The organism is Arthrobacter sp. GW460-12-1-14-TSB2 (assembly GCF_059423525.1).
The window spans coordinates 201,676-257,619 of the sequence record NZ_JBWKYC010000001.1; the positions used below are offsets into that span (position 1 = coordinate 201,676).

The window sequence follows — 55,944 nt, forward strand, 5'->3', positions numbered from 1 at the left end:
GGGCAGGAAGTGGACCAGTTCCCGGGCCGGGCCGGGCAGCCGTTCGGCGGGCAGGACGATGCCGCCCAGGGCTCCGAGCAGGATCCACAGGAGGTTGGTGATGGCCAGCGTCGCCTCGGGCCGGACCGTACCCGCGACCAGCAGCCCCAGGGCAGTGAAGGCTGCCGCCCCCAGAACCAGGAGGACCAGCGCCGGGAGCCAGCCCGCCGTCGTCGGCTGCCAGCCGAGCGCAAATGCCACCGCCCCCACTACCAGCACCTGAAGGACCAGGACTGCCAGGACAGCCAGGATCTTGCCGGCGATCAGGCCGGTCCGGCCCAGGGGAGTGGTGGACAGGAAACGCAGCACCCCGTAGCGCCGGTCAAAACCGGTGGAGATGCCCTGGCCGGTGAAGGCGGTGGACATGGCGCACAGCGCGAGGATGCCCGGTACCGCAACGTCGACCCGGGTGCCGCCCAGGCCGTCCAGCAACGGGGTGACGGTCAGCCCCACTAGGGCAAGCAGGGGCAGGACGACTGCAAGGATGAGTTGCTCGCCGTTCCGCAGCATGGTCAGCGCCTCGTACCTGCCCTGCAGCAGAATGCGGCGAAGAAGCGGGGCAGGAGCGCTGCCGAGGACCCGGCTCATCGGATCTCCCTTCCCGAGATATCCAAAAATACGTCTTCCAGGCTCCGCGCCTCCAGGCTCATGGAACCGGGCATAATGCCGTGCGCGGCCCACCAGGCTGTCAGCGCGGCCAGGTCTTGCGGCGTCAGCGCACCGGTGGCGGCGTAGCTCCCGGCCCTGGTTTCGCGAACGTCGACGGCGGCGGGGAGAACGCCCGTGAAGTCCAGTCCGGGCCGAGCCTCGAAAAGCAGTGTCCGGACATGTTCCTGCGCATTATCCGTGCTCAGGTTCCGCATCAGCAGCTGTGCCACTGTTCCTTCGGCCACGTTCCTGCCGGCGTCGATGATGTACACGTAATCAGCCAGGCGCTGGGCGTCGTCCATGAGGTGGGTCGTCAGGATGATTCCCATGCCGGCGTCCCGCAGTTCCGCAATCAGCTCGAAAACAAGCTGGCGCGACTGCGGATCCAGGCCTGCACTCGGTTCGTCCAGGAAGAGGACTTCGGGGTTTCCCACCAGGGCGGCAGCCAGAGCAAGCCGCTGGCGTTGCCCGCCCGAAAGGCGCCGGACGGTGGTCCGGCTGAAGGTGTCAATGCCCAGGCGTCCGATCAGCTCATCGACAGGCCATGGATTCTGGTACATTCCGGCGATATGCTTCAGCAGGGGAATGGGACGGGCCGACGGCGGCAGTCCGCCGTCCTGCAGCATGACACCCACGCGGGAACGGAGTGACGCCCCTGCGGTGTCCGGGTCCTGGCCGAGCAGGGTGACCGCCCCGCCCGACCGCCGCTGCAGGCCCTGCGCACACTCGATGGTGGTGGTCTTGCCGGCACCGTTGGCCCCCAGCAGGGCGGTGACCTGTCCGCGTTCGGCGGCAAGGGAAACGCCGCTGACCACCCGGAGCATCTTGCCGTCAAGGGAGGCCAGCGGGCCAACGTCCTTAATGAGTCCCTTAATGGACAGGACGGGAGAATCGGGAGATCGCACCAAAGCATTCTACGGGATGTAGTAGGCGCACCACCCGACGGGATATGACCGTAGGTCAGCCTCGCCTTACTAGTACGGGGGAGTAAATTACGACATGATTGTGTTGTGTATTCCATGAGCACTCGACTTTCTGCGCCCCGAACCGGGTCTGCCGCGCCAAATGGCGCCGCCGGCTCGTTCCGGCCCGGGAGTTCGTCGCCCACAGTCCGGCAGCCCGCCACGCCGCACACGTTGCCGGCGGACTCGGACGAACGCACCCGCGACCGCGTCCTGAATGCCGTGCTGGAGCACGGGCCGGTCAGCGCAGCAGAACTCGGTGACCTGCTCGGCTTCACTCCCGCAGCCGTGCGCCGCCATCTGGACCACCTCTCACGCAGCGGTGTGATCGAAGTCAAGCGCGTGGCAAAGGCGGGGGCCGGCGCAGGACGCCCGGCGAGGCGCTACGTCCTGAGCACCCAGGGCCAGTCCAGCCTCGGCGACGACTACCTCGACATTGCCGGCCTGGCTCTCCAGCGCCTGGGGGAAATCGCCGGCCCCGACGCCGTCCGCGAGTTCGCAGTCGAGCGGTTTGCCGACATGGAGCGACGCTACGCGCCGGAGATCGAGGCTGCCGGACCGGATATCACCGCACGGGCGCAAGCTCTTTCCACCGCTTTGAGCCGCGACGGGTTCGTCGCCTCCGCGGCCTCCATCGAAGCCAAGGCGCCGCTCCCCGCTGCGCTCTCCAGCGTCCAGCTGTGCCAGGGGCATTGCCCCATCCAACAGCTGGCCACGAAGTTCCCCGTGTTCTGCGACGTCGAAACCGAAGTGTTTTCCCGGCTCGTCGGCGTTGACGTGCGGCGGCTGTCCACACTGGCACGTGGCGGACACGTCTGCACCACCCACATACCTACAGGCCGTCCGGCCGCCAAGGGGCCATCCGGCTCCGGACACACCACGGACAGCCTGGGCGAAGTATCCAACCATCTGCAAGAAAGGCCGTGATGACGGACCAACTATCAGAGAACAAGGTTGCTGAAACTACTGTGATTTCGGAGATTCTGGAGAAGAACCCCGAGCTCCACGGTATCGGCACCTATGAGTACGGCTGGGCCGACAAGAACGATGTCGGAGCCAACGCACGTCGTGGCATCAACGACGAAGTTGTCCGGGACATTTCGGCCAAGAAGAACGAGCCGGAGTGGATGCTGGACCTGCGCCTGAAGGGTCTGAAGTACTTCGACCGCAAGCCCATGCCCACTTGGGGTGCAGACCTCTCCGGCATCGACTTCGACAACATCAAGTACTTCGTGCGCTCCACCGAGAAGCAGGCCGCCACGTGGGAGGACCTCCCCGAGGACATCCGCAACACTTACGAGAAGCTGGGCATCCCGGAAGCTGAGCGCAGCCGCCTGGTTTCTGGCGTGGCAGCACAGTACGAATCCGAAGTTGTGTACCACCAGATCCGCGAGGACCTGGAACAGCAGGGCGTCATCTTCCTGGACACGGACACCGCGCTGCGCGAGCACCCGGAGATCTTCCAGGAGTACTTCGGCACCATCATCCCGGTGGGCGACAACAAGTTCGCCTCGCTGAACACGGCGGTCTGGTCCGGCGGTTCCTTCGTGTACGTCCCCAAGGGCGTCCACGTGGACATCCCGCTGCAGGCCTACTTCCGTATCAACACCGAAAACATGGGCCAGTTCGAGCGTACCCTGATCATCGCCGACGAGGACTCCTACGTCCACTACATCGAAGGCTGCACGGCGCCGATCTACACCTCGGACTCGCTGCACTCCGCCGTGGTGGAAATCATCGTGAAGAAGGGCGCCCGCGTCCGCTACACGACCATCCAGAACTGGTCCACGAACGTGTACAACCTGGTCACCAAGCGCGCCATCTGCGAAGAAGGCGCCACTATGGAATGGATCGATGGCAACATCGGCTCCAAGGTGACCATGAAGTACCCGGCTGTCTACCTTGTGGGCGAGCACGCCAAGGGTGAAACCCTGTCCATTGCGTTCGCCGGCGAAGGCCAGCACCAGGACACGGGCTCGAAGATGGTGCACATCGCACCGAACACCAAGAGCTCCATCATCTCCAAGTCGGTGGCCCGCGGCGGCGGCCGCGCCGCTTACCGCGGCCTGGTCCAGATCCGCGAAGGCGCCAAGCACTCGGCCAACACGGTCCGCTGCGACGCTCTCCTCGTGGACACGATCAGCCGCTCGGACACGTACCCGTACATCGACATCCGCGAAGATGACGTCCAGTTGGGGCACGAGGCAACTGTTTCGCGTGTTTCCGAAGAGCAGCTCTTCTATCTCATGTCCCGCGGCATGCGCGAAGACGAAGCCATGGCGATGATCGTGCGCGGCTTCATCGAGCCGATCGCCCGCGAGCTGCCGATGGAATACGCCCTCGAGCTGAACCGCCTCATTGAACTCCAGATGGAAGGATCCGTCGGTTAATGACTGCCGAAACTGTTACTGAAAAGGCCCGCATCGGGGCGCCTTCCATCGCCGGCTTCACCGAGGAAGGCGAGGGTCTGGTTGCCGCCAAGGTGGACCACGGCCACAATCACGGCGTGACCGTGATGTCTTCCCGCGCCGAACGCCTCACGAGCTTCAATGTCGCCGACTTCCCGCTGCCCACGGGCCGCGAAGAGGAATGGCGCTTCAGCCCGGTCCGCGCGCTGGCCAACCTGCTCTCCGACACCGCGACGGATCTTGATCCCGCTCCGGCCGCCGACTTCACGGTCGAAGCGCCGGAAGGGTATGTTCGCAGCCCGCTGGCTGCCGGGTCCGCACCGCGGGGAACCGTCCTGGTCCCTGCGGACCGTGCCGCCGCCGTCGCCTCCGCCAACACGGAGGAGGCGCTGCACGTCGTCATCCCCGCGGACGCCGAACCGGCCGAGCCGCTCCGCATCCTGGTCCACGGCGCAGGCGCCGGCCACCGCTCCAACGCACACTACGTGCTTGAAGCGGGCGCCAACTCCCGCAGCGTCGTGATCCTGGAGCACACCGGTGCCGCCGACCACAACGGCAACCTGGAAGTCATCGTCGGTGAAGGCGCCAAGCTCACCGTGATCTCCGTGCAGCTCTGGGAAGACGACGCCAAGCACCTCGCGCAGCACGACGCTCAGGTTGGCAAGGATGCTGTGTACAAGCACATCGCCGTGTCCCTGGGCGGATCCATCGTGCGCCTGAACTCCAACGTCCGCTTCTCCGGCGAGGGCGCCGAGGCCGAGCTGCTGGGCCTCTACTTCGCCGACGCCGGACAGCACCTGGAGCACCGGTCCTTCGTCGACCACAACGTGGCCAACTGCAAGTCGAACGTGCTCTACAAGGGCGCCCTGCAGGGCAAGGATGCGCACACCGTATGGGTCGGCGATGTCCTGATCCAGAAGCAGGCCCTGGGAACCGACTCATACGAGAAGAACCAGAACCTGATCCTGACGGACGGGTGCCGCGCGGACTCGGTTCCGAACCTGGAAATCGAGACGGGTCTTATCGAAGGTGCCGGGCACGCAAGCTCCACCGGGCGATTCGACGACGAGCACCTGTTCTACCTCATGGCCCGCGGCATCCCCGAAGATGTTGCCCGCCGTCTGGTAGTTCGCGGGTTCCTCAACGAGATCATCCAGAAGATCAATGTTCCGGCACTCGAAGAACGCCTGACCGACGCTGTCGAGCGCGAGCTCGCCGCGAGCGAAAACTGAAACGGGCAGGCCGGAACGCATGAGTGAACAGCCCAAGGGTGAACTGGTATGCAATGCCAACGACATCCAGGTGAAACAGGCGCTGCGAATCCTGATCGACGACTACCCCGTAGCGGTCGTCAAGGATTCGATGGGCGAAATCCACGCCATCGGCGACACCTGCTCGCACGCGGACATCTCGCTGTCTGAAGGCGAGGTGGAAGGCTGCGCGATCGAGTGCTGGGGCCACGGCTCGCAGTTCGACCTGCGCAACGGCCAGCCGCTTCAACTTCCTGCCTACGATCCCGTGCCCGTCTTCGCCGTCGAGCTTCACGGTGACGACGTCTACGTGGACGTGGCCAATGTTCTGAACGGCGCCACGGTCAACAACTACTGAGCGCCCGGCTTCACAAGACTTACGAACGAAAAGAAAGAAGAGCATGTCAACTCTTGAGATCAAGGACCTGCACGTCAGCATTGAGACCGAGCAGGGCACCAAGGAGATCCTGAAGGGCGTCAGCCTGACCATCAGGACCGGTGAGACGCACGCCATCATGGGCCCCAACGGTTCGGGCAAGTCCACCCTGGCGTCAACCATCGCCGGCCACCCGCGCTACAACGTCACCAGCGGCTCCATCACGCTGGACGGCGAAGACGTTCTGGCCATGTCCGTGGACGAGCGCGCCCGCGCCGGCGTCTTCCTGGCCATGCAGTACCCGGTGGAGGTTCCCGGTGTGAGCATGACCAACTTCCTCCGCACCGCCAAGACCGCCATCGACGGCGAAGCGCCCAAGCTGCGTACCTGGACGAAGGACGTCAAGGCCGCCATGCAGAAGCTGCGGATCGACGCCGACTTCACCCAGCGCAACGTCAACGAAGGCTTCTCCGGCGGCGAAAAGAAGCGGGTGGAGATCCTCCAGCTCGAGCTCTTCAAGCCGAAGTTCGCCGTCTTGGACGAGACCGACTCCGGCCTGGACGTCGACGCGCTGAAGGTCGTCTCCGAAGGCGTCAACCGCGCCCACGCCGAAGGCAACATGGGCACGCTGCTCATCACGCACTACACGCGGATCCTGCGCTACATCAAGCCTGAGTTCGTCCACGTCTTTGTCGACGGCCAGGTAGTCGAAGAAGGCGGCCCGGAACTTGCCGACCGCCTCGAAGAAGAAGGCTACGACCGTTACGCCAAGGGTGCCGGCGCAGCCACCATCTCTGCAGCTGACGCTGCAGTCCAGGGCTAGTTAGGACAACGCCATGACCGAAATCAAAGCGGCCCGTACGGGCCTCGAAGATGTCGAAGAGGCACTGAAGGACGTTATCGACCCCGAGCTCGGCGTCAACATCGTTGACCTCGGGCTGCTGTACGGCCTGAAATACTCGGACGACGACGGCGCCCTCCTGATCGACATGACGCTCACCACGGCGGCGTGCCCGCTCACGGACGTCATCGAGGAGCAGGTGGGCAAGGCCCTCGACGGCGTCGTGGACGAATGGCGGCTGAACTGGGTCTGGATGCCGCCATGGGGTCCGGAGCGGATCACCGAAGACGGACGCGACCAGATGCGGGCCTTGGGTTTCAACATCTAGGCTCCCGTTAGCAACCGCGGTTAAATAACGACGGCGGCACTGAATGTATCGCACTGGTTGATATCGCCGGTCTTGTAGCCCTGGTAGAACCATTTCTGCCGCTGTTCGCTGGACCCGTGGGTCCAGGCCTCCGGCGAAACGCGGCCGGTAGCTGCTTTCTGGATGCGGTCGTCACCAACGGCGGACGCCGCGGAGAGGGCGTCATTCAGGTCCTGCTGGGTCAGCGGCTCAAGAAACGGCTGCCCGGTCTTGGGGTCCTGCTGGGTGGTGGCGTGGCGGACCCAGAGTCCGGCATAGCAGTCAGCCTGCAGCTCGACGCGGACGGCGCCCGATTCGGGACCCTGCGGATCCTGCTGGGCCCGGTCAAGGTTGCCCAGGATGTTCTGGACGTGGTGGCCGAACTCGTGCGCCACAACATACTCCTGGGCCAGCGGTCCGCCGGAGGATCCGAAGCGGTCCACCAGGTCTTGGAAGAAACCGGGATCGAAGTAGGCGGTGGTGTCAGCCGGGCAGTAGAACGGGCCCACCTCGGAAGTTGCACCGCCGCAGCCGGTATTGGTGGCCTGGCTGAAGATCACCGTAGTGGGACGCGGATATTCGGTGTTGTACTGGGCAAGGTACGCCGGCCAAAAAGCGTTGAGGCTGTTTACCGTCCCGGTGATGCGGCAGTCGAGCCGGGCGTCCGCGTCGGCGCCGGACTCGCAGGCCGGTGCACTTCCGGTGCTCTGCGGCTCCTGAACCGTCCCGGCCAGGCCTTCCAGCAGTTGGGGGTTGATCCCAAACAGTGCGGCCAGCAGCAGGATGATTCCGCCGCCGATGCCGCCGCCGATCTTGGTTCCGCGGCCCATGCCGCGGCGGTCCTGGACCTGCGACGGATCCAGTTGGACATTGTCATTGAAACTCATAATGTCACAATAGCCGGACGGGCCCGGCCCGGACCCGTGGACGCCGGTAAAGTTGATCCGATGCCATTCCTCAACAGACTCCAACGCTGGGCCGATGACCGCCCCGACGACACCGCCGTCGTCGTGGCCGGCCGGTACCTCAGCTGGGCCGCCCTGCGGGACGCCGCCGCGGCGCAGGCGGCGGACACCGGCAAGGTGACCGTGCTGGCTCAGGCGAACTCGGTCGACTTCGCCGTGTCGTTCGCCGCCGCGGTGGCCGGCGACCGGCAATGTGCCGTCCTCGACCCCACCTGGCCCACGCAGCTGCAGGCCGAGATCGCGGGGCGGCTGCACACAGAGCCCGGCAATCCGTCGTCGGCTGCGCTCCGGGACGGCAGCCCGGATTCCGTGTTCCTGATCGGCCTGACGTCGGGCACCACTTCGGTTCCCAAGGCGTTCACCCGCTCAAGGCGCTCGTGGCAGCTCTCGTTTGACGCGTCCATCGAGTTCTTCGGACTCACCCCACAGGACAAGACGCTCGCCCCGGGGCCTCTGGCGGCCAGCCTCAACCTGTATGCACTGTCCGAGTGCCTCTATGCGGGCTCGGAATTCCACACGCTGGAATCCTTCGACGTGGGCGATGTGCACGCCGCCATCACGCATGACGGCATCACCCGGCTGGTCCTGGTCCCCACCATGCTCCGGCTGCTTAGTGAGCGCGGGCTTGCCGGCTGCGTGGATGCGTCCGGCATTACGTCCATCATCTGCGCGGGGTCCAAGCTGGATGCCCGGACCCTGGAGGCCGCGCGCCGCTGGGCACCCAGGGCAACCATCTTCGAGTACTACGGCGCCTCCGAGCTGAGCTTCGTTTCCGGGGTTGCGCTGCGCTCCGGGGCTCCGCTGGACGCGGGAGGAACCGGAATCGGGAAGCCCTTCCCCGGCGTCGAAGTCCGGATCATGGACGACGACGGCGCCCCGCTTCCCGACGGCACGGACGGCAATATCTGCGTGCGCAGCGGAATGGTCAGCAACGGCTACCTCTGGGGCGACGACGGTCAGGCGCTGCGCTGTTTCGACGGCTGGTACACGGTGGGGGACCAGGGGTACCTGCAGGATGGCGAGCTTCACATCCTGGGCCGCCGCGCGGACATGATCATCACGGCGGGCAAGAACGTCTACCCGCATGAGGTGGAACTGGCCCTCGCGTCCGTCCCCGGCGTGGCGGCCGCCGTTGCCTCAGGCATGCAGGACGATGTCCGCGGCCAACGCGTCGTGGCAGGGGTGGTCCCCTCCCACGGGGGCATCACGGCAACCCAGCTGAAAGCCGGCCTTGATGACGTCCTGCCCAGGGACAAGCGGCCGTTGCAGTATTTCGCCCTGACTGAGCTGCCTGTGACGGACCGGGGGAAAGTCAGCAGGCAACTGCTGCTGGACTGGATTGAACGCGGCGATACACGGGTCCGCCGCCTTGGCTGAGCCGGCCGCCGCGCAGATGCTCCCCGACCAGCTGCCGCCCGACCGCCAGCCGGTGGTCATCGCGGCGCTGCGGACTCCAATCCGCAGGGTCAACGGAGCGTTCAAGGAACTCAGGGCCCATGAACTCCTGGCCCCCGTGCTTCGCGGCCTCCTTGACCGGACGGGCCTGCCTGCAGGCGCAGTGACGGACGTCGTGATCGGCAACGCGGTGGGAGGCGGCGGCAACGTTGCGCGCCTGGCTGCCCTGGAGGCCGGCCTGCCCGTCAGCGTACCGGGCGTCACCGTGGACCGGCAGTGCGGCTCCGGCCTCGACGCCATTGTGCTCGCCGCGCGGCTGGTGGCGGCCGGAGGCGGCGGCGCCTACCTTGCGGGCGGGGTCGAAAGCATCAGTACTGCTCCGCTCCGCGCGAACAAGGCCGCCGACGGCAGCCCCGAGTTCTTCCGCCGGGCGCAGTTCGTGCCCCTCAGTTATGGCGATCCGGACATGGGCGCCGCAGCGGACAACGTGGCCGCTGTTTACGGCATCAGCCGCGACCGCCAGGACCGGTTTGCCTTGGAAAGCCACCGGCGCGCGCTGGCGGCAGCAGCGGCCCGGAGCTTCACCGGCGAGACGGTTCCGCTGCAGGCTGCGTCCGGAACCGTGGCGTCCGACGACGGTCCGCGGGCACGCCTGACGGCTGCCCTGATGTCCCGGTTCCCGCCTGTCTTCGCCGAGGACGGCACCGTCACCGCCGGCAACTCCTGTTTCGACGCGGACGCCGCGTCCGCCGTCGTCATTACTTCCCTGCAGCGTGCACGGGAACTGGGGGCGGCGGACGGGCTCCTCGTACTGGGCACCGATACCGCGGGCGTGGACCCCCGCGTTCTGGGAATGGGAGCCGCCGCGGCGGCCGGGCGCCTGTTGGCGCAGTACGGTGTCACGGCCGCGGAAATTGAACTGGTGGAGTTCAATGAGGCCTTCGCGTCCCAGACCCTCGCGTGCCTGGATGCCCTCGGTATCGACCCGGAACGGGCCAACCTCGACGGCGGTGCGCTGGCACTGGGGCATGCGTACGGGGCGTCGGGCGCCGTTCTGGTCACGCGGCTCCTGGCTCAGGCCCGAAAGACATCACCGTCCGCGGGCGGCAGGGCCGGCCCGCTGGCTCTGGCCATGATCAGCATTGCCGGGGGGATGGGCACCGCTGCCCTGTTCTGGTACGAACGGCTGGACGGGACCCGCGGCCATTAAGCCGGCCCGGCTAGCCCCGCCCGGCGCCGTCCTGCATCTCGTTGTCATTCATGTCGTCGTCCTCCGTGCCGGGCTCACCAAGGCCCCGGGCCGCAAGTGCGTCGCCCGTCTGTCGCGCATAGGCCACCGTGGTGATGAAGACGGGCAGCACCAGTGCCCGGGGGTTGCGTTCAAGTCCGCGGGCACGGGCTGAATCCCTGACGTCCGAGTAGGCTCCGGCGATGAACGGAATGCTGCGGAGCATGATCGCAATGGTCAGCGCGAACCGTTCGGGGTCCGCGCCAAAGCGTCGGAACGGGACCGCCAGGGAGACGACGCCGTCGAGCAGGCGTTGCATCGGAGTGGTGGCAGTCAGTATGGACGCGGCAACCACGCAGACCAGGACATTCAGGACGATCCGCGCAGCAACCGGACCGCCCAGTTGCCACCACTGGAACAATCCGATGGCCGCCAGTACCGGCAGGATGGGCCTGACGGCCTTGAACAGGCGGGCCGGGCCGGCACCGCTGGCGAGGAACACAATGCACATCAGGGCCAGCACTCCCGTGGCAACCACCCAGTCCACCACCAGGAACGACGCCATGCCGCAACCAACCACCGAGAGGAACTTCAGCCAGAGCGGTGCCCGGTGGACCAGTGACGTACCCGGAACGTAGTTGACCAGCAGGAATCCGTGGCCGCTCACGTGGACTCCGGATGGTGCGGCCAGGACGCGGCGCCCACCGGCGGGAGGCCGGCGGCGGACAGTGCCCGGTAATGTTCGACGGCGGCGTCCGCACCGCCGTCGAACACCACCTGTCCTGAGTCCACCACCAGGACGCGGTCCATGTCCCGGGCGAGCTCAAGGTCGTGGGTGGACATCACGATCTGTTGGCTGAGGCCCGCAATGGTCCGGCGGAGGAGTTCACGGTTCCGGAGGTCCAGGAGGGTGGACGGCTCGTCCAGCACCAGGACCGAGGGCCCCACGGCCAGAACGGCGGCGAGTGCCATCAGTTGCCGTTCGCCGCCCGAAAGCTCGTAGATGCTCTGGTCGGCCAGGGCCAACAGCCCGAAGCGGTTAAGGATCGCCGCGGCGGCGTCCCGGCGTTCCCTCGGGTTCCGGACGGAACGCCGCAGGGAGAGTTCCACGTCTTCCCGGCCGGTGGGCATCACCAGCTGGGAGAGCGGGTCCGTGAACACGAAACCAACTTTCCGGCGCACGGCCCGGACCGACCTGACGGTATCGTCGCCGTCAACCGTCACCGTTCCGTGGCTCGGCGCGACCAGTCCGTTCAGGAGCCGCAGGAGGGTGGACTTCCCTGACCCGTTCGCGCCGATCACTCCGATCCGCTGTTCGGTGAGGTTCAGCGAGATTCCGTGCAGCAGTGTCTTCGGCTCGGGATGTCCGTCCACCGCTACCCGAACGTCGACTTCGTCCAGAAGAATGCTGCCCATGCTAGTTGCCGGCCTGGCCCTCTCGGGTGGCGACCGCCCCGTTGTTCCGGACACCGGCACGGCGGATCAGGAGATCGGGGAACGCCTTGTGCAGGGCGAGTGCGACCGTGACGGCAAGGACGTTCTTGATGATGTCGCCGGGGTAGTAGGCGAGGTCTAGGAGGAAGGCCTTGGAAAGGTCCAGCTTGCCGTTGACCATCATGCCCAGCACGCCCAGGCTGTGGACGAGCACGATGCTGGTGGCCATGGCCGCGGCGAAGAGGAACAGGCCACGGTACTTCACGGTGCGGCGGAGGACGATGGTGGTCAGCCAGCCGACGGCCAGGGCGGCGAGCGGGAAGGCGATGATGTAGCCGGCCGAGGGGCCGGCGAGGATCCCCAGTCCGCTCCGGCCGCCGCTGAAGATCGGCAGTCCGGCGAGCCCCAGCAGGGTGTAGAGGCCGACGGCGGCGAACGCCCGCCCGGGGCCAAGCGCCATACCCGTCAGCATCACCGCGAGGGTCTGCAAGGTGATGGGCACGCCGAGGCCGCCCACGGGAATGGCGGCGATGAGTGCGGAGCCGGCCACGAGGGCGGCAAAAACGGCGATGAGGCCTAGATCCGTGGCGTTCCAGCGGTTCCGGGCCGATTGGGCGCCTGGTTCATGGCTGGTGGCCGGCTGGTTGGTGACGGCCTTGTCAGTGTGGGTCATGGGGAAGTCCTGTCGGTCAGTGCAAGTGCGATGCAACGGGGAGGGGCAACTGCCTGCGGGCAGCCTTTTCCCCTCAATTCCGACGATACGTCTCCGGCCGCAACCCTTTTTTGTAGGGGATCCACTAACGGAAGGCGCTGACTCTGGACGGGGTGGCCAACGCAGCCGTGCGGCGGGTGCCGGGGCGGGGTACACCCTGCGGGTCTTCCAGGACGTGCGGTGCCGGTAGACTGGTAAAGGCCGTTCTCTCGGCCACACTGCCCCGGCCCCGCCCAGACTCCATCCGCTGTGCCGTGGCGTTCCCTGTTGTGAAAGGCCTTAGCTGCATTGATTACCGTCCAGGATCTCGAATTGCGCGCCGGCGCCCGCCTCCTCATGGATCAGGTGAGCTTCCGGATCGACAAGGGAGACAAGATCGGCCTTGTGGGCCGTAACGGTGCAGGCAAGACCACGCTCACCCGCGTCCTGGCCGGCGAGGGACTGCCCGCCGGCGGCAAGGTCACCCGCAGCGGCGAGATCGGCTACCTTCCCCAGGACCCCCGCACGCCGGACATGGAACAGCTCGCCCGGGACCGGATCCTTTCCGTCCGGGGCCTGGACGTTGCCGTAGGCAAGCTTCGCCTGGCCCATGAGGAGATGGCAAGCGAGGACGCAGCCGTCCAGCGCAAGGCCATGAACCGTTATGACCGGCTGGAATCGGAATTCCTGGCTGCCGGCGGTTACGCGGCCGAGGCCGAGGCGGCAGCGATCTGCTCGAACCTGGCGCTGCCGGACCGCCTGCTGAACCAGCCCCTGAAGACACTCTCCGGTGGACAGCGTCGCCGTGTGGAGCTCGCCCGCATCCTCTACTCGGATGCCGAGACCATGCTCCTCGATGAACCGACCAACCACCTCGATGCGGACTCCATCGCCTGGCTCCGCGACTTCCTGAAGAACCACCAGGGCGGTCTGATCGTGATCAGCCACGACACGGAACTGCTCGAAGCAACTGTTAACAAGGTGTTCCTGCTGGACGCCAACCGCGCGCAGATCGACTTCTACAACATGGACTGGAAGCGCTACCTCCAGCAGCGCGAAACGGACGAACGCGCCCGCAAGCGGGAACGCGCCAACGCCGAAAAGAAGGCCCAGGTCCTGTTCGACCAGGCCAACAAAATGCGGGCGAAGGCCACCAAGGCCGTTGCCGCGCAGAACATGGCCAAGCGCGCCGAACGCCTGCTCAGTGGGCTGGAGGCTGTTCGCGAAAACGACCGCGTGGCTGCCCTGCGCTTCCCGGATCCCTCGCCCTGCGGCAAGACCCCGCTCACTGCGGACGGCCTCAGCAAGTCCTACGGATCGCTGGAAATCTTCACCGACGTGGACCTGGCCATCGACCGCGGCTCCAAGGTGGTCATCCTGGGCCTCAACGGCGCCGGCAAGACCACCCTGCTGCGGATGCTGGCCGGCGTCGACAAGCCTGACACCGGCGAAGTGATCGCCGGGCACGGGCTGAAGGTGGGTTACTACGCCCAGGAACACGAGACGCTCGACGTCGACCGCACTGTCCTGCAGAACATGCGGTCCTCCGCACCGGACATGAATGATGCTGAGGTGCGCGGCATCCTTGGTTCGTTCCTGTTTTCCGGTGACGACGTCGACAAGCCTGCCGGCGTGCTCTCCGGCGGCGAGAAGACCCGCCTGGCCTTGGCAACCATCGTGGCGTCAAGCGCGAATGTGCTGCTCCTCGATGAACCCACCAACAACCTGGACCCCGCCAGCCGCTCCGAGATCCTGGGCGCCTTGCGTAACTACACCGGCGCCGTCGTCCTGGTCAGCCACGATGAAGGTGCCGTCGAAGCGCTGAACCCCGAACGCGTTGTCCTGCTGCCCGACGGCGTCGAGGACCACTGGAACGAAGACTACCTGGACCTCATTACGCTGGCTTAGCCTGCGTTCATCCCTGCTTAGCGGACGGCCATTTCTTCTGCGCCGGTGATCTTCTGTAGCTCGTCGTAGGTGATGCTGAACATCGAGTTGTGGTCGCCGGCTCCTGCCCAGAGGACGTTGTGCGTCTTGAGGGAGGTGTCCAGGAGGGTCTTGATCTTCTCCGGGTGGCCTACCGGGGCTACTCCTCCCACTTCCTGCCCCGTGTGCTGCAGGACGAACTCGGGGGAGGCCCGGCGGATCTTGCCCGTGCCCAGTTGCTCGGCGACCTTGCGGACGTCCACCCTGGCGGCGCCGCTGGCCAGAATGAGCAGCGGCGCGCCGTCGACGTCGAACACCAGGCTGTTGGTGATCGCCGCGAGGTCGCAGCCCAGCGTGGCGGCGGCAGCTGCGGCCGTCGGGACTTTTGAGTCGAACACCGTCACGGTGTCGTCGGCGCCCAGCGCGGTCAGGGTGCGCTTGACGTTGGCCACCGGTTCGGGAATGCTGTCGAAACTCATCGGTCAGTACCCCTGGGCGTCCAGGATCGCGTCTTCCTCTTCCTCCGCCGTCGGATTCTTTCGCTTGCGGGGTGCAGGGCGACGCCGGTTCGCGGCCATGGCGTACTCGGGTGTACCGTCCTCGGCTGCGTCCTGCGCGTCAATCTCCGCATTGCGTGCCTGCTGACGCGCCGCGTAGCCGAAGCCAATAAACATCAGCACGCCGAAAGCGAACCACTGCAGCGAATAGGACAGGTGTGTTCCTTCTTCCACGGAGGGCTTCGGGAAGGGGGACGGCATGGTGGAGACGGCCGGTGTTTCGGAGGCCAGCTGCCCGTAGGCGCCGGTTAGCACCGGGTATCCTAGCTGGGCGGCGTAGGCCGGAAGATCGATGGAGGCAAGCTGACCGTCGGGAGCGCCGCGCTGAAGCTCCGGCTCACCGGGTTTCAGGCGGACCACCACGGTGACATCGCCCGACGGCGGTTCCGGAACGGAATCAGGGCGTCCTGGAGTGTTGTTCCCGATTGGGAGCCAGCCGCGGTCCACAACAACCGTCTGTCCGGTACTGAGCCTGAAGGGGACCACCACTTCGTAGCCGGGCTGGCCGTTGAGCGGGCGGTTCCGCACCACTCGCTGGCCGCCGACGTCGTAACGGCCCTTCAGCTCCACCTGGGTCCACTCTTTGTCGGCGTCCAGCCGGGAGAACTGTGCTTCGGCAGCTGCGAAGGGCAGGGGAGTGGCCGAGTAGTTCGACGTGACCCTGTTGATCTCCGCCAGGGTCTCCGCCCTGCGGTCCATCTGCCAGCGGCCCAGGAACACGCAGGCAGTGGCAAAAATCGCAGCCAGCAAGAGGTAACCCAGCCATTTGCTGGAGAAGAGGAAGCGGTACATTCAGCTGTCCGTGCCTGAAACAGCGGCAAGATCCAGCGGCAGGGTCTCTTTCCAGAGGCCGCGGGTCTGCAGGTAATCTTCCAGCCACAGCCGGTGCTCCTCGCAAGCCAGCCAGACTTTGCGGCGTTCGGGCGAGTGGATCTTCGGGTTGTTCCACAGCAGCTGCCAGGCGGCGCCGGTCCGGCAGGCCTTCCTCGAGCACATGGGTGCAGCCGTTTCCGCAGGCCCGGCGGCGCCGCCGGCAAGGTCAAAAATGTTCATGAAGCTGCCCGTTCCTGGCCGTCGTTATCGTCTTCGTCCTCGATGAGTTCGCCCTGGAGTACCGTGGGGCCTTCGTCCGCGACGGCGGCCGGGAATTCCGGTGCTTCGAGCTCTGCCAGCGGGGCAGCGTCAAGCAGGTGGTCGCTGTGAATTTCTGCTTTGTCGCTCCCGTTGGCGATGACCACGGCAATCCACGGCAGGAATACTGCCCCGGCAATCGGGAGGACTTTGAACCAGCCATCGACAACAAACACCAGGATCAGGCACACCATGCGGATGCCCATCGCCACGGCATACTTGATCATCCGCACGCGCATCTCTTCTGAATGGGCGCTGGCGGCATCCGTGATGCTGTGAACCTCGGCGTCACCGGAGACGGCGTCCGGTTCACCGGACATCGAAGGTCCGGGTCGTTTTGCAAGTGTCACGGCTGTTTCATCACGCTCCCAAGGCTTAATCCAATTCTCTCACCCTCACCAGTGCCGCCCAAACGGAGGCTAAGATCGGAGGCAGTAAAAATCCCGCCCCTCACCGCGGTGCCCCATGCCGCAGAATCCCGGAGCAAACTATGACTGAAGTAGCATCGACCGGCCGCAGCGTCCTGATCACCGGCGGAAACCGCGGCATCGGACTGGCCATTGCCGAGGCCTTCCTGGCCAACGGTGACAAAGTTGCCGTGACCTATCGCAGCGAGTCTGCACTCCCGGAGGGAATCCTGGGCGTCAAGGCCGACGTCACGGATGAGGCGTCAGTGGACGCCGCGTTCGCCACGGTTGAGGCTGCGCACGGCCCGGTCGAGGTGCTGGTGGCCAACGCGGGAATCACCAAGGACACGCTGCTGATGCGCATGAGTGAAGACGACTTCACCTCGGTCATCGACACCAACCTGACCGGCGCCTTCCGCGTCATCAAGCGCGCTTCCAAGGGCATGATCCGCATGCGCAAAGGCCGGGTTGTGCTGATTTCCTCTGTTTCCGGGCTTTACGGCGCTCCCGGCCAGATCAACTACTCCGCCTCCAAAGCCGGACTGGTGGGAATTGCCCGCTCGCTGACCCGCGAACTCGGCGGCCGCGGCATTACGGCCAACGTTGTGGCGCCGGGATTCATCAACACTGATATGACGGCGGAACTGCCGGAGGCCACCCAGAAGGACTACCTGTCCAAGGTGCCGGCGGGACGTTTCGCCGAAGCCGCTGAAGTGGCGAACGTGGTGCGGTGGATCTCCAGTGATGAAGCGTCCTACATCTCGGGTGCCGTTATCCCCGTTGACGGCGGCCTGGGCATGGGCCACTGACCTTTCGCACCCTCCCGGCGCTGCGCCGAACCCCTGGCCATGAGGGGACCTTCTGCCCATTACACCCCGCTCCTGCGGGTGTGTAATGGGCATATCGGTCGTGACCATTCCCGGCCGGCCACAATCTGCAGCGAACAACACTAGGGAGCTATCATGGCCGATCTCAACAAGTGGACGCCGTCGGACGTTCTGGACCCGATCCGGCGGTTCCTTGAAGGAGACCTGACGATGCCGTCCATGCGCGTGGAACAGTTCATGGACGGAAACGCGCTCGTGGTGAGGGCGGAACTGCCTGGCATTGATCCCGAGAAGGACGTGGACGTCTCCGTGGCCGACGGTATGCTCCACATCAAAGCGGAGCGCGAGGAGAAATCCGAACACAAGAGCAAGAGCGGCTATCGCTCGGAGTTTCGTTACGGCTCATTCTCTCGGAGTGTCTCGCTGCCGCCCGGCGCCCGGGAGGAAGACGTGACGGCCTCCTACAACGACGGGGTCCTGGAAGTCCGCGCGCCGGCGAGCGAGCAAGCTCCGGCAACCGGGACGCGCAAGATTCAGATCAACCACAGCTGAGGAGGGGCCGCGGCTTCCGTTGCGGCCCGGCCTAATGGGTGTAACCGGGCTGACGGCGACCGTAGCCGATCGCACGTCTCAGCAGCCGGGGTATGTGGCTGCATACAGACCAGTAAGCCACACCTGCGCAGAGCGAGGCGGCCACTGCCAGTGCCTGGCTAACTTCTGAAATTGGCGGATAGACCAGCCAATGGACGAGGTAGATATACAGCGAGGAGCTTGCCAGCAGACCGGTGAGCCGTTGAAGTCCGCGCGGTACGGGGATGCTGGGCAGCCACATCAGCACGAGGATTCCGGCGAGGAGGGTCATTTCCCGGACCGGGTTGTCGAAGAATCCGGGAATGCTGAGTACCGCGATAGCCGACGCCGTGCAGCGGTGGGCCCAGGTCCTGGATCGGGCCACGGCCCATCCCAGGGCGAAGAGCCACAAGGCCGGCGCCGTGTGCGGGACTCCGGGATCGACCAGGTCGTAGCGGGTTGTGAGCCCTGCCGCCAGGAGGGTAAGCGGAAAGAGAAGCGGAAAACGCCTTTCCGCTTTGTCGACCCAGGGGATGGCGAGCAGCGCCGTCATCCCCAGCAGCACATATACGAGGACTTCGACAAACCAGAAATGCCATTGGGTGGTTACTTCCTCAGGCCCGATGACTGCGTTGAGCAGGACGATATTTGCCAGGCTATAGCGGTCTGTCAACAGGTAAGCAACCGTGATGAAGGCCATGCTGGGGATCACCACGCGGGAGAGGCTCCCGAGTTGCCGCTTCAATCGGGGAACGCGATCTCCGGTCAACTGGAAGCGGGCAAAATTGAATCCCGCGACGGCCATCAGCACGTGTGCCATACCCGGCCAGCTGAACAGTCCGACATGCGTACCGGTGATCAGAATGATCGCAACCGCACGGAGCACAATGCTCGTATCAGTCGGGGCGAACCAGCGCCTTCGTGCGGGATGATGCGGAGTCCGGGCCTGCGGTTCCAAATCCCGGACTGGTGTCACATGCCAGTCAGGCGGAAGGTGCCCGAGCATCTGTTCGAGTCGCACAGACGCCGCCACGTAGGACAGTGAGTCTCCACCAAGTGAGACGAACGTGTCGCCGTCGGTCACGTCCGTCCGCTCGAGTGTGGCTTCGAAGATTTTCCTGACGCTGTCCCGCCCGGTGCCGGTATCCTCGACGGAGGCAATTGACGGCTCCACTGGCACGCGGTTGTGCTGCGGGAGGGCCAGGATTCCCTGATAGTCCACCTTGCCCGAAGCCAGGCGCGGAATCTCCGGCACGCCGTAGACTTCCAGCGCCGCCCGCGGCAGGCCTATGCCCTGTGCCAGGACCTTGGCCACGAGTTGCAGATCGTTGGAGCCTTTGACAGCGACGACGAGTCCTTCGTCCGTGCCGGCACAGGCAGCTTCCATGCCGAGGTCCGCAAGGATGCGTTCGACCTGCCCGAGGTCGACGCGGAGCCCGACGATCTTCACGAACCGGCTGCGCCGGCCGACAACCTCGTACAGGCCCGAGGAATCCGTTCTGGCCAGATCGCCGGTGCGGAGCTCGCGGACGGTCCGGCCCAGCGCGAGATCCTCAGGGCTCTGCGCGTACCCGAGCATCACATTCGGGCCGGTGTAGACAAGTTCGCCGTCCTCCAGCCCGGGAACGGGGTCGATGCGGAAGGTGCCGCCCGGGACGGGAAATCCGATTGCGCCGGGGCGGCTGGCCGCCAGGCGTGGAGGAAGGTAAGCCATCCGGGCGGTGGCCTCCGTCTGCCCATACATCACGAAGAGGTCCCACCCGCGCCGCCGGCCGTGTTCGGCGTAGCATGCCACCATATCGGGCGCCAGCCTGCCGCCTGCCTGCGTGATGTAGCGGAGGCTGGGCAATTCCATGTCGGCGAACCCCACGCGGTCGAGGAGTTCGAAAGTGTAAGGGACCGCAGCGAACGATGTGACGCGATGCCGACGGAACAGCTCCCAGAAGCAGGTGTCCACAACAGAAAGGTCAGTCAGGACAAGGCTGGCTCCGCGCAGCAGGTAGCTGTTGATCACGGACAGTCCGTAGCAGTAGGACATGGGCAGCGTTGTTATCGCACGGTCGTCCTCTCCGATGCCGAGGTAGTCGGCAATGGACTCGGCGTTGGATTGGAGGTTGGCGTGGGAAAGCCGGACCAGTTTAGGGGATCCCGTGGAGCCCGACGTGCTCAACAGCAGCGCGAGGTCGGGGTGCAACTGGTGCCGGGTTACTTCCCGTCGCTCTTCCAGCAGGTTCTGTCCGTCGGCTCCGGATCTCAGGATGACGTCGGGGTCGTAGGCGGCCACGAGCGAGTCGAAGGCAGCAGGTTTGTCTTCCGGGAGAAGGATCAGCGGATGGCCGCCCGCCAACGCCGCGAGGTACCCGACGACGGAGGCAACGTCGTTGCCGGCAGTAAGGGCCACGAGCCGCCGCGCGGTTCCCAGCCGGAGCCGCAAAGCCTCGACGCGTTCTGCGAGCTCCTGGTAAGTGAGGACGAGCTCTGCCGTAACGATCGCCGGCCGTTCACCTCGGCTGGCTAGATCAGCAGCGAAGGGCACCCGCGCAACGTCGGGTTGAATACTCAGGGAGGCAAGAACGTCGGCGTCGGCCGGATATGCGCCAGTGCGCCGGCTGTGGATGAGGACCATGGATTTCCTAGGTGATTTAGGCTTACCTAACTCCGAAACTGTACAGCCCCGGGGGAGTAATTAAGAAACTAAAATATGCCCTATTTCTCCAGACCCTTGGCTAAAGCTGGCCGCACCAACGGCAGGAGCGGGGTTCAGCCCGCTTCCCTGCGTGCTTCGCCAAGCCAGCCCGCCACTTCGTCGTCGAGGTCGGCCCGGGAGCGCAGCTCCAGGTGATGCATCCACACGCCGGGGGCCGGGCTGATCACTTCCTTGAACCGGGCCGAATCGATGCGTCGCGGCAAAGCTATCGACAGAACTGCGGGCACGTCCGACCTGATGTACCTGGCCGGCCACCACATGTAGGCAAATCCGCGGTGTCCGCGGAACGCCACCTGGCTTTTGGTGGCGTTCATGGTCGACGGCGGGTACGCGGCCAGGATGCCCTCCACCTGCCGCAGTAACTCCAGGCCCAGCGGGGAACCGCGGAAGACCTCCTCCGGGGTGGACTCCTCGGCGGCACCGCGGGTCATCATGGCGCGACTTCTGACGGGAGGTCCCTGGCTTTCATGGCGGCGAGCCTACGCCGGCCCGCCGGGGCCCAGCAATGGCATGCGCGGCGCCGCAACTATCCCCGGTCCGCTTCTTTGTTGACGTTGAACAACTGGATTCTTCCCGTCCGCTGGCATGATGGATGGCAGACCGACAGATTTTGGACGTTTGGAACAAAGGAGCTCGAATGGGATTGCTGGACAACAAGACTGCCATTGTGACCGGTTCGTCGAGGGGGATCGGCGCTGATGTTGCCAAGCTCCTCGCTGCCGAAGGTGCCGCCGTCGTGGTGAACTATCGTCAGAAGGCACCGCGTGCCAACAAGGTTGTGGCCGAAATCGAGGCCGCCGGCGGCCGTGCCGCGGCGGTCGGCGCCGACCTGACCACGCAGGAAGGCGTCCAGGCACTGGCCAGCGCCGCCATGGAAAACTTCGGCACGCTCGATGTCCTGGTTCTCAACGCCTCCGGCGGCATGGAATCGGGCATGGAAGAGGGCTACGCCCTGAAGCTGAACCGGGATGCCCAGGTCAACATGCTCAACGCCGCCGTGCCGCTGATGCGGGAAGGCTCCCGCGTGGTGTTTGTCACCAGCCACCAGGCCCACTTCATCGATTCGGTCCCCACCATGCCGGAGTACGAGCCGGTAGCACGCAGCAAGCGGGCCGGCGAGGATGCCCTGCGCGCCCTCATCCCAAACCTTGCCGACAAGGGCATTTCCTTCGTGGTGGTTTCCGGCGACATGATCGAAGGAACCGTGACCGCCACGCTGCTTGACCGCTCCAACCCGGGCGCCATCGAGGCCCGCCGGGCCGAGGCCGGCAAGCTGTATTCCGTCGCCGAGTTCGCCGCGGAAATCGCCAAGATGGTGACTGCCGACGTCGAAACAGGCCACACCGAATACGCCGGCGGTGCCGATTACTTCGGCAAGAGCACCGGCCAGGCCGGCTAGGACCCTAAGCGCCCAGCCCGCCCAGATGGCACGTAGCGGCAATTGTTCCCAGGAACATTGCCGCGGCGTGCCATCTCGCGGTTAATGCCTCAAGCAGCTAATGCCTCAGACCCCGGCGATGTGTCGCACGGCGTCCAGGTAGGGCATGTTGACTACTGCGTCCGCGACTGCGCGCACCGCGGGTTTGGCGTTGAAGGCCACGCCGATTCCGGCGGCACCAAGCATGTCCAGGTCGTTGGCGCCGTCGCCCACGGCGATGGTGTGTTCCATGGGGATGCCCTCGGCGGCAGCCCACTCGCGGAGGTACTTCTCCTTCGCCGCACGGTCGATCACCGCGCCGAGCACTTTGCCCGTCAGCGCGCCGTCGACAATTTCCAGCTCATTGGCGATCCAGTGATCCATCCCGAGGTCCTCCGCGATGGGCTGCAGGATCTGGTTGAAGCCGCCCGAAACGACTGCCACGGCGTGACCTGCCGCTTTGAACGCTGCCACAAGTTCCGCTGCGCCATCACTGAGTTTCACCTCGGCCCGTACGGAATCGACGACGTCGGCCGGCAGCCCGGCGAGGACCGCCACCCGGGCATGCAGGCTCTGGGCGAAGTCGAGCTCGCCGCGCATGGCCGCTTCGGTGACCGCAGTGACTTCCTCCTTCTTCCCGGCGTAGGCGGCCAGCAGCTCGATGACCTCCTGCTGGATCAGCGTGGAATCAACATCCATGATGAGGAACTTGCGGGGTGCCTCCCGGAGGGCGGCCGGGACAATGGCCGTGTCCATCGCGGTGAAGCCGGCGGAAGCCACGGCATGGCGGAGCGCGGCGATCTCGGCAGCGGTGCCGGATTCCACGGAGAAGTCCACTGTGTACGCCTCAAAGCGGTGGTCACCGCCGCGGGATTCTGCGGAGAAGGAAGCGCCTGCCCCGGTCAGCAGGGAACGGAGGTGTTCCAGTTCCGGAGGGGACAATTTGACGCCGTAGCTGACCGCAGTCACGTTCGAACTCATGGCTGCAATCTTAGCCAGCGCACTCGCGGCACCCGAATTCGTTTCGTCCCGCCCTGTTGCAGGCCCCGCGCGTGGTGTATCAGTTATCAGTCGCGCCGTGTTTTGTCCTAGTGTCTACTCCTATGAGTGATGTTCTTGAAATGGCTGCTGTCAGCGTTGTCCGCGGAGCCAAAACGCTCCTCAACAAAGTGGACTGGCAGGTCAAAGAAGGCGAACGCTGGGTAATCCTCGGACCCAACGGCGCGGGCAAGACCACTCTGCTCCAGATTGCGGCGGCACGGCTCCACCCCACAAGCGGGATGGCCGGCATCCTGGAAGAGATGCTGGGGGCTGTTGACGTTTTTGAACTCCGGCCCCGCATCGGCCTGTCCTCGGCTGCCCTTGCCAACCAGATTCCCGAGCAGGAGAAAGTACTCAACGTAGTGGTCACGGCTGCCTACGGAGTGACCGGACGCTGGCGCGAAGGCTACGAGAAGGACGACGAACGCCGTGCGTTCCGGCTGCTGAACGAGTGGGGGATGGGTCCGCTCCTGAACCGTGCGTTCGCGTCCCTGTCCGAAGGCGAAAGGAAGCGGGTCCAGATTGCCCGTGCCCTGATGACTGACCCGGAACTGCTTCTCCTGGACGAGCCCGCGGCAGGGCTGGACCTCGGCGGCCGCGAGGACCTGGTGCACCGCCTCAGTGAACTGGCACGCGACGAGGCTGCCCCGGCGATTGTCCTGGTGACACACCACCTCGAGGAAGTTCCGCCGGGCTTCACCCACGCGATGCTGATGCGCGATGCCAGCGTTGTGGCGGCCGGTCCCATTGCCGAAGTCCTGACCTCCGAGCACCTCAGCGAGACCTTTGGCTTGCCGCTCGACGTCACGGTCAACGCGGGACGCTACGCCGCCACCGCACGCCGCTGACCCGGCGGCCTTCCAAGCGTGGAGTTACTCAACGGCGTCTTCATCTTCTTCGCGGGGCTGTGGGCCGGAACCATCAACAGTGTTGTAGGTTCAGGTACCCTGGTCACCTTCCCCGTTCTCATTGCCCTGGGCATTACCCCGGTAACCGCCTCCATTAGCAATGCCATGGGGCTGGTGGCGGGGAACGCCGCCGGCGCCTGGGGATACCGGAAAGAACTCGCGGGACGCGGCAGGCAATTGCTTCGGCTGTTGCCGGCATCCCTGCTGGGCGGCATCAGCGGGGCCTGGCTGCTGCTGCATCTGCCGGAGAAAGTCTTCCACTACGCCGCACCCGCCCTGATTGTGCTCGCCCTGCTGATGGTAGTCTTCCAGCCCCGGCTCCAGCAGTGGGTGCGCAACCGGGAGGCAAACCCCGAGCACGCGATCAACGACAAGCGCCACGGCGTGCTCCTGATCGTGCTGGTGTATCTGGCCGGTGTCTACGGTGGCTACTTCGTGGCCGCGCAGGGCATCCTCCTGGTCGGCATCTTGGGCGTGTTTATGACCGGAACCATCCAGAACGCCAACGCCATGAAGAACATCCTCGTCCTCGGGGTGAACATCGTGGCGGCGGCGTCCTATTTGCTGTTCGCATTCGGGCGCATCAACTGGCCGGTTGTGGCCATTATCGCGGTGAGCTCCCTGATCGGCGGGATCGTCGGTTCCAAGGTGGGCCGGAGGCTTTCCCCGCCCGTTCTGCGCGGCGTCATCTTCGCGCTGGGCCTCGTCGCCCTGGGGTTCATGATCGCGAACCTGTTCAAATGACCATCACTTGACCCGATGCATCACCCGTCCCGATGAAATGACTTCCAGTGACTTTCCACTACCTCGAATCCGCTGATGATCCCCGGGTGTCCGACTACACCCGGCTGACGGACGTCCACTTGCGCAAGGTCCGGGAACCCGCAGAAGGCATGTACATCGCGGAATCATCGCGCGTGCTCCGGCGCGCCCTGGCTGCAGGTCACCGGCCGCGCTCCTTTTTCCTTGCCGAGAAGTGGCTCGAGGACCTGACCGACGTCTTTGCCCAGTTTCCGGACGTCCCGGTGTTTGTCGGCAGCGCCGCGCTGCTGGAAGACATCACCGGATTCCACCTGCATCGCGGCGCCATGGCGGCCATGCACCGCCCGGAACCTGTGCCGCTGCCCGAACTCCTGGCCGGTGCACGCCGGGTGGCGGTCCTCGAAGACATCGTGGACCACACCAACGTCGGCGCCATCTTCAGGTCGGCGGCCGCCTTGGGCGTGGACGCCGTGCTGGTCTCGCCACGGTGCGGGGACCCCCTTTACCGGCGCAGTGTCCGCGTGAGCATGGGTACCGTGTTCCAGGTTCCGTGGGCGCGCCTGGAGTCGTGGCCGGGCGATCTTAGCGTCCTCCGGGAGCAGGGTTTCACGGTGGCGGCCATGGAACTCACGGGAGACGCCGTGGACCTCGACGAACTGGCCGCCCGCAACCCGGACAAGCTCGCGCTAGTGCTGGGCACCGAAGGAGCAGGCATGAGCCCGGAGACGCTCGCCGCCGTGGACCTCGCCGTCAAGATTCCCATGCGGGCGGGAGTCGATTCGCTCAACGTCGCGGCGGCCTCCGCCGTCGCTTTCTGGGAACTCCGCCCGAAGGGCTGACCCCGCCCGCCGGACTGCCCGGTTCGCGCCCCTCTGATTCGTGCCGAAACCGTGTTTAGGCTAGGATTGAGTGTTGGTCCGGACACCCGGTGTTTGCATGGCTTTTAGCAACCACCGTTGCCCCGCACCCTCATCCCATTCATACCTGGCAGCTGGCAAAATCCAGTTGTGCGAACGAAGGTCCAATTATGAAGTCTAATACTCACCCGAAGTACGAAGCTGTTGTTTTCAACGACCTGGCTTCCGGCGTCAAGTTCCTGACCAAGTCGACTGTGTCTTCCAAGAAGACCATCGAATGGGAAGACGGAAACACCTACCCGGTCATCGACGTCGAAATCTCCTCCGAGTCCCACCCGTTCTACACGGGCAAGCAGCGCATCATGGACTCCGCAGGCCGCGTCGAGCGCTTCAACGCTCGCTTCAAGGGCTTCGGCGGCAAGAAGTAATAACTTCTCCCCAAGGCAGTTGGAAAAGCCCGCATCTTTCGGAATTCCGGAAGATGCGGGCTTTTGCGTTGGTGGGGCAGGATGGGATGCATGACATTCCCTCCTTTTGAGACCGGTCCGGCGGACGGCACGGACGACGGCGGCCGGCGCCACGGTGAGTACAAGGTCCCGGGCGGCAAGCTCGTTGTGGTGGATTTCGACGTCGTCGGGGGCCGCCTCGCGCACGTTTCCGTCAGCGGTGACTTCTTCCTGGAACCCGATGAAGCGCTGCTGGACATTAACCGCGCCCTGACTGGGTTATCGGAAACAACTGCAGCCGCGGACATCTCCGCCGCCGTGGCCGCCGGCCTCCCCGAAGACGCCGTGCTCTTCGGCTTTTCGGCCGACGCCGTGTCGATCGCTGTCCGCAGGGCCCTCGCGAAGGCGACCGGCTGGGCAGACCACCACTGGAATGTCATCGCGCCCTCGGTCCTGCCGACGCACATCAACGTTGCCCTGGACGAAGTGCTCACCGAGGAAGTGGGGGCAGGGCGCCGTAACCCGACCCTCCGGTTCTGGGACTGGGAGGAACCGTCCGTTGTGATCGGCAGTTTCCAGTCGGTCCGCAACGAGGTCCATCCCGACGGCGTGGCACGCCACGGCATCAGCGTGGTCCGGCGGATCAGCGGCGGGGGAGCCATGTTCATGGAAGCGGGCAACTGCATCACCTACTCGCTGTACCTGCCCCAGACCCTTGTGGACGGCATCAGCTTCGCCGACTCCTACGCTTTCCTGGACGCCTGGGTCATGGCTGCACTGGAGAAACTGGGCATCAGTGCCTTCTACGTCCCCCTCAACGACATTGCCACGGAGCAGGGGAAGATCGGCGGTGCCGCCCAGAAGCGCCTGGCCAACGGCGGCATGCTGCACCACGTCACCATGAGCTACGACATCGACGCCGACAAAATGGTGGAGGTCCTCCGGATCGGCAAGGAAAAACTCTCGGACAAAGGCACCGCCAGTGCCAAAAAGCGCGTCGATCCGCTGCGCCGCCAGACCGGCCTGGCCCGAACGGAAATTGTTGAGGCCATGATCGATGTGTTCAGCGGCCGCTACGGGGCCACACCATCAGTCCTGACTGACGGAGAACTGGCCGCCGCCCGTGATCGCGTGGCGGCGAAATTCGGCACCTCGGAATGGCTGCACCGGGTGCCTTAGCCCCGTCCGCGAGCCTGTGCTGTGAGGGAACGGTGCAGGTGGCTCCGCTGCTCGATGACGATGCGGCGAAGCGCCCGTGGAGCCTCCGGGTGCCCGGCCAGCCAGTCGTCCGTCCGGACGATCACGGCGTGGGTGTCCGGACTGCTGCCGTCCAAATCCTGGCCCGCCGGATAGAGCCCCCGGACAATCCGGCTGGCGATCTCGATGCTGCGCTCCGCCCAGACGTTCTCCAGGCACTCGAAGTACGGTTCCACAAACGGGTCCAGCAGGCCGTCCGGTGCCGTGTTGAAACCGGCAATCGTGGCGCTGAGCAGCTGGTTGGAGAGAGTGCTGCCTTTGACGGCGGCATCCCAGGCTGCGGCTTTGACGGCCGCCTCGGGGCGGGCGGCCAGCGCCGTGGCGTGGCCCGCGCGGCCCGAAGCCGTGGTGTCACGGGAAAGTTCGGCGTCCAGTTCAGCTTCCGTTGCCTGTCCGTTGGCCGCCAGGGCATGCCACAGGCTCCAGCGGAGCTCCGGGTCCACGGCAAGGCCCTCGACGACGGTTGTGCCGTCCAGGATCCCCCTCACGAGGTCCAACCGGCCTGCTGACTGCCTGCTCGTGGCGGCGAGGGTCCTTGCCCAGGCAAGCTGGTGGTCCGAACCCGGCCGGGCTGCGCCAAGTTCCCGGGCAGCCACGTCCAGGAAGCGGTTGCGAACCGAGTCCCGCACGGAAACCGGGACATAGCGGTCGACGGCGGTCGAAGCGTTGCCCAACACGTTGAGCAGGACGCCGATTCCGTTTTCAGCGGCGCCGAATTTCTCCACGGCCGCAACGTAGCTGTCCGCCGGTGCCATACCGTCGCGGGCTGCATCCCAGAGCGCTGTCCAGCAGAGCGCCCGCGCCATCGGGTCCTGCAGGGCACCGAGGGACGTCCGCGCGGTGGCTTCCGATCGGGGATCGAAGCGGACCTTCACATAGCTGAGGTCGTCGTCGTTGACCAGGAGGAGGGCGGGCACAGGCTTGCCCGCCAGTTCCGGGACCACCGTGCTCTGGCCGGTCAGGTCGGTCTCCACGCTGTCCGTGCGGACCAGCAACCCGTCGGCGTCGAAATCGTACAGCCCGACCCGTAGACGGTGCGGCCGCAGTTCCTGCTGTCCGGTGACCGGGTCCACTGCCTCCTGGACGAGGGACACCCTGCCCAGCACGCCGTCGTGCTCTTCGATTTCTGCCGTGACGGTGGAGATCCCTGAAGTCTGCAGCCACTGGCGGGCCCATGCTGCGAGGTCCCGGCCGGACGCCTCGCCAAGCGCGGCCAGCAGGTCCGCCAGGGTGGTGTTGCCGTACTCGTGGTCCCGGAAATACCGGCGCGAGCCGGCGATGAACGCCTCAAAGCCGACGTAGGCCACCAGCTGCTTCAGCACGGACGCGCCCTTGGCGTAGGTGATGCCGTCGAAGTTCTGCTTGGCCGCCTCGAGGTCGGGAATGTCGGCCACGATCGGGTGGGTGGTGGGCAGCTGGTCCTGGACGTAGGCCCACGCCTTGCGGTTATTGGCGAAGTTCACCCAGGCCGTGTCCCAGTCCGTGGCGCGGTCCACGCCCAGGGTGCCCATGTAGTCGGCGAAGGACTCTTTGAGCCAGAGATCGTTCCACCACTGCATGGTTACGAGGTCGCCGAACCACATGTGTGCCATTTCGTGCATCAGGGTGTTGGCGCGTGCCTGGTACTGGGAATCGGCGGCCCGGGACGTAAAGACATAGTTTTCGGTGAAGGTGACCAGCCCGGGGTTCTCCATGGCACCGAGGTTGTATTCGGGCACGAACGCCTGGTCGTACTTGCCCCAGGGGTAGGGGTAGTCGAAGAGGTTGTTGAAGAATCCGAGACCCTGCTTGGTGAGCTGGAACAGGTGCCCGGTATCGAAGGATCCTGCCATGGAATTGCGGCAGTAGAGCGCCAGCGGGATTTCCAGCGCAGTGCCGTCCTCCAGGGTTCCGCTCCAGTGGTCCTCAGCCTTGAAGTAAGGCCCTGCCAGCACCGTAGTGATGTAGGTGGACATTCGCCGCGTCGGTGCGAAGTCCCAGCGGCTCGTTGCGGGATCGCTGGTCAGCTGCGTGCGGTTTGCCTCGGCGCCGTTCGAAGCGACCTGCCAGTCGGAGGGAGCCATCACATGGAACGTGAACTCCGCCTTGAGGTCGGGCTGTTCAAAGTTGGCGAACACCCGCCGGGCATCAGCCGGCTCGTACTGCGTGTAGAGGTAGCACTGGCCGTCGGCGGGGTCGAAGAAGCGGTGCATGCCTTCCCCTGATGTGCTGTACAGCGCGGTCCCGGTGACGGTGACCTGGTTTTCGGCCCGCAGGTTGTCGAGCCGGATACGGGATCCGTCCACGACGTCGGCGACGGCCAGCCCCTTCCCGTTCAGGAACACGCTGTGCACGTCGCTGCTGATGAAGTCCAGGAATGTGGAGCCGCCGGGTTCCCGGGCGGAGAAGTTGATAACGCTGCGGCTGGTGTAGCCGGTAACCTCCGGATCCAGCGCCGTGCGGACGTCGAGCGAAACGTCGTAGCTATGGGTGGTGATCAGGGCTGAGCGATTAGCCGCTTCATCGCGTTGCAGGTTCTCATTCGACACCAAGCTATTGAATCATGGCGCAAGCCGGATCACCGGTGCCGCAGTTCCGGTGCCGTTGTCCGGGTGGGACCAGACAGTCACGGCTGAACGATCAGCATGGCAGCCCCAAGGCCCAGGGCGGCGATGAGGAGCCACGCGGCGAGGGCAGCCAACAGGGCCCTGGCGCCGGTGTGGAGCAGGGTTCGCACCCGAACCGCCGAGCCCAGGCCGAAGAGCGCCGTGCCGAGCAGCAGGTCCTGCACGGCGGCCGCCGCCTCCAGCCAACCGGGGGACAGCCACCCGGTGGACCGCACGCCCACCATGGCCACAAATCCAATGACGAACAGCGGAACAACGGGCGGCATCCGCAGCTCCGCGCCGTCGGCGTCGGATGCCGGGCCGCCCGGCTCCGCACGGGCAATCCCGTCCGTCCCCGCGCCGTCCGTCCCCGCGCCGTCCGTCCCCGCGCCGTCCGGCACAGCCCCGTCCGGCACAGCCCCGTTGCGCTTATCGCGGTTGATGGCCGACCGCTGGTGGATCCCCGCAGCGGCCACCATGGGGGCCAGCAGGATCACTCGCGTCAGCTTCACGACGACGGCGATCGCCAATGCACCGGTGCCTGCGGTCTGTGCGGTGGCCACCACCTGGCCGACGTCGTGCACCGAAGCCCCGGTCCACGCGCCGAACACTTCAGGAGTGAGCTGCAGCGGGTGCAGGAGGAGCGGCAGGACACCTATGGCCAACGTGCCACACAGCGTGACCAGTGCAACCGGCAGGACGGTGTCCACATGGCGGATCCTGCGGACCGCCGCCATCGCCCCAATGGCTGAGGCGCCGCAGATTGAAAAGCCGGTGGCGATGAGCAGGGAGGCATCGCGGGTCAGGCGGAACATCCGGGAAATCCCGTACGTTCCGACGAAGCTGACCAGAACCACCCCCGTGATCAGCAGCAGCGACTGCCAGCCAAGCCCCAGGACGTCCAGCACGCTGACTTTCAGTCCGAGGAAAACAATCCCGGCCCGCATCAGGTGCTTGCCGGCGAAGTCGAGCCCCGGACGCGCCCGCCCCGCCGCCCAGGTTCCCGTGCCGGGGAGGTTCGCAGCGAGCAGGCCCAGCACCACGGCGACGGTCATGGCGGGCAGGACAGGCACCATTGCGTGTACGGTAAAGGCCACCCCGACGGCGAAAACGGCAGTGAGTAGTCCCGGCAACAGGGGTGGGATCCGTGTGGAGATCCGCCCTTGGAGGGCGGCGGGGAATCTGGGCAATGGCACTCACCTACCTTGCCGGAACAGTGCGGAAAAACACGAACCGGAAGGGTGGCTTCAACACGCCCCAATGGGCATCAGTAATGAATTCGAAACAAAAAGGTGGTTGGCTAATGACCATGTCTGACCTATTCCAGGATTACTCCGAGGCTGCCGGCCGCACCGGCGCCTACGACGAGATGTTTGCACCCGGCCAAGAAGCCAGGAAGTCCTACGGACAGGTCGCGGGTGCCCTCCGGGAACTTTCCCTCACCGATGTCACTGCCCGTGCCGATTCGATGGCGCGTACGTTCCTGGACCGCGGTGTCACTTTCGACTTCGCCGGAGAGGAACGTCCGTTTCCCCTGGATATCGTCCCCCGGGTGATCCCTGCCGATGAGTGGACCGTCCTTGAGAAGGGCGTGGCCCAGCGGGTCCGTGCCCTCGAAGCCTTCCTCAATGACGTCTACGACAAGATGACGGTCGTGGCAGACGGCGTCATCCCGCGCCAGCTCGTCACCACCAGTGCCCACTTCCATCGCCAGGTTCACGGTTTCGAGCCGGCCGGCGGCGTGCGCGTCCACATCTCGGGGATCGACGTCGTCCGTGACGCTGCGGGAACCTTTCGGGTGCTCGAAGACAACGTGCGGGTACCCTCCGGCGTAAGTTATGTGCTGGAAAACCGCCGGGCCATGGCCAAGGGCCTGCCCGAGGCGTTCGGCCAGCAACTGATCCGTCCGGTGGAGGAATACCCCCGCCGGCTGTTGTCGGCACTCCGCAAGACAGCACCGTCCGGCGTCGACGACCCCACCGTAGTGGTCCTCACGCCCGGCGTGTTCAACAGCGCGTACTTCGAACACACCCTCCTGGCCGGTCTCATGGGCGTTGAGCTCGTTGAGGGCCGCGACCTCATCTGCCGCGGCAACCGGGTGTACATGCGTACTACCGCCGGCGAACAGCGCGTTGACGTGATCTACAAGCGGATTGACGACGACTTCCTCGACCCGCTGCAGTTCCGCGCCGATTCCATGCTGGGCTGCCCCGGTCTGGTCAATGCGGCCCGCGCCGGTGGCGTGACCATCGCCAATGCGGTGGGCAACGGCGTGGCCGACGATAAGCTCGTCTACAGCTATGTGCCCGACCTCATCCGCTACTACCTCAACGAAGAGCCCGTGATCGCCAACGTGGACACGTTCCGGCTGGAGGAGAAGGAAGCGCGTGAGCACGTCCTGGACAGGCTGGATGAACTGGTGGTAAAACCGGTGGACGGCTCCGGCGGCAAGGGCCTGGTCATCGGGCCCGACGCGTCCAAGGAAGAACTCGAGGCGCTCCGCAAGCGCGTCATCGCGGATCCCCGTGGCTGGATTGCGCAGCCGGTCCTGCAGCTGTCTACGGTTCCCACCCTCAGCGGTGATAAGTTTGGCCCTCGGCACGTCGACCTGCGACCGTTCGCCGTCAACGACGGCGACGAAGTCTGGGTGCTTCCGGGCGGACTGACGCGCGTTGCCCTCAAGGAGGGTTCGCTGATCGTCAATTCCAGCCAGGGTGGCGGGTCCAAGGACACGTGGGTGCTGTCGGACTCTCCCGAGGTTCCGGTGGAGCTCCTGCCCAGGCCGTCCATCACCGTCCGCGAGCGGGTTTCGGTGTGGCCGGTCGAAAGCAACTGGCGCGACCGCCAGACGGAACAGCAGCAGTGAGCCGCCGCCGTCGGGAGTTCCCCGCACCAGTTTCCATTTCTATGTACATGCAGATTTCGGACCCGCAGGAGGTAGCCGCGAATGCTTAGCCGTATCGCTGAGTCCCTATTTTGGATCGGCCGCTATGTGGAGCGGGCTGACGGTACCGCCCGCATCCTGGACGTCCACCTTGAGCGGCTCAACCACCTGCCCACGGAGGAGCGGGACAATGTGGCCCGGGAACTCCTGGCTGTTATGGGAGCCCGGCCCGAGAGCGACGAATTCGGCCTCGAGGAGCTGCTGCACGCCCTCGCCTACGACAAACAGAGCGCCACATCGATCGCCGGATCGTTGGGGGCTGCCCGCGAAAACGCCCGCCGTGCCCGCGAAACGGTTTCCTCCGGGCTCTGGGAAAGCTTGAACACCACGTACTACGGCCTGAACCAGCACCGCAAGGACGTCGTCGGCACCTACCGGTTCTGCCACTGGGTGCTGGAGCGCACGGCCATGGTCAGCGGCCTGGCGGACACCACCGTGAGCCACGACGACAGCTGGTTGTTCCTGGCCCTGGGACGTTCCCTGGAGCGTGCCGACATGACGGCACGCATGCTTTCAACCCGCGATGTGCTCTCCGCCGGCATGTCATGGGTCAACATGCTCCGCTGCGCCGGGGCATATGAGTCCTTCCTCCGGACCCGCAGGGCCGCCTTCGGGGACCAGCATGCCGCCGAGTTCCTGCTGCTGGACCGGTTGTTCCCGCGTTCGATCGTCTACGCCCTGCGTGATGCTGATGAGTGCCTGGCGAAGCTCGACCCTTCCGCCCAGCGCGTCGGTTTCATCAACGACGCACGCCGGATCGTGGGCCAGGCCCGCACCTTCCTGGAGTTCCACCGTACGGACGACCTCATGTCCGAACTGCCGGAGCACATGGAGCGCGTCCAGAAGGCTGTGTCGCAGGCGTCCGACGCCATTTCCCGTAAGTACTTCAATCAGGCGGACGAACTGGCCTGGGTGGGAGAAGTTTCATGACCCGGCTGAGCATCATCCATAAAACCGGCTACAAGTACAACAAACGCGTCACGCTCTCGTACAACGAAGCCCGCATGACGCCGCTGACGGATCCGCAGCAGGTAGTGCTGGAATCGTCCATGAAAGTTGCGCCGTCGCAGGCCGCCATCAGCAGCTACCGCGACTACTGGGGCACACGCGTTACGGCCTTCGACATGCAAATGCCGCACGAGTACCTGGAGGTGGTCGCCACTACCACGGTCGAAGTCCACCGCGCAGAGCGCGTCCCGGCAGAGGGCGACATCGTCTCGTGGGACGTGCTGCAGGCGCCTGAGACGCTCAACCAGTTCAGCGACTGGGTCCCGCAGTCCAGGCTGAGCGGTCCCGGTGACGAAGTCCTCGGCATCATTCCGGGGATCGTCGAAGGCAGGAATCCGCACGGGTCGGCCATGGCCATCTTCGAATGGATGCGCGGCGAGATGACCTATATGAAAGGCTCAACCGGCGTCACCACCAACGCCGCGCAGGCCTGGGGGCAACGCCAGGGCGTCTGCCAGGACCTGGCGCACCTCGCCATCGGCGCGCTGCGCAGCTGCGGTATTCCGGCACGGTATGTCTCCGGTTACCTTCACCCGCGTTCGACGGCGGACATCGGCGAGACGGTGGCAGGCCAGTCGCACGCGTGGCTGGAGTGGTGGGACGGCGAATGGCGCAGCTGGGACCCGACCAACCACAAACCGGCCGGCGACTTCCATGTCACCGTGGCACGCGGACGCGATTACCGGGATGTGCCGCCGCTCAAGGGCATCCTGTCAGGCGGCGGCGGTTCCGCGTTGAACGTGAGCGTCGAAATCACCCGTCTGGCGTAGGCCGGCCGCCCTGGCAGGCTTATTCGTACCCGGACCTGGTGGCGTCATCCAGCGGCGTCCACCAGGTCAACGGGGGAGTGACCTTGAAACGCCTGCCCGTGACCGTGTCCGGTGTAATCCGGACGAAGTGCTCTTTCTTGCCGGCCTGCCAGGGGAAAAGCAGCAGTCCCACAGTGTCCAGAACCTCCTGCTGGTTCTTGACCGGCGCGGCTTGCCCTTTGATCACCACGCTCCAGGCGATGCCGCTGTCCGCATCCACGCCGTCTGCCTCCACGGCAACAGGAGTGTCGCCCGTGGCTGCCTGCAGCTTGGTGCCATCTGCCGTGCGGAAGACGAGAGTTCCGTGGTCCACCTTGTAGTTGATGGGGAAGATGTCCGGGTGGTCCTCGACCCAGACTGCCAGCCGGCCCACTGAGACGCTCCGCAGCAAACGCCAGCATTCGTGGTTGTCAAGGTTTTCGACTTCGTGCGGATGGTCAGCGCCCGGTTTAGGATCAGTGCTCATGACGCCGAGCCTAAGCGAGGGTAGGTCCGGAAAGCTAGGGCCCAAGGTCCCTGCCGCCAAATCGACACCCCCTCGCCCCATGATGATTGCCTTAACGGTATTCTGGCCTCACGACGCCGGAGCGGACGGACGCGGTCAGGAGTGGTTTGTGGATATGCATGCCGATGGCGACGCCCCGGGGCGATACACCGCGCCAAGCGGCACCAGGATCGAGGACTTGCTCAAGGACTTTGTTTCCCGGGCCGGTGAACTCCTCCAGTTCCAGGAACGCATGGGTGGCCTGCTCGAAGCGGTGGTTGCCGTTGCAGAGGACTTGAGTCTCGACGCCGTCCTGGAACGGGTTGTCCAGTCAGCCTGCCAGCTACTGCGCGCCCGCTACGGTGCCTTGGGTGTCATCGGGGATGACCGCGCCCTCAGCCACTTCATAACGGTCGGGATCGACGGCGAACTCGCCAAGCAGATCGGCCCCCTCCCCACCGGCCATGGCGTCTTGGGATTACTGATCTCCGACCCCCGGCCACTGCGGCTTCATGACCTGAGGATCCATCCCGAGGCCTACGGCTTTCCCAAACACCATCCGCCGATGCAGTCATTCCTTGGCGTTCCGGTCCGGGTCCGGGACGTTGTCTTCGGAAACCTGTATCTGACGGAAAAGGTGGGCGGCGGCGACTTCACGGTGGAGGATGAAGAGTTGGCCGTTGCCCTCGCGGCAGCCGCCGGCGTAGCCATCGAAAATGCGCGGCTCTACGACGACGCCAGGCGGCGTGCCCAATGGCTTGAGGCCTGCATGGATGTTGCCGGGCTGATGCTGGGGACCGATCCCGCCCACTCCGCCGGGCTTGGTCCCATCGCCGGGAGGGCCCTTCGAGAGTCCGGATCCAAGCTGGCCCTGATCGTGGAACCCGCGGCAGACGGCGACGGCTATGTCGTGGCCGGGGCCGACGGCGAAGGCGCTGAGCTGTTTTCCCGCTTGCCGTTGTCCCTGGATTCGGAAACGCTCCGGGGCGTACTCTCCGGAGGCGACCCCCTTCTCGTGGACAACGCCGCCGACGTGCTAGGAGTGTTGGAAGGTACTGTGGCCGGACCGCTGCTTGCGGTGGCACTCAGCACCCAGGGCGCCCATCACGGCCTGCTCCTCCTCGTCCGGGATTCCGGGGCCGGCCCGTACGGCCGGATCGATGTGGAGATGGGCGCTGTTTTTGGGTCCCATGTCGCGTTGGCGCTGGAACTCGCCAGGGTCCACCGCCTGCGGGAAGAACTGTTGGTGTACACCGATCGCGACCGTATTGCCCGCGACCTTCATGACCTCGTAATCCAGCGGCTCTTCGCCGCCGGCCTGAGCGTCCAAAGCCTGAACCGCTTCACGAAGGAAGAACTTGCCCTGGATCGGATCCGCGCCGTCACCGGGGAACTCGATGAGGCCATCCGCAGCCTCCGGGATACCATCTACTCGCTGAGGACCGGCAACGGCGATACGGAATTGCTCAGCGCGCGGCTCCGCCGCGTCACCCGGAGCGCGGCCAAGTCACTGCCCTTTGCGCCCGGACTCATGCTGGAAGGCCCGGTTGACTCAGTCCTCCCGGACAAGGCCGAACATGTGGTGGCCGTAGTTTCAGAGGGGCTGAGCAACGCCATCCGCCATTCGGGAGCGGACTCGATCGAGGTGTCCGTTTCTGCCCTGGACGGCAGGATGACGGTCCTGGTCACGGACAACGGCAGCGGGTTCAACGGTTCCACGAAGCGCAACGGTCTCAACAACATGGAGGAGCGCGCGAGGATGCTGGAGGGAACGTGCACCATCACCGGCGCGCCAGGTGCGGGCACCAGCCTCGAGTGGTCGGTTCCGCTTTAGTGCCTGTGCCCGTCGGAATCGGTGCCGGCCGAGTGGGCCGAGGACGAATGTGCCGCAGCGGAGTGCCCTGAAGACGACGCAGCCGGCATGGAGCTGTTGGCAATATACACCGCAGCCTGCGTCCGCCGTTCAAACCCAAGTTTTGCCAGCAGCGAGGACACGTAGTTCTTAACGGTCTTCTCCGCCAGGAACATTTCCGCAGCAATCTGCCGGTTCGTCAGGCCGCCGCCCACGAGCTCCAGGACGCGCCGTTCCTGCGGTGTCAGCCCGGCAATCCTCGGGTCCACCTGCTGGGGCGTGACGAGGCTTTCGACGACGCTGGCCGCCACGCCGTCGTCGAACAGCGACTCACCGGCAGCCGCACGCCGGAGTGCCCCGATGAGGTCAGTGCCGCCGATTTCCTTCAGAACGTAACCGCGGGCGCCGGCGAGTACCGCGCCCCGCAGGGCCTGCTCATCGTCGAAACTCGTCAGGATCAGGCAGTTAAGATTCGGGTCCACCGACCGGACATCCCGGCAGACTTCAATGCCCGTGCCGTCCGGAAGCCGGGCGTCGAGCACGCTAACGTCGGGGTGCAGAGCGGGAATGCGCCGCGTTGCCTCGACAGCGGAACCTGAGCTGCCCACAACCTGGAAACCCTCGCCCTCAAGGAGCTCCTGAAGCCCGCGCCTGACAAGTTCATGGTCATCGAGGATGAACACACGGATCAGGTCGGTGTTCGCGTCCTGTGCGGTGGGACCTTGGTCTGCCCGAGGAATCATGGTCCTCCTGTCCGGCGGCCGGAGCCGCCATCATCGGTCCGCAACCGGCTTGCGGTGCGGTGCAGATCCCATTATGTCTGTCCGGACCCGGTTTCCCTCATCCGGCTCTGCCATTCTCGTTGACACCTCCGGGCGCAACAAGGGTCCTTGGACCCACAGCGGGCATGACTTTAGGCCCTAGCACCGCGCGGTTCCGGCACACATCCTTGAAGAACACCTGCCGGTCCGCGGCCGGGTTCCACCCGTGAAAGCCCCTGCGAAAGGGAACGACATGAATGAGGCCAGGGATGTCCGTACCATCGTTGTCGGAGTGGATGGTTCGGACGCGTCGGTGGAAGCCCTGAAGCGGGGGCAGGGCCTTGCGGAGCAACTCGGAGCCCAGGTTGTCGCGCTGGCGTGCTGGGATTACCCGCCCGTATACGACGGCTACGTGGCCATGGGCATTAACGACTTCGATGTCCGTGCCGGGGAGATCCTGAACGAATCCGTAGCCAAGGCCTTCGGGCCGGAGACACCGCCGAACGTCGAGACCCGGCTGGTGCAGGGGCGCCCGCGTCATACCCTCATTGACGCCAGCCGGACCGCGGACATGCTGGTGGTCGGCCGCCGCGGCCACGGCGGCTTCGGGGGCCTGCTGCTAGGGTCCGTGAGTTCTGCCTGCGTTGCGCACGCGCATTGCCCGGTACTGGTGGTGCATACCCCGGAGAAGCGCTGACACGCGGAATGTAGACGCCGGCGAATGTCGATGCCGGCGGCCGGGCGTGCGCGCTATCCGAAGGCCGCGCTGCCTACTCGAAAGCCGCGCGCCGGGGATCGGAGAGCCGGGTGTTCCACAGGTCCGGCTTCTTGACCTTGAATCGCCGGCCGGTCAGGGCCTTTGGCGCGACCCTGACGTAGTAGTCCTTGTCGCCGGGCTGCCATGGTTCCAGGAAGAGGGCATCAACCTCGTCCTTTTCGTCCTTGGCCTCGATCAGTTCGGCTTCGCCGCGGGCAACGACGCTCCAGGCCATCTCTTCATGGGCGTCATAGCCGTCGATTTCGAAAGCCACGGGCTTGGCGGTCATGGCAGCCCAGAGCTTGGTCCCGCCTGCAGTGCGGAAGACGATGCTGCGGCGCTGGAGCACGAAGTTCACCGGGAAGATCTCGGGGTGGCCGTCGACAATGAGGGCGATCCTTCCCACCGTCTCCGTGTCGAGCATGACCCAGCACTGGTCAATGGACAGCTGGCCTTCGGGCGGCGTCATGTTGTTCATGTAAACCCACGTTACGGTCCTGCCGCCATGCCCATTAGGGCCATAGGGCCCCTTGCGGCACCACAACAGCCTCTGATAGCGGACGAGCTACGTTGTTGCGCCTTACCAGGATTGTGGCGCCTACCAGGGGCTGGGCTTGTAGTCCTTGAGGAAGACGCCGTACTGGTCCTCGCCGTTTTCGCCCATGACAATCGGGTCGTAGACCCTGGCTGCACCGTCCACGAGGTCCAGCGGCGCATGGAAGCCTTCCTCCATGAGCCTGACCTTCGTGAAGTGGGGCCGCTCATCGGTAATCCACCCGGTGTCCACCGCGGTCATCAGGATGCCGTCGGAATCAAGCATTTCCTGCGCACTGGTCCGGGTCATCATGTTCAGCGCCGCTTTGGCCATGTTCGTATGGGGGTGGCCCGGGCCCTTGTAGGCGCGTGAGAACTGGCCCTCCATGGCCGAGACGTTCACGATGTACTTCCGGTGCGCGGTGGAGCGCTTCATGGCTGCACGCAGCCGGCTGACCAGCAGGAAGGGCGCCGTGACGTTGCAGAGCTGCACCTCGAGCATTTCCAGCGGATCCACTTCGTCCACCACTTGGGTCCAGCTATTGATCGCGGCAAGATCCGGGACCAGTCCGCCGGCGTCAATGGCCGTGCCGGAGGCAATGCGTTCCAGCGATGCCGAGCCTGTCGAGAGGGCAAGGGAGGTGATGGCATCCCCGGCCAGGACGGGGTGCTCCATGACGCTGCTGGCAAGGGCGAGCGGGTGTTTGTCATGGGCATGGCCGAACGTCACCAGTTCCGGGCCGCCATTGGCTACTTCAAGGGCTGTCGGCAAGGGCTCGTCCTCGGCATCAACCAGGGGTTTGTACGCGTTCCCGGACCGGCGGACGGTCTGGGCGGCGTTGTTGATGATGATGTCCAGGGGCCCCGCGGCGTCGAGGGAGTCGGTCAGGGCCATCACCTGGGAGGGATCACGGAGGTCGATGCCCACAATCCGGAGCCGGTGGAGCCAGTCACCGCTGTCCTCCATGGCCGCGAAGCGACGTGCAGCATCCTTCGGGAACCGCGTGGTAATCGTGGTGTGGGCGCCGTCTCGGAGCAGCCGCAGGGCAATGTACATGCCGATTTTTGCGCGCCCTCCCGTGAGCAGCGCACGCCGGCCTGTGAGGTCGGTGCGCGCATCACGCTTGCTGTGGCTGAAGGCAGCACACTCAGGGCACAACTGATGATAGAAGGCGTCAACCTGCGTGTAGTGGTTCTTGCAGATGTAGCAGGGGCGGGACCTGATGAGGTGCCCGGCAACTTTCCCCGTCGCTGAGGGTTCCAGCTTGTTCCCGCGGGTTTCGTCGTCGATCCGGTCGGGTGCAGCCGTGGCCGTCTGGGCGATCACTGCCCGGTCCGATTCCGCGATCAGGTCGCGTTTCGTGACCCGGCGGTGGCGTTTGACAGCCTTGAACATCTTGCCCGTGGCGCGGCGCACCGAGACGTAGTCAGGGTGTTCCTCGTCGTAGGCGTGGATGGTGTTGAGAACCTTGAGGCAGGCCTGGATGTCCTCAGGCGTCAAATCGGCGGTGTTCATTGGTCCAATTTTACAGCCTGGGAATCCTTCGGCCTGCCGTCAGGTTTCGGGGGATAGGGATCCGGCTCCTAGTCGGCGACCGTCACACCCAGTGTCGCTGCGTGGGCTTCGCCCAGCTTGGTCACGGTGTCCCGCACAGCCGGGTAGTTTTCCGTTGCCGCCTTTATCGCGTTGGGGACCAAGTGAAGGTTGGCGGCGGACAGTGCGCGTTCGGCGTCGTCCGGCTCGGGGACTTCCTGGCCCTTGGACAGCACGGTGATGCCCGAATCGGTGACTTTGAACCCGCGGGCCCGGTCGCGCTCCGGGTCCAGGCCGATCGCTGCGCCGGCGGGCACCTTGACGTTTTTGTCGATGATGGCGCGGTTGACTACGGCTCCTTCGCCGATCTGGACCTTGTCCATCAGGACCGAATCAACCACCCGGCTGGACGTACCCACGTAGACGTCGTTGGACAGGACTGAACCCTCCACGATGCCGCCGGAGATCACCACGCCGCTGGCCACGATCGAATCGAGCGCCGTACCCACGGTGTTTCCCTTGCCGCGAACGAATTTTGCCGGCGGGGAAATGCTCTGCCGGGTGTAAATGGGCCATTCCGAGTTGTACAGGTTGAAAACCGGCATCGGGGAAATAAGGTCCATGTGCGCATCGTAGAAGGAATCGATGGTGCCCACGTCGCGCCAGTAAGTCCGGTCCCGTTCGGTGGAACCCGGAATGTCGTTCAGCGTGAAGTCATAAACGCCTGCTTCGCCTTTGTTGACGAAGTACGGAATGATGTCGCCGCCCATATCGTGCTTAGTGTCGAGGCGCTCGGCGTCAACATGCAGGGCGTCCACCAGGGCATCGGCATCGAACACGTAGTTACCCATGGAAGCCAGGAACTGCGTCGGATCAGCGGCCAGGCCCGGAGTTGAGGACGGCTTCTCCACGAAGGCCGCAATCTTCTGGGGATCGTTCTGGTCCACTTCGATGACGCCGAACTGGTCGGCCATGTTGAGGGGCTGGCGGACGGCGGCCACCGTCGCCTTGGCGCCGCTGGCGACGTGCTGCTCCACCATCTGCGCGAAGTCCATGCGGTAGACGTGGTCCGCACCGACGACGACCACGATGTCCGGGTTGGCGTCATGGATCAGGTTCAGGGACTGGTAAATGGCATTAGCGCTGCCAAGGAACCAGCTCTTGCCCACACGCTGCTGCGCGGGGACGGAAGCAATGTAGTTTCCCAGCTGCGTGGACATCCGCCACGTTTCGGAAATGTGCCGGTCCAGGCTGTGGGATTTGTATTGCGTGAGCACCACAATCTGCAAATAACGGGAATTCACGAGGTTGGAAAGTGCAAAGTCAATCAGCCGATAGCTTCCGGCAAAAGGCACGCCGGGTTTGGCCCTGTCCGCCGTCAATGGCATCAGACGGTTGCCCTCGCCGCCTGCAAGGACAATGGCCAGGACTTTCTTATTCAACGGCATGGTGGTCGCTCCTGTACGCCTTCGTATCTTTCCCCAATAGTCCGGCACGCCCGGACCCCTTCACACTAGAACAGATACGCCGTAAGGACTACCTTGGGTATCGTGCGAATAGACATTGTGACTAAAGAGTTCCCGCCCGAGATTTACGGTGGCGCCGGGGTCCATGTGGCTGAACTGAGCCGCGTGCTGGCCAAGCATGTGGATTTGCAGGTGCGGGCCTTCGGGGCGCCCCGGGATCCCGACTATCACGGGGCGCAGGTGACGTCCTACTCCGTTCCGGAGGATCTGGGGGCCGCCAACGCCGCCGTCCAGACGCTCGGGGTCGATCTGCGCATCGTGCCGGACATCGCGGGGGCCGACCTTGTGCATTCGCACACCTGGTATGCCAACATGGCGGGCCACCTGGCCTCGCTGCTGCACGGCATCCCGCATGTGTTGAGCGCCCATAGCCTGGAGCCGCTCCGGCCGTGGAAAGCCGAACAGCTCGGGGGCGGCTACGCCTTGTCCTCCTGGGTGGAAAAGACCGCCTACGAGGCCGCCGCTGCCATCATCGCCGTGTCCGAAGGGATGCGGCAGGACATCCTGCGCAGCTACCCCGATGTGGATCCGGCCAAGGTCCGCGTGGTGCATAACGGCATTGACGTCGAACTCTGGCAGCGTGACGAGGCAGACGACGCCATCCGCGCCCTGGGCATCGATCCGGCCCTGCCCAGCGTGGTGTTCGTAGGCCGCAACACCCGCCAGAAGGGTGTTCCGTACCTGCTGCGTGCCGCGGCCAAGCTGCCGGCGGATGTCCAGCTGGTGCTGTGCCTCGGCGCGGCGGACACTCCGGAGCTCGCCGCGGAAACTGCCCGCCTGATCGAGGAGCTGCAGAGTCAGCGCAGCGGAGTTGTCCTTATTGAACGCATGCTTCCGCGCAACGAACTGATCCAGGTCCTCAGCCACGCAACCGCCTTTGCCTGCCCGTCCATCTACGAACCGCTGGGGATCGTCAACCTCGAGGCCATGGCCTGCGGTGCGGCCGTGGTGGCCAGCGCCACCGGCGGGATCCCGGAAGTGGTCCAGCACGGCGAAACCGGACTGCTGGTGGATCTGGAACAGGTCACCGACGGCACCGGAACCCCGCTGGATCCGGAGAAGTTCGTCAACGAATTCGCAGCCGCCTTGACCGAGGTGGTGTCCGACCCCGAGCGCGCCCGCGCCATGGGACAGGCCGGCCGCCGCCGCGCGGAGGAGCACTTCTCCTGGGACTCCATCACGCAAACCACCCTTGAGGTGTACCGCTCGGTCCTTGCCTAAACGGAATTAATCGACGACGGCGCCGCACCCCGCTAAGGGGGCGGCGCCGTCGTGGTTTCCCGCCGGTATGACTTCCTACCAGCGAACGTCCTCAGACTGTCCGGACAGTGCCGGCAACCTAGCGGCGCTGAGGCTTGGACTCACGCGCCTTCTTCGCAAGAAGGACTTTCTCGTCAACGGGGGCCTTGCCGTCGGCGCGCTGCGAACGGAAGTAGGCCCTGGCTTCGTCCTGCCGGATCTGTTCGGCGCCGGTCGCAATCGCCGCCCGGAGATGCTCCGGTCCATACCCGAAGGCGTCCACTAAATCCACGGCGTGCGGACGGATCTTGACCAGGAGCCGGTTAATGTAGTCGCCCACCGTTCGCGCACGCTGCATCGACAGCCGCCCGTTCATGAGGTACCAGGACAGGTTCTTCTCGATGAGCGAGAGTCCGAACAGATCCCGCAGCCAGGTCAGCACCCGCTTGGTGCCCGGGTCCTTCACGTTGGCCAGGGCCTCGGTGAAGGCCTCCCACTGCAATAGCTCCGCGTGTGCCTGCGCCGCTTCGATCAGTTCGTGCTGGTGCTGGTTGAACGCCTCGGCAGCCTTCTGCTGCGGCAGCTTGTTCGTCCCCTTCAGTGCGGCTCCCGCTTCGGCAACCATGGTCTGCACCCGGTCGGTCAGCAGCAACCGCTGCGTGGCCTCGTCCCGCAGCGCAATGGCTGCCTTCTGGACGGAGCCAGTGTCGGCCACGAACTGGGCGACCTGGCGAAGGCCCGTCCGGTGGACTGCAGTGCCGGCGGCCTGGCTCACCACGTAGCGGGCCAGCACCCCGACATCGACGTTGCGGAATTCCTTGGCGTAATCCGCGAGGAGCCGCTTGGCCACCAGCTGGAGCAGCACCGTGTTGTCACCTTCGAAGGTGACATAGACGTCCAGGTCGGCACGCAGGGATGCAAAGCGGTTCTCAATCAGGAACCCGGCACCGCCGCAGGCTTCACGGCATTCCTGGAGCGTGTCGAGGGCATGCCACGTGCTGAGAGGTTTGAGCGCGGCGGCCAGGGTCTCGAGGTCCTGGCGGTCCTCGTCGGTGTCGTGGGCGCCCGAGAACACGTCGTCGAATTTCTGGAGCAGCTGCTCGTGGGCGAAGCCCGCGGCGTAGGTCGTGGCCAGCCGGGTGAACAGCCGCCGCTGGTGGCGCTGGTAGTCGAGCAGCACTTCTTCGTCAGTGTGTGATGAAGCGTTGAACTGGCGGCGTTCGGTGGCGTACTGGATGGCGGTCTTGAGGGCGATCTTGCTGGCAGCCACCGCGGCACCGTCCAGCGAGACGCGGCCCTGGACCAGGGTGCCCAGCATGGTGAAAAAGCGGCGGCCGGGGCTGGCAATGGATGAGGTGTAGGCGCCGTCAGTGTCAACGTTGCCGTAGCGGTTGAGCAGGTTGGTCCGCGGGATGCGGACGTTGCTGAAATGAAGCCGGCCGTTGTCGATGCCGTTCAGGCCGCCTTTGACGCCGTCGTCCTCACCGCCGATGCCGGGCAGGAATTCCTTCGTCTCCGGATCCCGCAGGTCCACGTAGAAGGCGTGGACACCGTGGTTCACGCCGCTGGTGACCAGCTGGGCGAACACCACGGCGCCGAGTCCGTCTATGGCGGCGTTGCCGATGTAGTCCTTCCACGCTGCACGAAAAGGCGTGTTGACCACGAATTCCTGGGTGGCCGGGTCAAAGGTCGCCGTGGTGGCAATACTCGCAACATCGGAGCCGTGCCCGGTTTCCGTCATCGCGAAGCAGCCGGGAATGTCCAGATTCATGATGCCGGGCAGCCACTTGGCGTGGTGTTCCTCAGTGCCGAGGTGCATCACAGCCGAACCAAACAAGCCCCACTGGACGCCCGCCTTGATTTGCAGCGACGGATCGGCCGTGACGAGTTCCTCGAACCCGGCGATGTTGCCGCCGTGATCATCGGAACCGCCCAGCGACGCGGGAAAGGCGCGGTGGACGGCGCCATTGTCCACCAGGTACTTGAGCTGGCCGAATGTGCGCTTCCGGTGCTCCGTATGGGTCAGGCCCTCGGTCTTGTACAGTTCGGGGCGGCCTGCAAGCTCGCGCGAGTGCAGGCGGATCCGGGCCCACTTGCCCAGAAGCTGCTCACCTAGCGCCTCGACGTCGACGGACGGCGTGGCGTCCGCGCGGTGGTGTGCGCGGGCGGCGGGGCGGCTTGCCTGGCTGGCGGGGCGGTCAACTACGTCAGTCATGTCGATTCCTTCTTTGGTTCTGACAATTCACTAAGGGTCGGATTGAGTGGATCCAGGACTTCGAGTTCCGGGGCTATCCCGACGCACAGCCACGCCGTGATCTGGCGGGCCATCATTTCCTGGTCCGGTTTGTTGGTTGATTCCGGTGTGGCGAGCCACTGCTCCCCGGCATTCCGGACGAGTCCGATCGCCGCGGTAGGCCAGTACCCGATCACGGCTTCCTTGCCGGCTCCGAGGTGTTCCCGCATGGGCCGGGCGATCATGTCGCGGACTTCTTCGAAGAAGTGGCCAAGGGCACCGGCTGCGGCCATTCCGCCGGTGGTCGTTCCCGGCTCGCCCGCCGAATAGGTGGTGACGAACGTGTAGACGTGGGGACTGGTTTCAGCCATTTGGAGGTAGGCGGACACCATGGCCAGAAGCCCCTCCCTGGGCGTTTGCGCGCTCTGCGCTGCTTCCTGGATACGGCGCTGCATCTGGCTGAGCACCACCTCGCCGACTGCCTGCTGCAGGCCGGCCTTGTCGCCGAAATAGCGGTAGAACACGGACTTGGACGTGCCGGCTGCAGCCGCGATGTCCTCCATGGAAGCGTCGCTCCCCAAGGCGTGGACTGCCTTCCGAGCCGATTTGATCAGTTCGCGCCGCCGCTCCTCACGGTGCGACTGCCAGCGTGCGGCGCGTCCGTCGATGGCCGAGCCGCTTGCGGAAATACCGCCGAGGGAGTTGCCGTCCCGGGGCGCGGGAGGATCAACGGGGGGAATGTTCACGATACTCAGCGTATCAGGTACGCTGGGTATCGGTAATCAGAGTTCAGCCAAAGGAGACAGCACATGTCCTTTACCGGACAGTCCGCCACCGGACCAGAGGAATCATCCAACGCCCAAGCGGCCACACATGGACGGGACTCATTGCGCAAAGCTGTGGTGGTGGGCGGAAACCGGATTCCGTTCGCGCGGACCGGCGGCGCATATACCAAGTCTTCGAACCAGGACATGCTGACTGCAGCACTGGACGGCCTGATCGCCCGTTTCGGCCTTCAGGATGAACGGATCGGCGAGGTTGCCGCCGGCGCCGTGCTCAAGCACTCCCGTGACTTCAACCTCACCCGGGAAGCAGTTCTGGGCTCGGCGCTCTCCGCGGAAACACCCGCCTATGACCTCCAGCAGGCGTGTGCCACGGGGCTCGAAACGGTCCTGGGCTTAGCCAACAAGATTAAGCTTGGACAGATTGATTCGGCGATTGCCGGTGGCGTCGATTCAGCATCCGATGCGCCGGTTGCCGTGAGTGAGGGCCTGCGCGAGGTCCTGCTGGACCTCAACCGGGCCAAAACCCTGCCCCGGCGGCTTCAGGTCCTGAGCCGCCTTCGTCCCAAGGACCTGGCACCCGACGCACCCAATACGGGGGAACCGCGAACCGGGCTGTCCATGGGTGAACACCAGGCCCTCACCACCGCACAGTGGAAGATCACACGGGAAGCCCAGGACCAGCTGGCGTACAACAGCCACCGCAACCTCGCCGCCGCCTACGATGCAGGCTTTTTCGACGATCTGCTCACGCCCTACCGTGGGCTGACCCGGGACTCAAACCTCCGCGCTGACACCACCCTGGAAAAACTGGCAACGCTCAAGCCCGTCTTCGGCAAGAGCCTCGGCGCCGAGGCAACTATGACAGCGGGGAACTCCACACCCCTCACCGATGGCGCGTCCACCGTGCTTCTTGCTTCGGAGGAATGGGCCGACGCCCACGAACTGCCCAAGCTCGCCACCGTGGTCGACGGCGAGGCGGCCGCCGTCGATTTCGTCCACGGCAAGGACGGCCTCCTGATGGCGCCGGCATTCGCCGTGCCGCGACTGCTGGCCCGCAACGGCCTGACGCTCGATGACATCGACTTCTTTGAGGTCCACGAAGCGTTTGCCGGCACCGTCCTCAGCACGCTGGCCGCCTGGGAAGACGAGGAATTCGGGCGCACTCGCCTGGGTCTGGACGGCGCGCTGGGCAGCATCGACCGCTCCAAACTGAACGTCAACGGATCCTCACTGGCCGCGGGGCACCCCTTTGCTGCGACCGGCGGCCGGATCGTGGCCTCCCTGGCGAAGATGCTCCACGACAAGGGCCGGGTGGACGGCCGTCCGGCGCGCGGCCTGATTTCCATCTGCGCCGCCGGCGGCCAAGGGGTCGTCGCCATTCTTGAAGCATTCTAAGGAGGCCGGTGTGACTGACAAGTACACACAATTTGTAAGCCGTGGAATCGGCAAGGATGTGGCCAAAAAGCTCGGCCTGCCGCAGCCGGTAGTGCTCCGGCGCTACCAGCCGGGACAGCCCCTGGTCCCCGGTCCGATCCTGGTCCAGGGCTCCAGTGACGGCGCCGACGAAGTCGCCGCCGCCCTTTTGTCCTGGGACCTCGACGTCCGCCGGCATGCGGTGCCCCGGGAGAAGCTGGGCGCCATCATCCTGGTGCTGGACGAGCTGGGCCGCCCGGAGGATCTGGAAGGGCCTGTCCTCGCGGCGGCAACGTCCATTCGGGATTTGTCACCCAACGCCCGCGTCGTGACGGTGTCCCGGACAGCGGCAGGCGCGCCAGGTCCGGCGTCTGCGGCAGCGCGCCAGGGTGTGGACGGACTATTGCGCTCCCTCGCCAAGGAGTTGCGCGCCGGCGCCACGGCAAACGGCATCGTCCTGGCGGACGGGGTAACGACCACGAGTCCCAGCGCCCTGGGAGCATTGCGGTTCTTTCTCTCCGCCCGGTCGGCTTTCGTCGACGGCCAGTTCCTCACCATTGCATCCGGGGAAGGGAAACTGCCGGCCGATCCGGACAAGCCGCTGGCCGGGAAGGTCGCAGTGGTGACCGGTGCCGCCCGCGGCATCGGCGCGGCAATAGCCCGCACGCTTCACCGGGACGGGGCCACCCTGGTGGTCGTCGACATCCCTGCTGCCGGCGACCATCTGGCGGCAGTGGCCAACGAGGTCCGCGGCACAGCGCTTCAGCTAGACATCACCCGGGAAGACGCCGGGCAGCGGATCATCGACCATGCAGTGGGCAGGCACGGACGCCTGGACATAGTTGTCCACAACGCTGGCATTACCCGGGACAAGTTGCTGGCCAACATGGATCCGGACCGCTGGAACTCCGTCATTGCCGTCAACATCGTCGCCCAGCTGCGCATCAATGAGGCCTTGCTGGCGTCCGAACAGTTCCGCAACTCCCCGCGGATCGTCTCGGTCGCGTCCACCAGCGGTATCGCAGGCAACCGCGGGCAAACGAACTACGCGGCATCCAAAGGCGGCGTGATGGGCATGGTGCGCGCCACGGCACCGCTGCTCGCGGAACGCCACGGATCCATCAACGCTGTGGCGCCGGGCTTCATAGAAACCGAAATGACTGCCCGGATTCCGTTTGCCACCCGCGAAGTTGCCCGCCGCCTGAACTCCCTCCAGCAGGGCGGCCGGCCCGAAGACGTCGCAGAGGCGATCGCGTTCCTGGCGGGCGACGCCGCCGGCGGCATTACCGGCGAAGTGCTGCGGGTGTGCGGACAGAACCTGGTGGGCGCATGACCGGTGCCCAGCCCGTGATCCTCGGGGACATGCCGTCGTTATCCAAGCTCTATGTGAATGCCGCGGCCACCGCAGCACGGCGCCGGGTGCTGGGTACTGACGCGGGGATCACGCTTCCACCCTGCGGGCATGAAGTCAGGGGAGTGCGGGCCCAGGTGGCAAATCTCACCGCCTACCAGCATCTGGTGGGCGAGACAGCAAGCGACGTTTTGCCTGCCGGATTCATTCACGCCCTGGCGTTTCCGGTGTCCATGAGCGTAATGAACCGTGACGATTTTCCGCTGCCGCTACTAGGAATGGTGCACCTGAGCAACAAAGTGGAGCAGCACGGAGCCTTCCTGTTCACGGAGGCCATGGACATCACGTCCTGGGCCGAGAACCTGGGCGGTCACCGTGCCGGCACGCAGGTTGACATCGTCGCGGAGGTTCGGCGCGCAGGGGAATCCGCGGTCCTCTGGAAGGGAACGTCCACGTACCTCGCCAAGGGCGTCTTCCTCCCCGGGATCGACAAGCCCTCGGCGCCGGCTGCACCTGCGTCGTTTTCTGCGCCGGATCCCACGGCGCTGTGGCAGTTGGGCGTTGACACGGGAAGGGCCTATGCGGCCGTGTCCGGCGACTTCAACCCCATCCACCTGAGCGTGCTCTCGGCCAAAGCCCTGGGTTTGCGCCGTTCCATAGCGCACGGCATGTACCTGGCCTCGCGGGCACTCGCCGACGTCGGCGCCGTGAAGGGGGATTCATTCCGCTGGGATGTTGCGTTTGAAGCGCCGGTGTTCCTGCCGGCACGGGTCGCGCTGGACATCAGTTCGGTCCATACCCCTGCCGGGGCCTGGCTGTGCTCCGACTACTCCGCATGGAATCCGCGGTCCGGCCGCCGGCACTTCACGGGCAGCGTGAGTGCGATATAGCTCAGGACTGCCCGGCCGAGACCACCCGGAGGATCCGGTGGAGATTCAGCACGATGGATTCGGCAGCGCTGGGGGCATCGGGATTGACATCGTCGGATGCCATCCGCTCTGCCAGTGCGTCCACGGCGGTTTTGGCTGACTCAATCAGCTCGTTTTGCTTTTGCGGGTGCTCGTCTTCCATGGACCTGAGGACCTCGCTGACTGCGGCCAGTGCATCAGCCAGCGGCTCGCTGTAGGGCAGTGGGATGACGAAGGGCACGTCCTTGTCCCAAATGACGTCCGCCAGCACCTCGGTCATGTCCTGGATGTGGAAGGTAACGCTCTCCAGGCCCCTGACGTTGTTGTAGTCCCGGTCCAGGTCATGTGGATGGAGCCGGCGCCGCGGATTGGCCTGCCGGCTTGCATCCGCCTTTTGGACGGCGGCCCGAACAGCCCGGGCCGACTGGGCGAGCTCCTCCGACCGCACCGCCCAGTCTTCATGCTCGGGCGGCCATGTTTCCCTCAGGGCCTCGCCCATGTCCGAGAGCTGCTTGGCGAGCGCCCACCGGAGCTCGGCGAGGCTGAGCGCGGCAGCCTTGAAATGCAGGGGCGGGAAAACCAGCATGTTGACGGCGATACCGACGGCGACTCCGACGCCCATCTGAACAAGGTAGCCGAAGGAGAAGTCGTCAGGGTTGTTTCCGCCTACCAGCAGCACCAGCAGGGCCGCCGTCGGGATCCAGTCGCGGCCGGCCCCCAGGCGCGGCAGCCCGGCCAACAGGACGCCGAGCCCCATAAAGATGGCCACGGTGACAGGCGAGGGTTTGCTGACACTGATCAGCAGGAAGGCCAGGCCGATGCCAAGCCCAAGGCCCACCAGCGTCTGGACGCCCTGCTTCATGGAACCCGACACGTTCTCGTACATGGCGACCAGTGCGCCGAGCGGGGCATAGTAAGGGTACTGGGCCGCGGCGCCGGGCATCAGGGGCGCAATGAGGAAGGCAAGCCCGGCGGCCAGCCCTGCCTTGGCTGCGAGTTTCAGCCGTGGGCCTGACAGTGCCACCGCAATGCTGTCCGTAACGGACTGCCATATCTTGCCGGCCCGCGAGGGGAGGGCCTCTTCCTGCTGTTTTGAGTTAGCCATTGGGCCTCACCATAGGGCTGTCCTGAAGCTGCTACAAGTGGATAAACCTACTCACGGGTAAGAGCTGGCGCCGTGGCTCCTCCGACGGAGGCAGCCGCCTGCCGGACCGCGTGGGCCAGCCGGTGTGCGCGGCCCGGGGTTCTGCCTTCCTCCTGCGTTCCGGGCACGTAGCCGAAGGCGAGGTCGTAGGCAGGATCCGCAAAGCCCAGGGCGCCACTGGCACCTTCGTGGCCGAACGCCCGGTGGCTGCCGAAGTTGCGACTGGGGTGCGGCTTCATAAAGACAACAGCAAAGGCGTTGTCCAGCCCGGACGCGCGGTCCAGCCCCCATACCTGTTCTTCGGACATGATCCGGATGGTTTCCGGTGACAGGAAGGCCGGACGGCCCTCTAGGCCAGTGGTGGCGGCAGCATAGAGCCGGGCCAGACCCTCTGCCGATCCCACGCCTCCGGCGCTGCTCATGCCGTGTTCGCGAATGACTCGCTGGTTGGGGAGTTCCATCACTGTGCTGACTGCGGCATTGCCGTTGAGGCCTTCAAGTCCCAGCGGGTCCAGCCAAGGCTGGCTGGGGTCGACGGTGTACAGCACGTCCCGGTAACGGGGCTCCTGCTCCGCCGGAAGCCCCAGGAAAAAGTCGATGCCGTACGGCAGCCGGATGCGTGACGCGTACAGCTCCTGGAGGGTACTGCCGGAGAGCCGCCGACAGAGTTCCTCCATGATGATGCCTATGGTCAGGGCGTGGTATCCGAACATGGCGCCCGGCCGCCACAGCGGAGGCGCCGCAGCCAGCTTCCCGGCCGCGTCCGCCGTCGTGAATTCACTCAGCGCGAATCCTCCTTCCACCCCAAGCAGCCCGGCCCGGTGCGAGAGCGCCTCGCGCACTGTGATCGTGTCTTTTCCGTAGGCAGCGAATTCGGGCCAGTAGTGCGCCACTGTACGGTCAAGGTCCAGCAGTCCGTCCTGGACCAGGAGGGCGATGACAAACGCGGCGGCACCCTTCGAGCAGGAGTAGGTGCCCGTGATCGAGTCCGCTGCCAGGCGGGGCCCGCCGCTGACCTCCAGCACTTTCGTGCCTGAACGGTAGGCGGCAAGCTGGGCGCTGTACTGCGGGTCATCCCGGAGGAATGAATCGAACAGGCTCCGGACGGCTTGGTATTCGGGCACGGCAAAGCCTGACGAAAGTTGCATGGGACAACACTAGCGGCGCGCCAGGATCACTCCCGATCAGCGTGCGCCGTGTCCCGCGGCAACTTCCTCGCCGCTGCGGACGGGACCGGGAGCGGTGCCCGCTCCGAAGGGGCGGCCGCCCAGGGCCTCGCGGCCGTGGCCTGTCAGCCATCCGGCCAGATCAGGCCCCTGCGGGACGATTCCGGTGGGGTTGATGTCCTCGTGGACGATGTAGTAGTGCTGCTTGATCTGCACGAAATCGATGGTGTCGCCAAATCCTGGGGTCTGGAAAAGATCCCGGGCGTAGGCCCACAGCGCCGGCATCTCGCTAAGCTTTTGCCGGTTGCACTTGAAGTGGCCGTGGTAGACGGCGTCGAAACGGACCAGCGTGGTGAACAGCCGCACGTCCGCTTCGGTGATGGTGTCGCCCACCAGGTACCGCTGGCCGGCGAGGCGTTCCTCCAGCCAGTCCAGGGTGGTCCACAGGCGTGTGTACGCGGCGTCGTAGGCGTCCTGCGAACCGGCAAAACCGCAGCGGTAGACGCCGTTGTTTACCTCGGTAAACACCCTTTTGTTAACCTCGTCGATCTCGGTCCTGAGATGGGCAGGGTAGAGTTCCGGGGCCCCGGGCCGGTGGAACGCGGCCCACTCAGTGGAGAAGTCGAGCGTTATCTGCGGGAAGTTATTGGTGACCACGCCGCCTGAGCGTACGTCCACGATGGCCGGCACGGTGATTCCGCGGGGGTACCCCGGGAATCTCTTGAAATACGCGTCCTGGATCCGCTCAATTCCGAGGACGGGATCAACGCCGCCCCGGTCCAGGTCAAAGGACCAGGACCGCGCGTCATGCGTAGGGCCGGGCTGCCCCAGCGAGATGGCATCCTCCAGTCCCAGCAGCCTGCGGACGATAACTGTCCTGTTCGCCCAGGGGCAGGCACGGGCTGCGATCAAGCGGTACCGTCCGGCTTCCACCGGCCACCCCGGCTCCCCGTTCCGTCCCGGCGCGCCGTCCCGGGTGATCCGGTCCTCGATGTAGTTGGTGTCCCGGGAAAATTCTTCACCGCCGGTGACGTATGAGCCCTTGGTGCTGAATCCGGGGTCGGAAGAGTGATCAGCCGCGGCGCGGGAACCTGAAGTCATGTTTCCACCCTATTGGCTCAGCAGCGTTGCAAACACCCGGGCCATGGGCTGCCAGGCCACCCACCACGAACCGGCAACCACCACGGCGAAGAGCAGGATCCAGACGGCGGCGGGAACCGACGTGGCCCGGTAAAGGAGATGCGCGTCGGATGTGGGCAGCCTGTCCCGGCGCCGCAGGTGCACGTTTGACAGCTTGGCGAGGTCGCGGACGGCGGCCACCAGCAGGGCGAGGCCCAGTGCAATCACCACGTGGCCGGTGAACTGCGGCGGGACGAAAAGCACCAGGAGTGCGCTGCCTACAACTGCTGCGGAGGTAATGAGCAGCCCCATGGCGTTGCGGATAAACAGGAACGAACCCGCCAGGATTAGCGTGCCGACGGACATCGCCGCCGGTCCCCAGCCGTTGAAACCCGACCACACCATGGCCGCTCCCACCACGCCGGGCACGGGGTAGCCCCAGAACGTGGACCAGACTGCGGGGAAGCGTCCCCTGCTGTACGTGGTGGTGGTCCCGGAGTGGTCCAGGCTCAGCCTGATGCCGCCCAGGCGCTGCCCGGTCATCAGGGCAGCGAACGCATGCCCGAGTTCATGGGTGACGGTGGCCAGCAGCCCGAAGTACCGCCACGAAGCACGGGGGAGCGACAACACCGTAGCAAGCACCACCACAATCAACAGTTCTGTCGCCGTCACCTGCGGCGAGGGCGACTGGGAGAATCCCGAAACGATACGCTCCCACAATGAACCGGCAACATCCGTCATGGCTTTGGACCTGACTTTCCGCCGGCGTGATCGATGCAATAGGGGGTCCAGGGGCGGGCTTCGAGCCGGCCCTCGGCAATCGCCACGCCGCAGATTTCACAGTGGCCGTAGCTGCCGCCCGCTATCCGGGCAAGTGCCGCCTCAACCTGCGCCAGGGTGGCGCTGCTTTGGTGCATCAGCGCGGCAGCCTGGGAAAGCTCAAAGGCAATAGTGGCGCCCTCGGGATCATGCTCGTCATCGACGTTGGAGTTCTGGCGCGCAGCGTTCGCGGCGGTGATGTCGGCACGGAGCGCCGGCAGCAATAGCGTTTTCCGGGCGCGCTCGGATTCAAGCAGAATCCGGAATCTCTCGACGTCAACCATAGTATTCAAGGCTAGCCCGGCGCGGGGGCCGAGCCTAAAGGGCAGAAGGTTTTCGGGCCATAAGACCCCTCACCGACGGGCCGTGCGTCCGTAGAGTGAAATTGCGTAAAGCCAGTACCCGCCCGGTGAGGGGCCGCCCGCCGGACGGCAGGCGCGCACGAGACCGGGAGGGACGATGAACCATCCGTCAGAGAAGGACCCTGCTGCGGAGAACGAAGCCCTGGAGGCCGTGGAAAGGCACCACGCGAGCATGTTGAAACGCCTCACGGCGCTCGTTGCCGCTTTGACGAGTTCGGTGGAGAAACGCGATGCCGGGGGCGAGCATGACGCGCACGAGATATTGCTGGAATGGTTGGAAAACGAGTTGGTGCCCCATGCCCTCGCCGAAGAAGGCCCGCTCTATGGTGGTCCCCGGAAATCAGCGGAAGCGAGGCTGCTGGTTGAAGGCATGCTGGCAGAACACCAGGTGGTCGTGGCACTCGTCGAAGAGTTCCGTGGGGCGCGGGGTGTGGCCGCCGCCGTAACAGCGGGCTCCATTCAACGCATCTTTGCCCTACACCTGGATAAAGAGAACAGGCTCCTGATGCCATTTGTGGTGTCATCGCCCGAACTGTCCCTGGCCGAAGCCGTCTCAGGGCTGCACGAGTTGGTGGGCGAAGAGCACGCGCACCACCGGGGCAGCGCGCATCATTAGCACAGGGCGCAGCAGCACGAAAATAGGTGGCGGCGGTGTCCTTGCCGAAGCCCGGCGACCCAATAGAGTAAGGGCCATGGCGCATGGAACGGGACAAGAAACCACAGGAATGGCCGATGAACTGCTTCGCAAACTGGCGGCAGCCCGCGGCGTGAGCACCTCCTTCCGCGGCTGGGATGGCAGGCAACATCCCGTCGCGGCCGGGACGCTGCACGGCGTATTGGCTGCACTGGGGGACCGAACCGGGACAGTTGATGACCTCCATGGCGCCCTGCGCGATGCGGAACAGGCGCCGTGGCAGCGTCTCCTCCCGCCGTCGGTCGTTTCGAGGGAAGGCCGCGAAATCCACGTTGCCGTCCACGTCCCGCACGGAACACCCGTCAGTGTGTGGGCGGTAACGGAGGATGGGAACCGAGTGGACGCCGAGCAGCGGGACAACTGGGAGGAGCCTCGTGAAGTGGACGGCACGCTCACCGGCCGGGCGTCCTTTGCCATTTCCGGCGATCTGCCCCGGGGCTGGCACACCCTGCATGCCGACGCTGGCGGGGAACTCGCGGAATGTGCCCTGGTCATTACGCCCGAGCGGCTGGAGACCACCC

Annotated in this window: 55 protein-coding genes (2 of these 55 cut by a window edge); 28 read left to right on the forward strand and 27 right to left on the reverse strand. The window is 65.3% G+C overall.

Annotated features, from left to right (window positions below):
• Window positions 1–627: the 5' portion of an ABC transporter permease gene (locus tag AC07YR_RS00945; protein ID WP_055805877.1), read on the reverse strand. 132 nt of this gene lie to the left of the window's left edge; only the first 627 of its 759 coding nucleotides appear in the window; its start codon is at window positions 625–627; its stop codon lies off the left edge, out of view.
• On the reverse strand, window positions 624–1,592 hold the full coding sequence (locus AC07YR_RS00950; protein ID WP_436057645.1) for an ABC transporter ATP-binding protein: 969 nt from the start codon (window positions 1,590–1,592) through the stop codon (window positions 624–626). The genes AC07YR_RS00945 and AC07YR_RS00950 overlap by 4 nt, the downstream gene beginning before the upstream one ends.
• Before the next feature lie 114 nt (window positions 1,593–1,706).
• Between AC07YR_RS00950 and AC07YR_RS00955 the strand changes: the two genes are divergently transcribed.
• From AC07YR_RS00955 to AC07YR_RS00980, 6 genes are read left to right on the forward strand one after another with little or no spacing between them, the layout of a single operon-like run.
• Window positions 1,707–2,576 (forward strand): helix-turn-helix transcriptional regulator, encoded by an 870-nt coding sequence (locus AC07YR_RS00955; protein WP_494732803.1) that lies wholly within the window; start codon window positions 1,707–1,709, stop codon window positions 2,574–2,576.
• On the forward strand, window positions 2,576–4,039 hold the full coding sequence (gene sufB, locus AC07YR_RS00960; RefSeq protein WP_055805870.1) for a Fe-S cluster assembly protein SufB: 1,464 nt from the start codon (window positions 2,576–2,578) through the stop codon (window positions 4,037–4,039). Before AC07YR_RS00955 ends, sufB begins: the two co-directional genes overlap by 1 nt.
• The gene (sufD, locus tag AC07YR_RS00965; RefSeq protein WP_494732804.1) at window positions 4,039–5,289 is read left to right on the forward strand and encodes a Fe-S cluster assembly protein SufD; all 1,251 of its coding nucleotides are present in this window, start codon (window positions 4,039–4,041) and stop codon (window positions 5,287–5,289) included. Before sufB ends, sufD begins: the two co-directional genes overlap by 1 nt.
• A gap of 19 nt (window positions 5,290–5,308) precedes the next feature.
• Complete coding sequence (locus AC07YR_RS00970) at window positions 5,309–5,665, forward strand: non-heme iron oxygenase ferredoxin subunit (protein WP_436057648.1); 357 nt, start codon at window positions 5,309–5,311, stop codon at window positions 5,663–5,665.
• Window positions 5,666–5,708: 43 nt separating this feature from the next.
• Window positions 5,709–6,506 carry a Fe-S cluster assembly ATPase SufC gene (gene sufC / locus AC07YR_RS00975; protein WP_028269282.1) on the forward strand — a complete coding sequence of 266 codons (798 nt, stop codon included), beginning with the start codon at window positions 5,709–5,711 and terminating at the stop codon, window positions 6,504–6,506.
• 13 nt (window positions 6,507–6,519) lie between these two features.
• Window positions 6,520–6,852 carry a metal-sulfur cluster assembly factor gene (locus AC07YR_RS00980; protein WP_028269281.1) on the forward strand — a complete coding sequence of 111 codons (333 nt, stop codon included), beginning with the start codon at window positions 6,520–6,522 and terminating at the stop codon, window positions 6,850–6,852.
• A 20-nt stretch (window positions 6,853–6,872) separates the two neighbouring features.
• Here AC07YR_RS00980 and ypfJ read toward each other — a convergent pair whose 3' ends face one another.
• On the reverse strand, window positions 6,873–7,757 hold the full coding sequence (gene ypfJ / locus AC07YR_RS00985) for a KPN_02809 family neutral zinc metallopeptidase (RefSeq protein WP_494732805.1): 885 nt from the start codon (window positions 7,755–7,757) through the stop codon (window positions 6,873–6,875).
• Window positions 7,758–7,817: 60 nt separating this feature from the next.
• Here ypfJ and AC07YR_RS00990 point away from each other — a divergent pair, with 60 nt between their 5' ends.
• Together AC07YR_RS00990 and AC07YR_RS00995 are read left to right on the forward strand one after the other, a co-directional pair.
• Complete coding sequence (locus AC07YR_RS00990; RefSeq protein WP_494732806.1) at window positions 7,818–9,212, forward strand: class I adenylate-forming enzyme family protein; 1,395 nt, start codon at window positions 7,818–7,820, stop codon at window positions 9,210–9,212.
• Between the two features lie 16 nt (window positions 9,213–9,228).
• Complete coding sequence (locus AC07YR_RS00995) at window positions 9,229–10,440, forward strand: thiolase family protein (protein WP_494733020.1); 1,212 nt, start codon at window positions 9,229–9,231, stop codon at window positions 10,438–10,440.
• Between the two features lie 10 nt (window positions 10,441–10,450).
• Here the strand turns inward: AC07YR_RS00995 and AC07YR_RS01000 are convergent, their stop codons facing one another.
• From AC07YR_RS01000 to AC07YR_RS01010, 3 genes are read right to left on the reverse strand one after another with little or no spacing between them, the layout of a single operon-like run.
• Complete coding sequence (locus tag AC07YR_RS01000) at window positions 10,451–11,125, reverse strand: energy-coupling factor transporter transmembrane component T family protein (protein ID WP_494732807.1); 675 nt, start codon at window positions 11,123–11,125, stop codon at window positions 10,451–10,453.
• Entirely contained in the window at window positions 11,122–11,874 is a 753-nt protein-coding gene (locus AC07YR_RS01005; RefSeq protein ID WP_494732808.1) for an energy-coupling factor ABC transporter ATP-binding protein, read from the reverse strand. The genes AC07YR_RS01000 and AC07YR_RS01005 overlap by 4 nt, the downstream gene beginning before the upstream one ends.
• A gap of 1 nt (window position 11,875) precedes the next feature.
• Entirely contained in the window at window positions 11,876–12,565 is a 690-nt protein-coding gene (locus AC07YR_RS01010; RefSeq protein ID WP_494732809.1) for a biotin transporter BioY, read from the reverse strand.
• A gap of 327 nt (window positions 12,566–12,892) precedes the next feature.
• On the opposite strand from AC07YR_RS01010, the gene AC07YR_RS01015 reads away from it, so the two are divergent.
• On the forward strand, window positions 12,893–14,491 hold the full coding sequence (locus AC07YR_RS01015) for an ABC-F family ATP-binding cassette domain-containing protein (RefSeq protein WP_055805845.1): 1,599 nt from the start codon (window positions 12,893–12,895) through the stop codon (window positions 14,489–14,491).
• A gap of 17 nt (window positions 14,492–14,508) precedes the next feature.
• Here the strand turns inward: AC07YR_RS01015 and AC07YR_RS01020 are convergent, their stop codons facing one another.
• From AC07YR_RS01020 to AC07YR_RS01035, 4 genes are read right to left on the reverse strand one after another with little or no spacing between them, the layout of a single operon-like run.
• Window positions 14,509–14,988 (reverse strand): YbaK/EbsC family protein, encoded by a 480-nt coding sequence (locus AC07YR_RS01020; protein ID WP_494732810.1) that lies wholly within the window; start codon window positions 14,986–14,988, stop codon window positions 14,509–14,511.
• A gap of 3 nt (window positions 14,989–14,991) precedes the next feature.
• On the reverse strand, window positions 14,992–15,858 hold the full coding sequence (locus AC07YR_RS01025) for an SURF1 family cytochrome oxidase biogenesis protein (protein ID WP_494732811.1): 867 nt from the start codon (window positions 15,856–15,858) through the stop codon (window positions 14,992–14,994).
• Window positions 15,859–16,119 (reverse strand): hypothetical protein, encoded by a 261-nt coding sequence (locus tag AC07YR_RS01030; RefSeq protein ID WP_055805837.1) that lies wholly within the window; start codon window positions 16,117–16,119, stop codon window positions 15,859–15,861.
• A complete protein-coding gene (locus tag AC07YR_RS01035) occupies window positions 16,116–16,547 on the reverse strand; it encodes a DUF3099 domain-containing protein (protein WP_436057657.1) in 432 nt (143 codons plus the stop codon). Before AC07YR_RS01035 ends, AC07YR_RS01030 begins: the two co-directional genes overlap by 4 nt.
• Before the next feature lie 140 nt (window positions 16,548–16,687).
• Between AC07YR_RS01035 and fabG the strand changes: the two genes are divergently transcribed.
• Entirely contained in the window at window positions 16,688–17,413 is a 726-nt protein-coding gene (gene fabG / locus AC07YR_RS01040; RefSeq protein WP_028269270.1) for a 3-oxoacyl-ACP reductase FabG, read from the forward strand.
• A 153-nt stretch (window positions 17,414–17,566) separates the two neighbouring features.
• Entirely contained in the window at window positions 17,567–17,983 is a 417-nt protein-coding gene (locus tag AC07YR_RS01045) for an Hsp20/alpha crystallin family protein (protein WP_055805831.1), read from the forward strand.
• A 31-nt stretch (window positions 17,984–18,014) separates the two neighbouring features.
• Here the strand turns inward: AC07YR_RS01045 and AC07YR_RS01050 are convergent, their stop codons facing one another.
• Together AC07YR_RS01050 and AC07YR_RS01055 are read right to left on the reverse strand one after the other, a co-directional pair.
• Window positions 18,015–20,627: an AMP-binding protein gene (locus AC07YR_RS01050; protein ID WP_494732812.1), complete on the reverse strand. Its 2,613-nt coding sequence runs from the start codon at window positions 20,625–20,627 to the stop codon at window positions 18,015–18,017.
• A 134-nt stretch (window positions 20,628–20,761) separates the two neighbouring features.
• Complete coding sequence (locus AC07YR_RS01055; protein ID WP_436057660.1) at window positions 20,762–21,142, reverse strand: DUF5655 domain-containing protein; 381 nt, start codon at window positions 21,140–21,142, stop codon at window positions 20,762–20,764.
• A gap of 203 nt (window positions 21,143–21,345) precedes the next feature.
• Between AC07YR_RS01055 and AC07YR_RS01060 the strand changes: the two genes are divergently transcribed.
• The gene (locus AC07YR_RS01060) at window positions 21,346–22,107 is read left to right on the forward strand and encodes an SDR family oxidoreductase (protein ID WP_055805828.1); all 762 of its coding nucleotides are present in this window, start codon (window positions 21,346–21,348) and stop codon (window positions 22,105–22,107) included.
• 105 nt (window positions 22,108–22,212) lie between these two features.
• On the opposite strand, the gene serB is transcribed toward AC07YR_RS01060, so the two are convergent.
• Window positions 22,213–23,106, reverse strand: a complete 894-nt coding sequence (serB, locus tag AC07YR_RS01065) for a phosphoserine phosphatase SerB (RefSeq protein WP_494732813.1) — start codon at window positions 23,104–23,106, stop codon at window positions 22,213–22,215.
• A gap of 122 nt (window positions 23,107–23,228) precedes the next feature.
• On the opposite strand from serB, the gene AC07YR_RS01070 reads away from it, so the two are divergent.
• The 5 genes from AC07YR_RS01070 to lplAB all read left to right on the forward strand — a co-directional run bounded on the left by AC07YR_RS01070 (window position 23,229) and on the right by lplAB (window position 27,318).
• Entirely contained in the window at window positions 23,229–24,014 is a 786-nt protein-coding gene (locus AC07YR_RS01070; protein ID WP_055805822.1) for an ABC transporter ATP-binding protein, read from the forward strand.
• An 18-nt stretch (window positions 24,015–24,032) separates the two neighbouring features.
• A complete protein-coding gene (locus AC07YR_RS01075) occupies window positions 24,033–24,818 on the forward strand; it encodes a sulfite exporter TauE/SafE family protein (protein WP_055805819.1) in 786 nt (261 codons plus the stop codon).
• A gap of 47 nt (window positions 24,819–24,865) precedes the next feature.
• Window positions 24,866–25,675, forward strand: coding sequence for a TrmH family RNA methyltransferase (locus tag AC07YR_RS01080; RefSeq protein ID WP_436057662.1), 810 nt, complete (start codon window positions 24,866–24,868; stop codon window positions 25,673–25,675).
• A 188-nt stretch (window positions 25,676–25,863) separates the two neighbouring features.
• A complete protein-coding gene (locus AC07YR_RS01085; RefSeq protein ID WP_011691973.1) occupies window positions 25,864–26,121 on the forward strand; it encodes a type B 50S ribosomal protein L31 in 258 nt (85 codons plus the stop codon).
• A 90-nt stretch (window positions 26,122–26,211) separates the two neighbouring features.
• On the forward strand, window positions 26,212–27,318 hold the full coding sequence (gene lplAB, locus AC07YR_RS01090; protein ID WP_494732814.1) for a lipoate-protein ligase LplAB: 1,107 nt from the start codon (window positions 26,212–26,214) through the stop codon (window positions 27,316–27,318).
• On the opposite strand, the gene pepN is transcribed toward lplAB, so the two are convergent.
• Complete coding sequence (pepN, locus tag AC07YR_RS01095) at window positions 27,315–29,924, reverse strand: aminopeptidase N (protein ID WP_494732815.1); 2,610 nt, start codon at window positions 29,922–29,924, stop codon at window positions 27,315–27,317. The genes lplAB and pepN overlap by 4 nt on opposite strands.
• Before the next feature lie 77 nt (window positions 29,925–30,001).
• Window positions 30,002–31,171, reverse strand: a complete 1,170-nt coding sequence (locus AC07YR_RS01100; protein ID WP_494732816.1) for a YeiH family protein — start codon at window positions 31,169–31,171, stop codon at window positions 30,002–30,004.
• Window positions 31,172–31,290: 119 nt separating this feature from the next.
• Here AC07YR_RS01100 and AC07YR_RS01105 point away from each other — a divergent pair, with 119 nt between their 5' ends.
• From AC07YR_RS01105 to AC07YR_RS01115, 3 genes are all read left to right on the forward strand, one after another.
• Entirely contained in the window at window positions 31,291–32,847 is a 1,557-nt protein-coding gene (locus AC07YR_RS01105; protein ID WP_028269258.1) for a circularly permuted type 2 ATP-grasp protein, read from the forward strand.
• Between the two features lie 81 nt (window positions 32,848–32,928).
• A complete protein-coding gene (locus AC07YR_RS01110) occupies window positions 32,929–33,855 on the forward strand; it encodes an alpha-E domain-containing protein (protein WP_011691978.1) in 927 nt (308 codons plus the stop codon).
• The gene (locus AC07YR_RS01115) at window positions 33,852–34,703 is read left to right on the forward strand and encodes a transglutaminase family protein (protein ID WP_055805806.1); all 852 of its coding nucleotides are present in this window, start codon (window positions 33,852–33,854) and stop codon (window positions 34,701–34,703) included. Before AC07YR_RS01110 ends, AC07YR_RS01115 begins: the two co-directional genes overlap by 4 nt.
• Before the next feature lie 19 nt (window positions 34,704–34,722).
• On the opposite strand, the gene AC07YR_RS01120 is transcribed toward AC07YR_RS01115, so the two are convergent.
• A complete protein-coding gene (locus AC07YR_RS01120; RefSeq protein WP_436057667.1) occupies window positions 34,723–35,208 on the reverse strand; it encodes a pyridoxamine 5'-phosphate oxidase family protein in 486 nt (161 codons plus the stop codon).
• 154 nt (window positions 35,209–35,362) lie between these two features.
• Between AC07YR_RS01120 and AC07YR_RS01125 the strand changes: the two genes are divergently transcribed.
• Window positions 35,363–37,060: a GAF domain-containing sensor histidine kinase gene (locus AC07YR_RS01125; protein ID WP_436059328.1), complete on the forward strand. Its 1,698-nt coding sequence runs from the start codon at window positions 35,363–35,365 to the stop codon at window positions 37,058–37,060.
• Here AC07YR_RS01125 and AC07YR_RS01130 read toward each other — a convergent pair.
• The gene (locus AC07YR_RS01130; RefSeq protein ID WP_436057668.1) at window positions 37,057–37,821 is read right to left on the reverse strand and encodes a response regulator; all 765 of its coding nucleotides are present in this window, start codon (window positions 37,819–37,821) and stop codon (window positions 37,057–37,059) included. The two genes, AC07YR_RS01125 and AC07YR_RS01130, sit on opposite strands and share 4 nt — an antisense overlap.
• A gap of 271 nt (window positions 37,822–38,092) precedes the next feature.
• Here AC07YR_RS01130 and AC07YR_RS01135 point away from each other — a divergent pair, with 271 nt between their 5' ends.
• Entirely contained in the window at window positions 38,093–38,536 is a 444-nt protein-coding gene (locus tag AC07YR_RS01135) for a universal stress protein (protein ID WP_436057669.1), read from the forward strand.
• 73 nt (window positions 38,537–38,609) lie between these two features.
• Here the strand turns inward: AC07YR_RS01135 and AC07YR_RS01140 are convergent, their stop codons facing one another.
• The 3 genes from AC07YR_RS01140 to glgC all read right to left on the reverse strand — a co-directional run bounded on the left by AC07YR_RS01140 (window position 38,610) and on the right by glgC (window position 42,112).
• Window positions 38,610–39,074: a pyridoxamine 5'-phosphate oxidase family protein gene (locus tag AC07YR_RS01140; RefSeq protein WP_055805794.1), complete on the reverse strand. Its 465-nt coding sequence runs from the start codon at window positions 39,072–39,074 to the stop codon at window positions 38,610–38,612.
• A 120-nt stretch (window positions 39,075–39,194) separates the two neighbouring features.
• Entirely contained in the window at window positions 39,195–40,646 is a 1,452-nt protein-coding gene (locus tag AC07YR_RS01145; protein WP_055805791.1) for an SDR family NAD(P)-dependent oxidoreductase, read from the reverse strand.
• A 68-nt stretch (window positions 40,647–40,714) separates the two neighbouring features.
• Complete coding sequence (gene glgC, locus AC07YR_RS01150) at window positions 40,715–42,112, reverse strand: glucose-1-phosphate adenylyltransferase (protein ID WP_055805790.1); 1,398 nt, start codon at window positions 42,110–42,112, stop codon at window positions 40,715–40,717.
• A gap of 102 nt (window positions 42,113–42,214) precedes the next feature.
• Here glgC and glgA point away from each other — a divergent pair, with 102 nt between their 5' ends.
• Window positions 42,215–43,411, forward strand: coding sequence for a glycogen synthase (gene glgA, locus AC07YR_RS01155; protein WP_494733021.1), 1,197 nt, complete (start codon window positions 42,215–42,217; stop codon window positions 43,409–43,411).
• A gap of 118 nt (window positions 43,412–43,529) precedes the next feature.
• On the opposite strand, the gene AC07YR_RS01160 is transcribed toward glgA, so the two are convergent.
• Window positions 43,530–45,644: an acyl-CoA dehydrogenase family protein gene (locus AC07YR_RS01160; protein WP_494732817.1), complete on the reverse strand. Its 2,115-nt coding sequence runs from the start codon at window positions 45,642–45,644 to the stop codon at window positions 43,530–43,532.
• Window positions 45,641–46,408, reverse strand: coding sequence for a TetR/AcrR family transcriptional regulator (locus tag AC07YR_RS01165; protein ID WP_436057671.1), 768 nt, complete (start codon window positions 46,406–46,408; stop codon window positions 45,641–45,643). The genes AC07YR_RS01160 and AC07YR_RS01165 overlap by 4 nt, the downstream gene beginning before the upstream one ends.
• A gap of 63 nt (window positions 46,409–46,471) precedes the next feature.
• Here AC07YR_RS01165 and AC07YR_RS01170 point away from each other — a divergent pair, with 63 nt between their 5' ends.
• From AC07YR_RS01170 to AC07YR_RS01180, 3 genes are read left to right on the forward strand one after another with little or no spacing between them, the layout of a single operon-like run.
• Window positions 46,472–47,842, forward strand: coding sequence for an acetyl-CoA C-acetyltransferase (locus AC07YR_RS01170; protein WP_494732818.1), 1,371 nt, complete (start codon window positions 46,472–46,474; stop codon window positions 47,840–47,842).
• Window positions 47,843–47,852: 10 nt separating this feature from the next.
• On the forward strand, window positions 47,853–49,193 hold the full coding sequence (locus AC07YR_RS01175) for a 3-oxoacyl-ACP reductase (protein WP_436057673.1): 1,341 nt from the start codon (window positions 47,853–47,855) through the stop codon (window positions 49,191–49,193).
• Window positions 49,190–50,101 carry a MaoC family dehydratase gene (locus AC07YR_RS01180; protein WP_494732819.1) on the forward strand — a complete coding sequence of 304 codons (912 nt, stop codon included), beginning with the start codon at window positions 49,190–49,192 and terminating at the stop codon, window positions 50,099–50,101. The genes AC07YR_RS01175 and AC07YR_RS01180 overlap by 4 nt, the downstream gene beginning before the upstream one ends.
• A 1-nt stretch (window position 50,102) precedes the next feature.
• On the opposite strand, the gene AC07YR_RS01185 is transcribed toward AC07YR_RS01180, so the two are convergent.
• Genes AC07YR_RS01185 through AC07YR_RS01205 form a run of 5 tightly spaced genes read right to left on the reverse strand, consistent with a single transcriptional unit; the run spans window position 50,103 to window position 54,651 of the window.
• Complete coding sequence (locus AC07YR_RS01185; RefSeq protein WP_494732820.1) at window positions 50,103–51,224, reverse strand: FUSC family protein; 1,122 nt, start codon at window positions 51,222–51,224, stop codon at window positions 50,103–50,105.
• A 47-nt stretch (window positions 51,225–51,271) separates the two neighbouring features.
• Window positions 51,272–52,411: a serine hydrolase domain-containing protein gene (locus AC07YR_RS01190; RefSeq protein WP_494732821.1), complete on the reverse strand. Its 1,140-nt coding sequence runs from the start codon at window positions 52,409–52,411 to the stop codon at window positions 51,272–51,274.
• 36 nt (window positions 52,412–52,447) lie between these two features.
• Complete coding sequence (locus tag AC07YR_RS01195) at window positions 52,448–53,530, reverse strand: glutathione S-transferase family protein (RefSeq protein WP_494732822.1); 1,083 nt, start codon at window positions 53,528–53,530, stop codon at window positions 52,448–52,450.
• A 9-nt stretch (window positions 53,531–53,539) separates the two neighbouring features.
• Complete coding sequence (locus tag AC07YR_RS01200; RefSeq protein ID WP_494732823.1) at window positions 53,540–54,289, reverse strand: M50 family metallopeptidase; 750 nt, start codon at window positions 54,287–54,289, stop codon at window positions 53,540–53,542.
• Window positions 54,286–54,651, reverse strand: a complete 366-nt coding sequence (locus AC07YR_RS01205) for a TraR/DksA family transcriptional regulator (protein ID WP_436057679.1) — start codon at window positions 54,649–54,651, stop codon at window positions 54,286–54,288. The genes AC07YR_RS01200 and AC07YR_RS01205 overlap by 4 nt, the downstream gene beginning before the upstream one ends.
• Window positions 54,652–54,826: 175 nt before the next feature.
• Here AC07YR_RS01205 and AC07YR_RS01210 point away from each other — a divergent pair, with 175 nt between their 5' ends.
• Together AC07YR_RS01210 and malQ are read left to right on the forward strand one after the other, a co-directional pair.
• Window positions 54,827–55,345: a hemerythrin domain-containing protein gene (locus AC07YR_RS01210; RefSeq protein WP_494732824.1), complete on the forward strand. Its 519-nt coding sequence runs from the start codon at window positions 54,827–54,829 to the stop codon at window positions 55,343–55,345.
• Window positions 55,346–55,454: 109 nt separating this feature from the next.
• Window positions 55,455–55,944, forward strand: the start of a protein-coding gene (gene malQ, locus AC07YR_RS01215) for a 4-alpha-glucanotransferase (RefSeq protein WP_494732825.1). The gene runs 1,631 nt beyond the window's last position; 490 of the gene's 2,121 nt are visible here — the first part of the coding sequence; its start codon is at window positions 55,455–55,457; its stop codon lies off the right edge, out of view.

Coding starts and splice junctions, on each gene's coding strand:
- AC07YR_RS01115 (WP_055805806.1), top strand. CDS start 33,852: ATGACCCGGCTGAGCATCATCCATAAAACCGGCTACAAGTACAACAAA.
- AC07YR_RS01025 (WP_494732811.1), bottom strand. CDS start 15,858: ATGTACCGCTTCCTCTTCTCCAGCAAATGGCTGGGTTACCTCTTGCTG.
- AC07YR_RS01160 (WP_494732817.1), bottom strand. CDS start 45,644: ATGACTGACGTAGTTGACCGCCCCGCCAGCCAGGCAAGCCGCCCCGCC.
- fabG (WP_028269270.1), top strand. CDS start 16,688: ATGACTGAAGTAGCATCGACCGGCCGCAGCGTCCTGATCACCGGCGGA.
- ypfJ (WP_494732805.1), bottom strand. CDS start 7,757: ATGAGTTTCAATGACAATGTCCAACTGGATCCGTCGCAGGTCCAGGAC.
- AC07YR_RS01085 (WP_011691973.1), top strand. CDS start 25,864: ATGAAGTCTAATACTCACCCGAAGTACGAAGCTGTTGTTTTCAACGAC.
- AC07YR_RS01105 (WP_028269258.1), top strand. CDS start 31,291: ATGTCTGACCTATTCCAGGATTACTCCGAGGCTGCCGGCCGCACCGGC.
- AC07YR_RS01135 (WP_436057669.1), top strand. CDS start 38,093: ATGAATGAGGCCAGGGATGTCCGTACCATCGTTGTCGGAGTGGATGGT.
- AC07YR_RS01070 (WP_055805822.1), top strand. CDS start 23,229: ATGAGTGATGTTCTTGAAATGGCTGCTGTCAGCGTTGTCCGCGGAGCC.
- AC07YR_RS00980 (WP_028269281.1), top strand. CDS start 6,520: ATGACCGAAATCAAAGCGGCCCGTACGGGCCTCGAAGATGTCGAAGAG.
- AC07YR_RS01145 (WP_055805791.1), bottom strand. CDS start 40,646: ATGAACACCGCCGATTTGACGCCTGAGGACATCCAGGCCTGCCTCAAG.
- AC07YR_RS01200 (WP_494732823.1), bottom strand. CDS start 54,289: ATGACGGATGTTGCCGGTTCATTGTGGGAGCGTATCGTTTCGGGATTC.
- AC07YR_RS01140 (WP_055805794.1), bottom strand. CDS start 39,074: ATGAACAACATGACGCCGCCCGAAGGCCAGCTGTCCATTGACCAGTGC.
- sufC (WP_028269282.1), top strand. CDS start 5,709: ATGTCAACTCTTGAGATCAAGGACCTGCACGTCAGCATTGAGACCGAG.
- lplAB (WP_494732814.1), top strand. CDS start 26,212: ATGACATTCCCTCCTTTTGAGACCGGTCCGGCGGACGGCACGGACGAC.
- AC07YR_RS01125 (WP_436059328.1), top strand. CDS start 35,363: ATGCATGCCGATGGCGACGCCCCGGGGCGATACACCGCGCCAAGCGGC.
- sufB (WP_055805870.1), top strand. CDS start 2,576: ATGACGGACCAACTATCAGAGAACAAGGTTGCTGAAACTACTGTGATT.
- AC07YR_RS01170 (WP_494732818.1), top strand. CDS start 46,472: ATGTCCTTTACCGGACAGTCCGCCACCGGACCAGAGGAATCATCCAAC.
- AC07YR_RS01120 (WP_436057667.1), bottom strand. CDS start 35,208: ATGAGCACTGATCCTAAACCGGGCGCTGACCATCCGCACGAAGTCGAA.
- AC07YR_RS01020 (WP_494732810.1), bottom strand. CDS start 14,988: ATGAGTTTCGACAGCATTCCCGAACCGGTGGCCAACGTCAAGCGCACC.
- glgC (WP_055805790.1), bottom strand. CDS start 42,112: ATGCCGTTGAATAAGAAAGTCCTGGCCATTGTCCTTGCAGGCGGCGAG.
- AC07YR_RS01190 (WP_494732821.1), bottom strand. CDS start 52,411: ATGCAACTTTCGTCAGGCTTTGCCGTGCCCGAATACCAAGCCGTCCGG.
- AC07YR_RS00990 (WP_494732806.1), top strand. CDS start 7,818: ATGCCATTCCTCAACAGACTCCAACGCTGGGCCGATGACCGCCCCGAC.
- AC07YR_RS01130 (WP_436057668.1), bottom strand. CDS start 37,821: ATGATTCCTCGGGCAGACCAAGGTCCCACCGCACAGGACGCGAACACC.
- serB (WP_494732813.1), bottom strand. CDS start 23,106: ATGAGTTCGAACGTGACTGCGGTCAGCTACGGCGTCAAATTGTCCCCT.
- AC07YR_RS01005 (WP_494732808.1), bottom strand. CDS start 11,874: ATGGGCAGCATTCTTCTGGACGAAGTCGACGTTCGGGTAGCGGTGGAC.
- AC07YR_RS01195 (WP_494732822.1), bottom strand. CDS start 53,530: ATGACTTCAGGTTCCCGCGCCGCGGCTGATCACTCTTCCGACCCCGGA.
- AC07YR_RS01180 (WP_494732819.1), top strand. CDS start 49,190: ATGACCGGTGCCCAGCCCGTGATCCTCGGGGACATGCCGTCGTTATCC.
- AC07YR_RS01060 (WP_055805828.1), top strand. CDS start 21,346: ATGGGATTGCTGGACAACAAGACTGCCATTGTGACCGGTTCGTCGAGG.
- sufD (WP_494732804.1), top strand. CDS start 4,039: ATGACTGCCGAAACTGTTACTGAAAAGGCCCGCATCGGGGCGCCTTCC.
- AC07YR_RS01010 (WP_494732809.1), bottom strand. CDS start 12,565: ATGACCCACACTGACAAGGCCGTCACCAACCAGCCGGCCACCAGCCAT.
- AC07YR_RS01055 (WP_436057660.1), bottom strand. CDS start 21,142: ATGATGACCCGCGGTGCCGCCGAGGAGTCCACCCCGGAGGAGGTCTTC.
- AC07YR_RS01045 (WP_055805831.1), top strand. CDS start 17,567: ATGGCCGATCTCAACAAGTGGACGCCGTCGGACGTTCTGGACCCGATC.
- AC07YR_RS01050 (WP_494732812.1), bottom strand. CDS start 20,627: ATGGTCCTCATCCACAGCCGGCGCACTGGCGCATATCCGGCCGACGCC.
- AC07YR_RS01205 (WP_436057679.1), bottom strand. CDS start 54,651: ATGGTTGACGTCGAGAGATTCCGGATTCTGCTTGAATCCGAGCGCGCC.
- AC07YR_RS01110 (WP_011691978.1), top strand. CDS start 32,929: ATGCTTAGCCGTATCGCTGAGTCCCTATTTTGGATCGGCCGCTATGTG.
- AC07YR_RS01030 (WP_055805837.1), bottom strand. CDS start 16,119: ATGAACATTTTTGACCTTGCCGGCGGCGCCGCCGGGCCTGCGGAAACG.
- AC07YR_RS00955 (WP_494732803.1), top strand. CDS start 1,707: ATGAGCACTCGACTTTCTGCGCCCCGAACCGGGTCTGCCGCGCCAAAT.
- AC07YR_RS00970 (WP_436057648.1), top strand. CDS start 5,309: ATGAGTGAACAGCCCAAGGGTGAACTGGTATGCAATGCCAACGACATC.
- AC07YR_RS01210 (WP_494732824.1), top strand. CDS start 54,827: ATGAACCATCCGTCAGAGAAGGACCCTGCTGCGGAGAACGAAGCCCTG.
- AC07YR_RS00995 (WP_494733020.1), top strand. CDS start 9,229: ATGCTCCCCGACCAGCTGCCGCCCGACCGCCAGCCGGTGGTCATCGCG.
- AC07YR_RS01185 (WP_494732820.1), bottom strand. CDS start 51,224: ATGGCTAACTCAAAACAGCAGGAAGAGGCCCTCCCCTCGCGGGCCGGC.